The following is a 56,404-nucleotide window of genomic DNA, read 5'->3' on the forward strand; positions in this document are numbered from 1 at the left end:
GGTCGTGGTCGTGGTCGTGGTCGTGGTCGTTATGAGTATGGTCGTGATCATGGTCATGATCGCTGGCGCTAACGCCTTGAACGCCCGTTAGTATCAGTGCACTCAATACAAGCGCGCTGGCGGCCTTAAGTGGCAATGGTGTCATATTCGGTTTTCCTTTGGCTGCTCGTGAAACAAGTCGCCAAAAAAGATACAATATAACATACCAACCAATCAAGCTCGTTTTTTTACATTACGCGAATAAACACCTATAAAGCTAAGGGATTGATCGCAGAGCTTTTGCTGATCTAATAACAGGCGCAGCTGTGCTTGATGGAAAATATTTTTTGGCGGGCACAAACGCATCGGGCCCCGCCTAAGCGGGGCCCGATCACCGAATCTAAACGATTCGAGAACTTAAATAATCGCTAGGATTAAGAAAGCAGCTTAATGTTTGAAGCTTGAAGGCCTTTCTGACCTTGGGTAACGTCAAAAGAGACGTTAGCGCCTTCAGGCAGAGTTTTGAAGCCATCAGACTGAATTTCAGAAAAATGAGCAAAAACGTCATCGCTGCCGTCAGAAGGAGCAATGAAACCGAAACCTTTAGAATCGTTGAACCACTTAACTGTGCCAGTTGCCATGATATTAAATCCTTTTCGCAAGTCGCGAATTGTAGAAATCCTGGTATTACCCAGATAAATAGTGAGTAGAACAAGGAATACAATTACAGACTACCGAAAGAATTCGAATGTTTCTGGAACCATGCTTGCTTGCTAACTTACTAACTGCCGACATCCTGCCACGTGGGCAGTCGCAGGTCAAAGCCTTTGTGCTTTTTAATTTGTTGTTCTGCCTCTTATAGCCGTTTAAAAACCGCGCAAATTCGCAAAAATAGCCTTAATCTTGCCAATGAGCCAGGCACTACTAATCCGACCGCCTGGCGCGCTTTGCTTGCTCGCTAAAACCCGCTTCATTCGCGGCCTGGTGAGCATTCTGGAAGAGGTTTCAACATGCTATACGGACTTAGTTTATTGGCGGGTATCGCCCTTTTGACACTTGGAGGGGAGTCGCTTATCCGCGGCGCGGTGGCGGGTGCGCGAAGAGTCGGCGTCTCGCCACTGTTAACAGGGTTGGTGGTGGTTGGTTTTGGCACCTCGGCCCCTGAACTTGTCGTCTCGATTGATGCCGCGATTAACCAGCAGCCTGACATTGCGGTTGGCAACATCGTGGGCAGCAATATCGGCAATATCTTATTGATTCTAGGCCTATGCGCGGTTATTTGCCCAATGGTGGTTCAGCCTTTAGCACTGCGCCGGGATGGGCTGGTCGTGGTGTTGGCCAGCCTGCTGTTTATTGGGCTCTCCTTCGGCGGCGCACTGGGTCGCATCGATGCAGCAATTTTTATAGCGGGCCTGGTCGGCTATCTTGTTTGGGCCTACTTAAGTGAAAGCCGTCAGCACATTCCCGCGGCGGAAATGCACGCTTCAGAAGCGGAGGAGATGACCAAACTACCCACTACAGGCTGGATGATCGTCGTAGCGTTAGTGATTGGCTTGGGCATGCTGATTGGCGGGTCACAGCTACTCTTATATGGCGCCATTGGGTTGGCCCAGGCCATGGGCATTTCCGAAGCAGTCATCGGTTTAACCATCGTCGCCGTTGGTACCTCACTGCCGGAGATGGCCGTGTCGGTGGTTGCTGCGTTACGACGTCATGCGGATGTTGCCATCGGGAATATTCTGGGTAGCAATATTTTCAACCTGTTAGGCATCCTGGGTATCTCCGCGTTTTTACAGCCGCTACCCCTTGCGCCACGCGTGGCCCTGTTTGACCAATGGGTAATGCTGGGAGCAGCTGGCATACTGGTGCTGTTTTTGTATACCGGTATGCGCCTGTCGCGCTGGGAGGGAGCCGCACTGCTTGCAGGCTATGCCGCTTATATAGCGTTAAGCTTTACGATCTTTTGAGATGGCCTAGTCGTTGATTGCGCCGAGCCAAAAACCCATCGTTTTTGGCTCAATGACTTGATTGTTTATCGTGGAGAAACGTCACCGTGCACATTGCAACCTTGGGGCCTAGTGGCAATAACCATGAACTGATTGCCAAGCGCTATCTCAGAATGCGTTGCTCAGGCGAAGGCAGCGTGACTCTGTTTAGCCAGTTTGAAGCGGCCTTTCAGGCGCTCCTCGAGGGTCATGTGAGCCACGTTCTACAGTGCACCGCCCATGCAACGCATAGCGACTGCGTTGGCCGCTATATGCATCGAGCCTATCCCGTAGACACCTTTATAGCGGGCAGCAAGCCGCTGGCGCTGATTGCCCAGCGCGACTCTGTTCGCCCCACCCAAGTAGCGCTACAACCAGCGACCCGCTACTACACCGACTTAACGGCTTATACAGAGATCATAGACGCCCCCACCACAGTGGCGGTGGCAGAAGGGCTTCTTGCGGGACGCTTTGAGGCGGGCATTTGCGCTGAAGAGGTGCTAGGCCAAGCCCCCGAGCAACTGCGTTTGGTGCAATCATTGGGGCCTGCGCTGGATACCTGGGTAATGTTTGCCACCACTCCACTAGCAGCCTCTTCGCCGCTACGGTTAGACGCTGACGCTTAAACAACCGGGCTAAACCACAAAGATCAGGATAATCCCTCCCACGGCCAACGCGCTCCGCTGCCAAAGTGCTTTTCGTGCAATCACCCCGTAAGAGATCGCCCCTAAACCAATCGCCACTTTTAGCGCATACAACAAGGCGCCGGAAGGATTGAAGGCCAGTTGGATCATCTCTGGGTTGGCCACCATGGCTAGAGGAATAATATACAGCCCTATTCCTAACGCCATGGCTTTGAATGCGACTTTTAGCCAGTTCTCCCCCACCATGCCCGCAGCAATGAACACGCCGCCACACACCGGCGGCGTGATCGTCGAGAGCAGCGCGTACCAAAAGACAAAAAGGTGCGCCAGAAGCGGTTCCAAACCTAGCGAGGTCAGGGCAGGCCCGGCGACAGAGACACAAATCACATAGGCGGCGGTGGTGGGCACCTCCATGCCTAAAATCAAGCAGGCGAGCGCCGTTAGTAGCAAGGCTGGCCAGAGCATGTCGTTGGAGAGCGATAGAATGCCCGAGGTGATCTTGACGCCCAACCCTGTCAACGACAGCACGCCGACCACCAACGAGGCACATAGAATAATGGAACCAATGACGGCAATCTGACGCCCAGCGGTGACCACTGCGTCGGATAAACGGGTGGCAAAGCCGGGGAGCGAAAAGCGCAGCGTCACGTTAAAGAAGAGCAGCGCAATGCCCGCGAAAATCGCAACACTGGCGGCGTACTGAGGGGTAAAACCGCCATTAAAGATGCGCTCTAACAGCAGCACGAAGGGGATGGCAAAAAACAGCGAGGTAATCAGCACCTCTTTCGCGCTGGGTCGCTCGCTTTCGGCCACGGGCTTTAGATCATGCCGGGTCGCATAGGCATTAATACCCACCCAGACCGTCAAAAAGTACAGCACCGCTGGAAGCATCGCCGCGGCCATGATCTGGGTATAGGGCGTGCCCGTCAGTTCCACCATCACGAATGCCCCGGCGCCCATCAGCGGCGGCATAATTTGCCCGCCGGAGGAGGCAACGGCTTCCACCGCACCCGCCAGCGAACGTGGGTAACGCAGGAGCACCATGGAGGGAATGGTAATTGCCCCAGTGGAAGCGACGTTGGCAGACGCCGAGCCGGAGATAGAGCCCATCAGCGCCGACGAAATCACCGCCACTTTAGCGGCCCCACCGGTGAGCCGCCCCGCCACCGCACTGGCTAGGTTCATAAAGCCCTGGCCCGCCTCTCCCGCATTGAGCACCGCGCCGAAAATCACAAAAATCGCCACCACACTGACGCTTACCCCCGTCAGCGAACCCCATAATCCGCCTTCGGCAATCGTGAGCGTACCCACCATACTGGCCAGCGGCAGCCCAGGGTGACCAAAAGCGCCTGGAATATATTGACCGAAGGCGCCATACATCAACGCCAGCAAGGCAACCAGCGGCAGAGGCCAACCGATGGCTCGGCGCGCCGCTTCAAGCGCTAGAGCAATCAAAAACAGGCCAATCCCCATCTGTAGGTGGGTATCAATAAAGCCGTACTGGTTGGCTAGCGCAGCTTCGTTAAACGCAATATAGCCACAGGCAGCAACACCCAATACCGTCAGCAGCCAGCCGCTGACTCGCTGCGCTGGTGTATTGGCCATATAAATCAGTACCCATGGCAACAGCAGCGCCATATGCAGCGGCCGGCTGACCAGCGCAGGCGTTAAGCCATAAAAAATCAAGCCAAGATGGAATATTACACTGACTGCGCCTAACGCCATCCAGCCAGGCGCTACTGAGCGATCATCCTCAGGGGTCGACGCCTGTGAAGAGGTAAAAACACGCATGCCACACTGCCTATCAATACTGTATCAATACAGGACTGCCACAGCGCAAGCACCGTGGCAGCAAGAAGATGGATAATGGAAGAAAACGGCTAGCGCAGAGCGTCAGGTACCTCGATACCCGCTTCCTCGTAGTAACGCAGCGCACCTGGGTGAAGCGTGCCGGTCATGTTTTCCAACATATCAGGGCTAATACTGCTCCACCACGCCGCCTCTTCAGCCATGGCGTCGCGGCGTTCCCAAAACGTTTTGGTCAGCGTGTAGGCGGTGTCATCGTCCATATACGTTGTGGTGTAGGCGATCACCGGTAGCGATGTGGTTTCAACGTCTTTATCCACGCCGGGATAAGTGCCGCCGGGGATCGTTTGGCGTGGCGCTCCCGTTTGCTCGATTTGTTGGTCAGTCAGGCTAACCAAGGTCACCGGCATGCTGGCGGCTGTCTCAATCACATTGGGTGAGGGGAAGGAGCTGGCGGTCACAAAGCCATCAATCTGGCCGTTTTTAAGTGCATCGGGGCCGCTGCCCATCGCTGCATCGGCAATTTTCACGCTCTCTTCCAGGCCAAACAGTTCCAGGTAACGAGCCGCTTCACGGGCGCCAAAGGTGCCTCGACCAATCAATAAGTGCTTGCCTTCCAGTGTGGAAATATCGGTCACACCGTCATCACCCGCTAATACAAAGTGCATGGTGATAGAGGGGATCGGGAACAACCCCCGGATCTCTTGAAAACGCGGATTCTGACGCTCGGCAAAGGCACCCTCCCCACCCATGGCCTGATCGACTAACGCGGGCGGCGTGGTAAATACATAGTTGCCCTGGCGAGCCATGACTTCCATCACGTTCTGTACCGAACCCTGGCTTTCTTCCAGGGTAAGGATGATAGCGTCATCGGTTCCCTGGCGAATCGCTTCTGAGAGTTCTACGCCCATTTGATAATAGGCGGTACCCGCTGAAGCCGATTTATAGGTCACACGCGTTTCTGCGTGGGCGGAGAAGGCGGCACCTGTCAGCACTAACGTAGTAGCCGAGACGAAAAGCGTGCGGTGTAGGGAGCGAAAGGGATTGCGCATCGTTATATTCCTCAACGTATCCAGCGGCCACTTCTAATCGGCCTCGTTTTTATCTTACCCAGTTGTTATATGACCAAGCTGAGAGCGTGGCGCGCATTAAAATAGCACGACTGCCCTCGGACAGGCACTCTCCGCGGTCGCCCTCCCCATGCCCTCCAGGGTGTTTTATTGACATCTAATATTAGCTTAAAAAGATATAAATTCTGAATCTTTTTCAACAATGCTATGCGTCAATAGTATAATTCTTAAACCGCTATTAACTTTTTTATAAAACTATTACTGCACGATTTACCATTACCTAAAAGATTAATTTCCTAAAAAAAGATGCTATTACCTTAAGAAGAACTACTTCCGTTCGTTTTAATAAGGTATTGCGGCGCAATATAGACTGATAAAATGAGGCCGCTTTTATACCACTCCTGACAACTTAACCATGAGGAAGAACGTCACATGCCTACGTTGTGCCAACCCTCTTGCCAGCCTCGATTATATCGTCGCTGGCTTTTTTTGTTAGCGGCCTTACTATTAGGCGTAAGTCCCAGTGCATTTGCAGTGACCGGTGAACTAGATCTAACCACCTCTACCGTTGGCTTTTTTGCTGTTGCGATTTTCGTCCTGGCGTATGCATTAGTCATGGCGGAAGAAAAGTTCCATATGCGCAAGTCTAAACCGGTGTTGGTGGCAGCCGGTATCATCTGGAGCCTCATCGGCTGGGTGTATGTCCAAAACGGCATGTCGGACGCGTCTGAGTACGCTTTCCGCGTCACGCTGTTGGAGTTCACCGAGCTGATGCTGTTCTTGCTGGTGGCCATGACCTATATCAATGCCATGGAAGAGCGTCGGGTCTTCGATGCATTGCGTTCCTGGATGCTGCGTAAAGGCTTTAACTACCGAACCCTTTTTTGGCTGACCGGCGGTCTCGCCTTTGTGTTATCCCCCATTGCCGACAACCTTACCACCGCACTCTTGATGTGCGCGGTGGTGACCAAGGTGGCCGAAGGCAACCAGCGCTATATCAACCTGGCCTGTATCAATATCGTGGTGGCCGCCAACGCGGGGGGTGCGTTTAGTCCCTTTGGTGATATCACCACTCTAATGGTATGGCAAGCGGGCATGGTGGAGTTCCAGGAGTTCTTTATTCTGTTCTTCCCCGCCCTGGTCAACTTCATGATTCCAGCATGCATCATGAGCCTGTTTATCAAGGATGAAAAACCCGCAAGTGTTTATGAAGATGTGTGGATGAAGCGTGGCGCCCGGCGCATTGTGCTGCTGTTTTTACTAACGATTGTCACCGCCGTACTGTGTCACGTGGTGCTCCATCTACCCCCGGTGTTGGGCATGATGACCGGCCTTGGCTACTTGCAGTTCTTCGGTTACTACCTGCGCCGCAGCCTGCCCCGCTCCTTGGAGCGCAAGCGCGAGCGGTATAGCCGTGAAGGTGATAACCGTAAGCTGGCGCAACTGGGTAGCGTGGTGCCGTTTGATGTTTTTAACCGCGTTGCCCGGGCTGAGTGGGACACACTGCTGTTCTTCTACGGGGTGGTAATGTGCGTTGGCGGGCTTGGCTTCATGGGCTATCTAGGCTTGCTGTCGGAAGCGCTGTATACCGGTTGGAACGCGACTGCTGCCAATATTGTATTAGGCATTGTTTCGGCCGTGGTAGACAACATTCCGGTGATGTTTGCAGTGCTGACCATGGAGCCCGATATGTCCCACGGCCAGTGGCTACTGATTACCTTAACCGCTGGCGTTGGTGGCAGCTTGCTATCGATTGGTTCCGCGGCCGGTGTGGCGGTCATGGGTCAGGCAAGGGGCTCCTATACCTTTATGGGCCACTTGCGCTGGTCGCCGGTTATTCTGCTCGGCTACATCGCCAGTATTCTGGTGCATATGTGGCTCAACGCTGAGAGCTTTGCGCTCTTCAGCTAAGCCCGATCAAAAGAGAAATAGATGGCACTATTACTTTTCCTTGTATCTCTTTACCCCTTTTCAGCGTGCTGGAAAGGGGTTTTGGTATAGCCGTTTAATAGCTTTCGAAAAGATACTCAATGGGTGTCGGGCGGCCAAATAGATAGCCCTGATAGCGGTAACAGCCGTGGCCTCTTAGCCAATCGAACTGCTCTTTTTTCTCCACTCCTTCCGCGACCACGGTTAAGCCTAAACTTACCGCAAGTAGAATCGTGGTATCGACAATCGCTGCGTCTGTCTTATCGGTCAGCAGCTCGCGAATAAACGATTGGTCAATTTTCAATTCATCCAGCGGTAAGCGCTTCAGGTAACTCAGCGATGAGTAACCGGTACCAAAGTCATCCAACGCAAAGCGAATCCCCCTAGCACGCAGTTTCAACATCGTGCTACGCACCCTCACCGGCTCGTGCATCAACAGGCTCTCGGTGACTTCAAGCACCAAGCGGTTCGGCGGCGCCAGGGTTTCTGCTAATAGCTCTTCAACATCACGTACAAACTCCGGCTGCTGAAACTGCACTGAACTCACGTTGACGGAAATACTTAACGGCGCATAGGCCGGTTGATGAGACCATTTCGCTAGCTGCTCGCAAGCTGACCGCAGCACCCAGTAACCGATCGGCACAATCAACCGATTCTCTTCCGCAAGCGGGATAAACGTTGCGGGGGATACCCAGCCACGCTGAGGATGATACCACCGCAGCAGCGCTTCAACGCCGGTAGTCACGCCCTGATGGTCGACCTGCACTTGGTAATGCAGCGCCAGCTCGTTGCGCTTGAGCGCCTGATGCAAATCAGCTTCTAAACTGGCCCGTTCCAATACGCTGGTCTGCATTTCGCTGTTAAAAAAGCGCAGCGTATTGCCGCCCGCGCTTTTCGCCTGCTGCAACGCCATATCTGCCTGTTGCAGCACGCTATCCATACTGTACTCACCAGCTCCCGTAAACAGCGAAATGCCAATGCTGGCACTGATCGGTAACGAGTGACTGCTTCTTAATTGAGCAATGACTTCCAGCAGTTGCCGCCCCACACGCTCGGCTTTTAGTGCGGCGTCTTTTTGCTCCTCGCCCAGGTTCTTGATCAGCACCACAAACTCATCGCTACTGAAGCGGGCCAGCGTTACCTCTTCGTCAAGCCGCTGGCGTAGCTGTTCAGCCACGCTGACCAAAAGCTGGTCACCGCTCTCATGGCCCTGAATATCATTTACTAAGCGAAAATTATCCAGGTCGATCACCAGCACCGCACTGAAAAATGTGGCCCACTCATCATGATCAATGGTTGCCGTTAAGGAGTCCATCAGTAGCCGTCGATTGGGCAGCCCGGTTAGCGAGTCATAGAAGGCCAGGTAGTGGGTGCGTGACTGCATTTCGAGGTAGTCAGTCAGTTCGGTCGAAATACCGCACAGGGAGGGAGGTGCGCCAGGGGACATGGAAAGCGGCATTTTAATCGATAAGAACGTTCTTACCCGGCTTTCACCCCGCAAAACGTTGCTCTCTTCTACCGTTACTTTTTTCCCCGAATCTAATACGTTGCGATCAACCTGGTTGATTTCCGCAGCGCTCCCGGCATCAAAAAACGCCGCATCGCGCTTACCGATAATTTTGTCGGCTGGCAGGCCAAATAGATCGCTCATGCGACGATTAACGTATTGATACTCCAAGCTTGGGGATTTGATATAGATAAAGGCATCGACGCTATCCAGAATAGTCGCCAGCATCTCTTTATTGGATTGCAGTAACGCCCGGTTATGCTGCATGCGCCGCTTGAGCAACAGGTTGCCCAGCAGCGCCAAAAGAAGGAACACAAGCAGCAAGGCGATGCCCCATCGCCCCAAGTAGCTGTCAATGCTGCGCAGAAGCTCCGCCGGAAGAGCTGCAGACGAGGCAAAATAGTACATAGTGGCTGTTCACTGACCAGGCATGGTCAACGGGCCTGCCCGCTCGACCACTCGCTGCCAGGCAGCGTCTTTTTCAATACGTGACACAAACGCAGCGATGGCAGGATACTTTTCCAACGACTGCACGGCGGCCATGGCCTGTAACGGGAAACTCATTTGAATATCAGCACCACTGGGCCACGGCCCGGCAAAATTACCCTGCGCCAACAAGTGCTGGTTTATGAAGTTCAGGTGCTGTTTAAGCTGCGGTGCTAAGAAGCGCTTGCTTACCGTATCGCTAATTCCCTTAGCCAGTGGCTTAATCAGCCAGGGCGACTGTTTGGGAATTTGACTAAACACAAGCTGCATCACCAGCAGCGGCATTAATGACCCTTCGGCATAGTGCAACCAGTAGCGGTAGTCCACCCACGCACTCATATCATCGATGGGAGGCTGACAGCGCCCCTGCCCATAGCGTTGAACAAGGTAATCTATGATGGCGCCTGATTCGGCCACGGTAAAATCGCCGTCGGTAATCACCGGAGATTTACCCAGCGGGTGAATTTTTTTCAGCGAATCTGGCGCTTGCTGGGTTTTGCCATCGCGTTGGTAAACCACCAACTCGTAGTCCAGTTCAAGGGCTTCAAGTAGCCACAGGATGCGATGCGAACGAGACTTTTCCAGATGGTGAACGTGGATCATAAACACTCCGTGGGGCTGAGTTGCGCGCCAGCATTGCACTGGCGACACGTATTCCTTTTCTAATGGCACATTTAGCTTAGTACCATAAAGCCCATCATCATAGGAGCATTAGTATCAACGCAACGTCAAAATTAATGCTTATTAATTAGGTGCGTTATAAACGGTGCGCATGGCGCCAACGCGCCAGCAGATCCAGCGGTGACCACTTACCTTGCAGCCAGGGCGCAAGTAAACGCATAGAGAGCGGAATAAACACAAATACCATCACTGGCGTCAGCATTAGGGTGCTCACCACCACCCGCGGCAGCAACGCCCAATCGGCCAATACGCCGCCGAACACGAACTGAAAGATCAGCGAGATAGGAAAGAAAGCCAGCCAGACAGCCACGGCCTGCTTCCAGCGCGGCGGTGCACTGCTGCCGGTTTGAAACCACGCATCCAACCCGGTGGCCCGGTGCTCATGGGGCGCCTCATATAAGCCTTTACCACGCGCCAACCACGCATGCCGTGAAGCGGAGTGCTCCCAAGCGGCTAAGGTCTCGCTGCTGCTAAAGCGGAATATAATCTGGTATTCATCGTCATCAGCCGGTGGCGACAGTACGCCAGAACCGAGGTAGCCAGCGAAGTCGGCCGCCAGTTCGCGTCCTTCATTAAGCCAACGATTAAAATCGGCGTAGCGGCCGTGCTCAACGCGACGAGCCACCATCAACGTGACGGGTGAGGCAGACATGGTATATCTCCTAATGTGTCTACAGCCAGCGCCGGGTAGGCAGGCTGTTTGCTTTCAAGGGGATAACCCTGAAAGTCCAATTGCCACATTATACAAGCAATGTTGATGCCATGTGATAAATGATGCGCTATACCCGTTGGCGCGACATGGATTCGCGCCCAGGCACAGGGTGGGGGCGCTCGCCGCGTTGAAAGGCGCATACATGAACATAGATATCCACAGCGCTGCGAATGGCATCGGCCTCTTGGGCGTCGGGCTCTACTACCGGGCCGGTATACTCACCTTCGCTACGCAGCACAGCCTCTAACTCGGTGCGGTAACGGTCGAGCAGGTGCTCCAGGTTGATGCGAATACGATGAACTTCCAGACCAAACGCTTGGCGTTGATCGGTGCGTTTAAGGATGTCCAAAGGATTTGAAGCGGCTTCGATCAAGCTTTCTAACGTAGCGAAAACTAACTTTTCAGCACTGTTTAAATTAGGAATAATGGAATAAATGAGGTCATTTAAAGTGATCGGTGTTCCATGGCGGTGCATAGGCGGTTCAACGTCCGGTTAAGGGGTCAATGCTAATAAATCGGCCCTGCTCAGAAAAACTTAATCGATAAATGCCGCGCACACCGTCCCGGCCCACCACCCGCCGAATTGCTTCGGCGGGAAATATCACCCAACGGCCATCTACGCTGCGGGTTCGCACGTTGGCGATACGCCCTTCGTAATGGGCTAGACATTCATCATAATTAAGATTAATGACCACATCAATGGTTTGCATAGGGCAGGGATAGACTTGGCATAGGCTGGCATCGTGTCAGAAAAGTGTTGGCATCGCACAGCGCAAACTTGCACTGTCGGCGTTGCTCGCTAATACTTCATGGTATCCCAACTCGTACTTAGTCGGTAATGACCTATGGCCGTTTCTTCCATTAGCACTGTTTCTCACGCTGCCGGGACGTACCCTTCAGCGAATACAATGTCCCCGCGCGTTGAGCAAGCCGCTAAAGGCCGTGCTCTAGAAGAAGATACGGCGTCTACCGACGACCCAAAAACGACTAGTGCTAGTGAAGAGAGCAGCAGTGCCGAGGCTGGCCCCAAACGGGCTGACGGTACGCCCATGGCGCCGGATGAGATTCGGCTACTAGACCAGCTTAAACAGAACGACCGCGAAGTTCGCCAGCACGAGATGGCGCACCAAACCGTGGGCGGTGCCTATGCAGGCGGCGCCAGCTACGAGTATGAAGTTGGCCCCGATGGCAAGCGCTACGCGGTCGCGGGAGAAGTACCGATCGATTATGGCCCGGTACCCAATGACCCCCAAGCCACTATCGAAAAAATGCAGACCGTGATCGCCGCAGCCATGGCGCCTGCAGATCCCTCTCCCAAAGATCATCAAGTGGCTGCCCAAGCGCGTCAGTACTTGTTGGAAGCCAAGCTCGAAGCGTCCATGCAGCGCAGTGAAATGGAGCAAGCCCGCAGCAACGGCGCCGAGGCAACTTCTTCTGCTGATGAATCAGCCGCTAACGAGCAACCTTCAGAGGAACAAGCTGCTTAATTGTCCGCTAGCGCAAGAGAGCTCCACTCTTCACGGCTAGGCCAATTTGCCAACCAGGTAGGTAATGACTCGGCGGGCATAGGCCGCGCAATACCATAGCCTTGGGCTAAATCGCAGCCTAGCGCCATCAAGGCTTTGGCATGGTCTAAGGTTTCTACCCCCTCTGCCAGCATGGGCCGCTTAAAACGATTAGCCATGTAAATGACGCTTTCCACAATCGCCATATCATCCTGATCGGTGAGCATATCGCGGACAAAGCTCTGATCAATTTTGATCAGGCTGACCGGCAACTGCCGCAGATGGGTTAACGACGAAAACCCGGTGCCAAAATCATCAATAGCAAAACTCACCCCCAGCGACTGGCAGCGCGCCATATTTTGCAGCGCAGCCTGGATATCGTGCATTGCGGCGCTCTCCAGCACTTCGAGCTTGAGCAGTACGGGCGGTACATCAGGGTAGCGTGCCAATAACTCGCCAAGCCGCTGGCTAAAATCACTCACTAACAGATGCGTAGGGCTTATATTCACATTGATCGGCAGCGCGATGCCCTGCACTTGCCACTCACTCAACTGACGCAGCGCTCGTTCAATGACCCACTCGCCAAGATCCACCTCCAACGGCGTGGTATCGATGATGGGTAAAAACTGCCCAGGTGCCAGCAGCCCATCTTCAGGGTGCTGCCAACGAATCAGCGCCTCTAGACCGACCACTTTGCCACTGCGCATATCGACCTGGGGCTGATAGTAAAGGCACAGTTCATTGTGAGTGAGGGCATCAATAAAACGCTGGCGCTGCTCATGGCGCACCTGAAGCAAGCGGTCATGGTTAGGGTCAAACAGGTGGAACGTGTCGCGGCCACGCTGTTTGGCACGATACATGGCCTGATTGGCATGCCGCAGCAGCACATCGCCCTGAACGTGGTCATTAGGGTAGAGCGTAACCCCCAGGCTCGCCGTCAGATGAACACTCTGGCCCTCAATCATCATCGGTTGTCGAATGGAGCCCAGCAACTTCTCGAAAAAGTCATCGTCGACACCGTGGTGCAGTAACAGCACGAACTCATCGCCACCCACCCGCGCCAGCACGTCATCGCCAAACAGCAGATGGCTGATGCGCTGTGAAAAAGAAGACAGCAGCGCATCGCCTACGGTGGGACCCAGCCGGTCATTAATATTTTTGAAGAAGTCGATATCCAGCGAACACACCGCCAAGGGGAGCTGCTTGGCTTCTGCATGCTGCATGGACTCTTGAATCAACTGCGTCAGCAGTTGCAGGTTGGGTAGCCCCGTGAGGGCATCAAAGTAGACTTCTCGATTAAGGTGGCGGGCATGGGCCGGAATGGCCGAAAGATCTGCGAGCACAATCACATGGTGATCGATCTCGCCGTGCTCATTGCGCACACGATTGATCGACATCATGCCGGGATAAAACTGGCCATCGTGACTACGGTAGCTCACCTGGCTTTTGCTACGGTCACGCAACTGCAGCTCTTCCCGCATCAACCGCGTGGTGCGGCTATCGTCCAGCGGTAAAATGCTGAACGCTTCTGGTGTTTTGCCCTGTACATCGCCCTGCGTAATCCCCGTTAATTCACAAAAAGCGGGGTTCACCTCCACCACCCGATTTTCCGCATCAGTAATAATGATCGCTTCGTTGGCGTAACTAAATACCGATTCAGCGGGTGACGCCGAATGGCTTACGGATGCCGTTGGCATCACGTTCGAGCGGGGCAGTGAAGGCGCTGGCTGGGAGTGCTGTTGAGACAAAGACTGTTCCTTCGATAAATTCAAGGATTCATACATATGTCTTTGCTCTCCTCGTCGTTTTTATAGAGCCGTCGCTAAATAGGTTCGTTGTTATATAGAGCCGTTATTAGGTCAATAGAACCGTTATTATGAAGACAGTAGTACTGCTAGGCATAATAACACCCTATGACGGCGAAGGTACTTTGCACTGCAAAGTACCTTATCGGCTGACGAGGTAATTAGTTAAAGAGTTTGCTCAATATAATGACAGGTAAGCTACGCGGGAGAGAGGGCTAAACGCTGGGTGGCCAACGCCGTATCGCGCACTTGGTAATCGCTCACTTTGCTGGTCATATCATCGGCCTGATCATCAAGGGAGCGGCTCGCCGCGGCCATTTCCTCAACCAATGCAGCGTTTTGCTGGGTCACCTCCTCTAACTGGGCCATGGCACGGTTAATTTGCTCAATACCCGCCGACTGCTCATGGGTAGCCGACGCCATTTCATCCATCAGGCTTGCCATTTGCCCTACCCGTTGAGCAATCCGCCCCAGAGTTTCATTGGTGGTAGTCACCAGGCTTTCGCCTTCTGAAATTTTTGTCACATTATTATCGATCAATTGACGAATCTGGCTGGCCTCCTGGGCGCTGCGGCTAGCCAATTTGCGTACTTCATCGGCAACCACTGCAAAACCGCGCCCATGCTCACCGGCTCTCGCCGCTTCAACCGAGGCATTAAGCGCCAGCAAATTGGTTTGGAAAGCGATGTTATCGATAGTCACCACAATGCTAGTTACCTGCTCGTTGGCTTGCAGGATAAGCTGCATGGCTGTTTGGGCTTGAGAAGCGACTGCGGTGGCTTCTTTTGCCTCTTGAGCCACCTCCCCAGTCATCTGCTGGGCTTGCTGCGCGTTTTCAGCACTCTGCCGCACCGTGGCGGTAATCTGCTCCATGCTCGACGCGGTTTGCACCAGCGAGGCGGACTGCTCTTCGGTTCGCTGGGCAAGGTCTTGATTACCCTGCGCCATCTGATTGCTGGCCACCGCCACCGACTGCGCATTGCGCTTAACGTCAGCGACCAGCGCTTCGGTAACTTCCGACGATTCATTAAACGCCTGATATAGCTTTGATAACTCATCGCTACCCGGCACCACTAAGCGCTGTGTCAAATCGCTACCCCGGGTCGCGATACTGGTTAGCGCTTGGTTAAGCGATTGGGTAATGACGCGTACGATCAATACGGCAGCGACAATCGCCATCAAGCTGGCCACGAGCGCAATTACCGCATACTGCCAAAGTGCCTGTTGGGCCGACTCACGCAGCGCGACAGTCTGGGCCACCACTGTATCTGCCACGCTATCCTCTAACGCTTTAAGGCGGGCAATTTTCACCGTTTGCCACTCAAACCACTGTTCCGGGTCGACACCATAACCGCCGGCTTGCGCTTGACTGATCGCCAATTCGCGCCGAGCCAAGAGACGCTCGATCTCTGCACCGCTCAATGCCTGGTCAAGCTGGTCGCGGCTTTCATCTCCAGCCAACAGGCGGAAGCTCGTCAAGAATGCCTGTTCCTCGCCCAGCAAGGACAAGAAACGGCGTAACGTAGCGTCGGGCATGCCGTCGCTGGCGAAGGCATTGGAAAGCAGAGCCCGCTCAATCCCCGCTAAATCTTTGGCTTCCAGCAGTTGGTAGTAGGCACTTAGCTGGCGAGCAATACCCCCTTCGCTGGTTAGATGCGACAACGTACCCACAAAGGCCATTAGTTGACCGTTGATGCCAGTGTAGTGGCTTAACGCATCACCCATCGCCATATCAAGGCCATCGACACGCTTGCGTAAGGCTGCCTGGCGCTGCCACTGGGCGTCGATTTCGTTGAGTCGTTGCTGGACAGCAGGTGTTAACAGCGCTGGATCCAAGGCATCACGCTGAGCTTGGAAAGCCTGGACAGCGGCGTCGGTGTTGGGACGCTGCTGATTAAGCTGATCGCCAAAGGCATTACCTTCGCTGCCCAGAAAGCCAGCGGTCATGCCCCGTTCAAGCTGCATTTGGTGCACGGCGTCACCGGCACGCTGGGCCAGTTGGGTCAAGGCGTGAAGACGATCAAACTCCTGCACCGTCGCGCGCCGTTCCATAATGCCTTGCGCAGCAAACCAAGCCAGGGCAAGCAAGGGAAGCAGCAATACACAGACAAATTTAAACCGCATCGACATGCGGTTAACGATAGTTTTCATAGCTTAGCCTCAAACAGATAGCGTCGTTGGGGAGGTAAGCGGCGTGCTCGATTATTATTGTCCGCATCAACTGACGCGTTTAGCTAAGTCTGCCGCACTTTGCCGTTTAGTGAAATACGATTAATTTTAGTGGATAAAATAACGACAAGCGGCGCGATTATAGGGCGTTTGGGGAACTCTATATTGATTCAAATCATAAAGTCTGACGAATTTTCAGGCCTAACAAGCGGCTGAATTGAGCGCTCCTTAAGGCGCTGGACTGGCGGCACCCAAAAAGCGCGCCTGCCAGTAATCGATCTCTAACGGCACGCTGACTACTGCACGGCCCTTACCAGGTGCATGAATCATTTGGCCGTTGCCACGATAAATTCCTACGTGGGTCGCTTTGCGACGGTCGCCAAAGAAAAGCAGATCACCAGGGCGTGGTTTTTTCACCTGTGGCAAGGCACGAAACTGTTCATCGGCGGAACGCGGAACACGAATACCCGCCGCCCGGTAGGTCATTTCCACTAAGCCAGAGCAGTCCAGACCATCGGGCGTATTTCCCCCAAAACGATACGGTGTGCCAATGGCCTGCTGAGCATGGGAGAGAATCAGCGCACGCTCCATAGAGAGTCCTGCGCGGTTAGGAGGCGCCTCAATGGGGGTAAGATCGCGGCTGGCACAACCCGCTAGTGCCAGTAGTAACAGGCAGGTAAGCAGCCACCTTCCAGAAGGTGCCAACCCGCAAGGTAGAGGCCACAGGCGAACCAGTAGCATGGGCAGCCGCTCCAATAAATCAACATGCTTTCATGATGGCGCAAAGCATGCCTAGCCGCCAATGGTTAGCGGCCAATCCACTCGACAAAGCTGGTTTCACCCAGCGCATGGCGTTCATGCCGCACCCGGCTCATGGCCGCGTAGGGTAAATCCATTGCCAGTACCCGCGAAAGCGGCTGCTCGATCACCTGGCGCAGCAGGCCATTGCAGACAAATAGATGCGCCACTACCAGCACATGCTTGCTAGGCGGGTTACTTAACAGCTGCTGCCAGGCCTCGGCTAATCGCGCGTCAAAGGCTTGCAGGGTTTCGCCACCGGGGGGAGACACCGCGGCAGGATCGAACCAAAAGGCACTCATTCGCTCGGTGCCCTCTTCGGCAAACACCTGGGCGTGGGTTTTGCCCTCCCACTGCCCCAAATGCAACTCGGCGAAATCGTCTTCCACCTGAACGGGCAGATCAAACTCCTCGCCCAGCCATAAGGCGAATTCGCGGCAGCGCGTTAACGGAGAGGTCACGATCGCATCGTAGGGAAGATGCCCGTCGACCGTCTGCCGCATGACTGCATCGGTCACCTGCTGCCAGCCGGTTTCACTCAGCGGATGGTCGGTGGAGCCGCGGAGCATACGCCCGCCCACCGGCTCGCCGTGGCGCAGTAAATCTATCGTTGTTTGTTCGGCTTCAGGAAAGCGCATAGGGGTAACCTCGCCGATCTAGGCAGTTTGCAGATTAGGAAACCGATGACTAGATAATCGCGTGACGCACGCGTGCGGAAATCCACTCCGATACCAGCACGGTGGCGAAAATCATAATAAAGATGACGCTAACTTGATCCCAGGCGAGGCTATTGATCGAGGCATTCAACTGCAGACCAATACCACCTGCCCCGACCAAGCCCAACACCGTCGACTCACGGATATTAATGTCCCAGCGGTAAACGCTAATCCCCGCGAACGCGGGCATCACCTGGGGCAGCACGCCGTAGTTCATCACCTGCAGTCGACTCGCGCCGGTAGCGCTAATCGCCTCAACGGGCGTGGGATGGATCTCTTCAATCGCTTCGTAAAGCAGCTTGCCCACAAAGCCGATGGAGCGCAGGGCAATGGCAATAATCCCCGCCAGTACGCCGGGGCCAAGAATGGTGACCAGTAGCATCGCCCAAATCAGCGAGTTAATGGAGCGCGATGAAACGATCACCATCAGCGCCAAACTGCGCACCAGCGGATGCGGCGTCGTGTTACGGGCGGCTAAAAATGCCACCGGAAACGCCATCATAATCCCTAACGCGGTGCCCAAAGTGGCGATATTGATGGTGTCCCACATGGGCTTCCAGAGCACATTGGCGTAGCTCCATTCGGGAGGGGTCATGCGGCTGATCAAATCTGCTCCCTGGCGGCCGGCATCTTCCACAAACACCCACATGGTGTTGTCGGAAATCATCTTCCAGCAGAGCAGAAATAGGCTGACACCCGCCAGCCAAGCCAGGTACTGCAACCATTGAGCGCGGGTGGTGCGCCGCCGCCAAACCGGCTGACCCTGGGGTGTAGTGGAAACAGGCATTTAAACTCTCGACAAATTAAGGGGCCAGAACTTACGGATCCAGCAGTTACTGAATCAGCGTTTACTGAGTCCAGCGGCGGACATGGCTTGAGCTGTACTCGCACAGCAGCACGATGGCGATGATAATCAGCAGAATCGCCGCGGAGGTGTCGTACTCATAGCGGCTCAGCGAGGTATTCAGCGTGGCGCCAATACCGCCTGCGCCGACAATGCCAATCACCGAGGACTCACGGAAGTTGATATCCAAACGGTACATGGAGAGCCCGATCAAACGCGGCATGACCTGGGGCTGCACGGCGTGGTTCATGGTTTGCCACCAACTGGCGCCCGTGGCGCGTACCGCTTCTACCTGCCGCCAATCCAAATCTTCAATATCTTCCGCCAGTAGCTTGGCCATAAAGCCAATCGTCGCGAAGGCCAGAGTAATCATGCCCGCAAAGGGCCCGAAGCCGAACATCACCACAAACAGAATCGCGATGATGATCTCCTGGAACGTGCGCGAAACGGCGATAATCGCGCGGCACACAAAGTAGATCGGCAGTGGTGAAATGTTACGCGCTGCCCCTAAACCCACGGGTATCGCCAGCAGTACACCCAATACCGTGGAGGTGAGCGTCATGGTCAAACTTTCCAGCAAGCCCGCGACGATATCGTCGTAGCGGCTGACAAAGTCAGGCTGCATAAAGGCGCCTAAAAAATTAACCGCCCGGCCTGCGCCTTCCGCCACCCGCTCCCAGTTCACCTCTACCGAGGCAAGCGCTAAAAACAGATACACCACTGCACCAATGGCAAGCCCCCAGCGCAAGCGAGGACTTTCAATTAGCGGTAGTCGCCGCCACTGACCGCGCTGCGCCGCCTGCTGGCGTGCCTGCTCGCTCATCGTGCTGCCCCCGCTTCGATTGACGACATCACCCGCGCGTAGGGAGGATTAATCGGAGCAGTGTTAGTCGTCTCATCGCCGCTGACTTCTTCGTCCATTGGCTCAGGCGTGGTGTCCCAGTCCTCTTCACCATAAATCGTGGTGAGGATCTCACTGGTGAGTTCGCTGGGAAGGCCATCAAAGACGATTTCACCCGCCCGCAGGCCGACAATGCGGTCAGCAAATTGCTGGGCCAGCGCTACGTCGTGAATATTGATGATCGCCGCCAGTTCGCGCTCTGCGCACAGCTCACGAATCAAACGCATGATTTGGCGCGAAGTTTTTGGGTCAAGGCTGGCGGTGGGTTCATCCACCAGCAACAGCTTAGGACTTTGCAGGAGCGCCCTGGCGATACCCACCCGCTGGCGCTGGCCGCCAGACAGGGCATCGGCACGTTTATCGATGGCATGCGGCAACCCCACTCGCTCCAATAGACGGAAGGCTTCAATCACAGCCTCCTGCGGGTAGCGGCGCAGGAAGCTGCGCCAAAATCCCACATAACCGAGCTGACCTGAAAGCACGTTCTCCATCACGGTTAGGCGGTCTACTAACGCATACTCTTGAAAAATCATTCCCATGGAGCGGCGGGCATGACGCAGCTTATGTCCCGAGAGCTTCGTCAGTTCCGTGCCGTCCAGGCGAATACTGCCCTGAGTAGGCTCAACCAACCGGTTCACACAGCGAATCAGTGTGCTTTTACCCGCGCCAGATGGGCCAATCAGCGCCATCACTTGGCCTTTGGGCAGCGTTAGTTCAATATCCGTCAGCGCTCGATCCCCGGTAGGGTAACGTTTACCAACGCCGGTGAGTGTCAACATGGAAGTGCCTCATCTACATAGCGGTTCGGCCAGAAGGTTGCCCTCCTGGCCGATCGTATTGGGGTACTGCTTAAAGATTAATCGCAGTCGTAGGTCACGCCGTTGGCGTCAGCGATGGTGCGGATAACCGCCCAGTTTTCCTGATAAGTAATCGGAATAAACTGCGCTTCGCCGGAGTTGGCGAATTCTGACTCTAGGGCAGTGCCTTCCCAGTCGTAGCTGAAGAACGCATCCTGAATCTTCTCGGCAAGTTCCGGGTTCAGGTTATTCGCCAGCCCGTAAGCGGTGGTGGGGAAGGTTTGTGAGGTGTAGATAATGTCGTAATCACCTTCGTTCACTACACCGCGGGAAATCATCCGCTTGCCTACGGAGTTAGCAATCGCCGCCGCGTCGTAATCTTCGTTAACCACGCCGAGAATGGAGTTGTCGTGAGAACCAGAGAAAGCGGTCTCAAAATCTTCACCCGCTTCCATACCGTACTCAGAGCGCAGCAGCGCCGAGGGGGCGCGGAAGCCAGAGTTAGAGGTTTCTGAGGTAAACGCTAGTTGGCGACCCTGCAAGTCTTCAACGGCTTCAATGCCGCTTCCGGGGTAGGTAATGATCTCCATTTCATAGCCAAAACTGCCATCTTCCGCGGCCATCATGGCGAAGGGGCGGAAACCACCGCAGTTAACCGCGACCGGTACGCCACCGGTATTGAAACCGGCTACGTGGAGACGGCCAGCGCGCAGCGCTTCCTGCTGGGCAGCATTGGACTGCACCGGGAAGAACTGGACTTTTTTGCCGGTGGCTTCGCTCAGGTGATCCAAAAAACCAGACCAGACATCAGCGTAAACCGCAGGATCTTCAACCGGCGTATAAGCAAACACCAAGGTATCCGGATCCACCCACTGTGACTCGTCGCTGGGAACATCGGCAACCATATCGCCATCGTTATCCACATAGCGCGATGAAAGATCCGCAGAGGCGTTCACTGCGACCAAGGCGAAGGCACTGGCAACGGCGGCACTGATTAACGTGCGGGAGAGGGATAATGTCTGCATGGGTCACCTGTAGCGTTCTGTAGAGTTATTAAAAGATGACAACATCCTGACGACTCCAGATGACAAAAATGGGGCACTTATATGACCACTTCGTGACGTTTTGGCGAAGGACAGTTAATCTACAGCTTGAAAAGCCTCGTGACCGCGGCGCTCTACAAACAGGCTGTTACCGGGAATTTTTTTCGCCTGGTGCTTCAGCTCAGAAAGCTCGCCTGCGATATCCAGCGATTGGCAGGTAGTCGTATCATGGATGGGTTTTACCGCAATCGAGACGCTCACAAAGGGAAAAAACGTCATTCTATTTTGACGGTTTTCGATGTGAATCCCGCCCTGAAGGCGGTCAGCCTCTTCATAGAAGCCCGGAGCCATCACCTCGAATGAGTGTAGAATTTGCTGACAAACACTTTCCCAGTACTCAAGCGGCAGCAACATCATAAAATCATCGCCGCCAATATGGCCAATAAAGCCCCCGGCATTCTCTACCTGTGCTTGCAGCAGCCGCGATAGCGAAATGATGATGTGGTCACCTCGGGCGTAGCCATAGGCATCGTTAAAGGCTTTAAAGTTATCCAAGTCAACATAGGCCGCAGCAAACCCATGCCCGGAGGCCAAATAAGCCGCCAGGGTTTCATTGATCAGGATATTACCCGGCAGGCCGGTGAGCGGGTTGGCATGCCGCGCTTGGCGCACCTGAATCGCGGTAATCTCACGCAAAAGGTCAACGATATTGCCCATCCCCAGGTAGTCACCGTTAGCGTTAACGATGACAAAGTCCTCTTGCTCAATATCCCGGCTGTCGGTCAACTTCTGACTCAAAATCTCAAGCGGAGTATCCGCTTCGGCCACCAGCATGCGTGCATCAGCAACGTCCAGCACACGGCGCTTGGCATAAAGCGAATGGCTATAGGGGTTGGTAAATAGAGTTAAAAACGAGTTGCGTCGCACCACAGCCACGGGCTTACCATTCTCCAGCACGGCCACACAGCGCAAACTGGGTTGTTGGCGAAATCGCTCGGAGATATACGGCACTGCGCAATCCGTAGTTATGGCATCGGTAGCCCGTAAAATCGAGCGCGTGGTGCGACCCGCAGGGCTTTTTAATTGGGTGCTCGCTGGCAGCACCATATTGAGTTCTAAAGGCGGCTGCTGGTTGGGTCGGGCGAAATAGAAGCCTTGTAGTAGTGCGAGCCCACGGTCGAGTTCCCACAAGCAAAGATGCTCAGCAGCGGTCTCCACCCCTTCGGCGATCACTTGGCAGTCCAGGCTACGCGCCACATCGAGAATCGAACGCAGGAACTCTCGCTTGGCAGGATCCTGGTCAATGCCGGAGATAAAGTGTCGGTCGAGTTTAACGAAATCCGGGCGCAGCTCCGACCAGTGGCGCAGGCTTGAGTGACCTGCACCGAGGTCATCCAGCGCCACCTGGAAGCCCATGGTGCGGTAGTGATCCACCGCTTGGCGCATTAGCTCGTAGTCGTGGATTGGCACGTGTTCAGTGAGCTCGATCACCACCCGCTCTGGGGGCAAGCCGCTGTCACGAATAAAGCCAAGCGTTAAGCCTTCGCGAAAATCACGCTCTACGATCGTCAACGGCATAACGTTAAGAAACAGCAGGCCCGGCAGATCGAGCTCTGCAAAGCGGTAGATGGCTAACCGTCGGCAGAGTATATCTAATTCCACCAGCTTTCCGGCCTGAGTGGCTACTTCAAACAGTCGTAACGGCGAGTGAAGCGGCGATGTTTTAGGCCCACGAATCAGTGCTTCGTAGCCATAAATCGCCTGCTGGCTGGCATCCACAATGGGCTGAAAGAGCACGTGCAACTCTTCTGTTGCAATAATCTTTTGCAACCACTGCGATTCTTGTGCGGTCATTTGCCTGCTGCCCTATTCTGCCACCCTAATAACCAGCGGTGGTTCCTATGATGTGTCACCTTCCCTGGAGTTGGTTGATAAGCTGCAAGCAAGCGTGCGTCATTTTTGTGACGCTATAATGACAATCATCAAGGACATCAGTCAGTTGACGCTACACTGACGTTAAATGAGCGGTTTCTCCCGCGCCGGAAAGACCACCTCGCTACCGTCGGCGTCGAGCTGTCGGATATCGATAGGGTGGCCTTTTTCATCCAGCGTTACTAAGCCAATGCCGCTGGCGTTCCACAGCCGTTCACCCGCGCTGGCGCGGTCAGGATCGCGGGGGTGAACGCTTAGTTTGCGGCGCTTGGTGAACCAATTAAGCGGCGACCACGGCGCGTAGAGCCAGCGATTGAGCCGGTCAAAGGTATTGAGCAGGTTTTTGGGAAAGGTGTTTTTGATCCCGCTTGAGGTGATCTGCCACAGATGGGGAGAACGGCGCTGATGACGCACCACAATGTCGTAGACAAACGAGTAGTGCACGTCGCCAGATAGAATCACGTAGTTGCCTGGGGTTTTGGAGTGCTGCCAAATTTGCAGCAGCGTATTGGCCGCTCCCCGGTGAGCCATCCAGTTTTCGGCATCCACCACCAGCGGCTTACCAGCAAGGGTAAACAGCTTTTGGATTCCCTCTATCAACTTGACGCCGAACATCGGTGCGGGAGAGACAATCACCGCACTTTTGGCCCCCATTAGCGCCTGCTGCATTTCCATTAGCGCCTCCCAGTCCATCAAGCCTGAAGGCCGATGCGGGCTGCGTTCGCTGCGCCAGCGCCGGGTGCGGGTATCCAGCACGATTAGTGTGGGAGTGCCGGGCACCTGAAACTCCCAGCCCTGAAAACGCAGCAGCCGCTCAATCAGCCCATCCTGTTCAGCGCAGACTAGCGGTTGGTCGCCATCACCCAGCAGGGTCAAGGCATGGTGGACTAACGGATTCAATTTATCCGGATCGTTACCCCAGGCTTGGCAAAGCAGATAGGCCACCAGGGCGTTACCGATAATTCGCTTAGAGAACGGGTGACCGTAGGCGGCGCGCTCCCAGTCGGCGGTTAGGTTCCAGTCGTCGGTAACGTCGTGGTCATCGAAGATCATCAGGCTGGGCAGGTGCGCCATCACCCGAGCGCATTGGGGCAAGCCTTCAGCAAAGGCATCGATTATCGCCTGCTCCTGACGATAGAGCTCGGCGTCTTTTTCATCTAAGGCAGGCGCTTCAGGGGCAATTACCTGCCAGGGCACCGGTGACCACACCAGGCAGTACATGGCGAGCATTTCTGCCAGCGTCATCAAGTGATTATGGGCGTTCGCCGAGGTAAACACCGGCTTTTTGACACCGCCAAAAAAGCGCTCGCGCAGCGCCACGTTACTGGTCACATCCGGCAACAGTGCAGCACGCCGGTAGTAGCTATCCGGCGAGCGGTAGAGCGCCTGGCTATCGTCGACAGTCGCGCCTTCCAGCCACTCATCCACCAGCCCTAACCGCTCAATCACCGCATGCACGGCGCGTAGCATCGGCCCGGCCACGTCGTCGGCGTACACCTGGTCGCCGGTCATCAGCAGCCAAGCGGGCCACTCGGTGGGCGCTGACTGCTGCTCAGCAAGCCAACTGTCGGCGCGCACCAGGCCATCGGCACTGTCGTGATGGGGCTTGCGGCAGGAGCCATGCATCAGGCGGTGATGGCGGGATGCAATCACAAAGGCAGGATAGGCGGCGCCATCATAACAGAGCCACGGCGCCCACTCGGGCAGAGAGCGCCACTCGCCCTGCTGTGTTTCCACCTGCAGGTCGTACTCGATGCGCTCGTCACAGGGCAGCGCTGACTCAAGCTCACAATCAATTAGGTAGATAAAGGCCCGCTGACCGATGGGGATGCACTGCTGGTGGTGCGCTAAGCCGATTGACTGGCTATCGGCGTGCCCTGGGCGCAGCACTAATGCCATATTCAGTGGCCGAGTGGCGACGAGCCAAAGTACCAGCCGTGTAGTGCTGATACGTCTTAATAGGGGGCCGGCGACTATATCGGGCAGCGTATCTGTACGATTCATTCGGTGCGGTCTCCATTATTTATACGAGACGATTACGAGCGACGACGGGCAGCTCCACCACGACTTTTAACCCACCAGTGCTGGCGCGGCTAAGGTGCAGTTGGCCGCTATACAGAGCGACAAGATCAGTCACAATGGCCAAACCCAAGCCACTGCCCGAACGCTGTTCATCCAACCGTTTACCGCGCTGCACCGCCTGCTGGCACTCTGCTTCGTTCATACCGGGGCCGTCGTCGCTAACGGTCAAGGTTAACTGCTGCCCGTCACTCTCTAGCTGTAGCTGCACATCGCTATGCGCCCAGCGCAGCGCGTTATCCATTAAGTTACCCACCAGCTCTTGAATATCCTGCCCATCCATATGGACTTTAATCTCACCCGCCCAGGTTTGGCGCAGCTCAATGCCACGCCGCTGGGCAAGCCTGGCCAGCCCATTGAGCAGCGGCGCCAGGGTGGCATGTAAATCAATGGGCGCAAAGCGAACGCCTTCGCCCGCCGCTGAAGCGCGTGCCAAATGATGACGTACCGCACTATCCACGCGTTCTAGCTCAACCTCCCAGGCGGCTCGGTTCGCTTCCGGCAACTGGCGTAGCTGCAGGCGCATCACGCTCAGCGGGGTTTTCAGCGCATGGGCAAGGTTGCCAGCGGTATGGCGGCCACGCTCAATCAAGCGCTGATCGCGGGCCAGCACCGCGTTCATTGAGGCAGCAAGCGTTGCCAGCTCGTCGGGCAAGCGGGTATCTAACTGCTCGGCGCGCCCCTGCTCCACCTCATGCAGGTTGGCATGCATGCGGCGCAGTGGCGCTAGCCCCCAGCGTACCTGGAGCGCCAATACGCCAAGCAACAACACGCCCAGGCCCACTAAACCGCCCCACAGCAGGCGCTGAAATTCGCCAATGTCCCGGGCCAACACATCGTCCCGGGCGGCGACGCTAATATGTAGCGGCGTTTCTAACGGCGCCAAATAGATATCACGCTCCACCACGCGCAGCGACTGCCCCCGAGGGCCAGGTATCGAGCGAGCGCTAAGAGTGTCGCTATCAATCACCGGCAGGCGCTGATCCCACAGCGAGCGCGAGGCCAACGTATGCTGCTCGCCATCGGTGATTTGCCAATACCAGCCGGAGTAGACATTGTCAAAACGCGGGTCGCCCAGCGCCCGGTCATGGACAAGCTGTTGCTCTATGCGGTCGTAGGTAACGCCCGCCATGATGACGTTGAGGGTGGCCCCCAGGCGCTCATCAAAGGCCTGAGTAGCCGAGGCACGGTAATGATGAGAAAGCAGCGTGCCCGCAACGGGCAGCGCCAGCCCTATCATCACTAGCACCGCCAGCAGTAGCCGCAGGCTTATAGAGCGCTTTGCCCAGCGCCTTACCCAAAGTTCAGGCCAGACCGAATTGAGTCGACTCATTCGGTAGCGGGCTCTTCTGCTAATAAGCGATAGCCCTGGCCACGCAGGGTGGCAATTCGCCAACTGCCCAACTTACGCCGCAGGCGGCTGACCTGAACATCAATCACGTTGGAGTCCGGCTCGTGGTCGCGGTCATAAACGTGCTCCGAGAGCTCGGTGCGGCTCACCACCCGCGGTGCGGCGTGCATTAAATAGCCCAGCAGTCGGGTTTCCTGGGCGGTTAATCCCACCGGACGCCCTGCCAAGGTGACGTGCTGGGTGTGGGTATCCAAACTCAGCTCACCCACTTTCAGTACTGGATGGGCATGGCCGTGGCTGCGGCGCACAAGGGCGCGCAGGCGAAACAGTACTTCCGCGGGCTCAAAGGGTTTTGTGACGTAGTCATCCGCCCCGGCAGTAAAACCCGCGGCTTTATCGGCCCAGCGTTCCCGGGCGGTAAGGATCAGCACCGGCAGGTCGATACCATCTTCCCGCCATGCCGAAAGCCAGCGAGTGCCATCGCCATCGGGTAGTCCGACATCCAGAATCAGCGTGTCGTAGGCTTCCGTGCGTACCAGAAAATCGGCATCCTGACCGTTAGCCGCATGCTCTACAAGCCAGTCGCCATCGCGCAACGCTTGGCTAAGCTCGCGAGCCAGCGCCTGGTCGTCCTCTACCAACAAACACTTCATCGGCTAACTACCCTTTTTTGGCAAGTGACATCAACAGGCTAGCGGCGCATATCATTGATACGCACCCCTTCAATGGCCATTAATTGGCCGTTATGGCCATCAAACTCGAACTCGACAACTTGGCCCTGGGGGCCAAGCAATTTGATCTCATACTCGACATAACCCCCTTCACGTTCCACCTCAACCTCCAGCACTTCCCCTATATAGTGCGCTTCCAGCCAGTCCAAAATAGTGTCGAGCGGCACGACCTCACCGCGGCGCACTTCGCCGTGTAGCGACTCCCAATGCTGGTCACCCACCGCGCTACCCGCCAGCAACAGCACCAAGGCTAACCCAGTGACGTTGCGACGAGGGACGCTGCGCAGTAGCTTTTTAAAGTGGCGTAGGATTTTACTCATAGGGTCAGCATGCCAAAGGCAACATGAACGTTAGATGAACAGCTTTGTCAGCTTAAGGAAAGTATCGGGGTGGTATAAATTCCCTGTCGCATTCGCTGAATGCCGTTTATTCACTATTGTATAAACATTGACGTACAGACATTCTCGTACAGATACGTAAAGAAGGAATTTGGGCCATTACCACGAACGCCTGTGGCATATGCTGTTAGATCACGCACCGAATACACGGCTGCTCGCCCGGAACGTGCGCATCACCCGCCAGCGCAACACCCTGGGCGAGCTGGATATGCTGTATAGAACCCGCGACAATCCGGCACCGATACATTTAGAAGTCGCTATTAAGTTCTACCTGGGGCTGCCCGAAGGGCCTGGGGCAGCCAATAGTCAAAGCCGCTGGATTGGCCCCGGCGGGTTAGACAGCCTGGCGCTTAAGTGCTCTCACCTCAGACGTCATCAGCTCCCCCTTTCCACCACGGCGTCGGCGCTGGAAACGCTTACGCATTGGCTAACGCCACGGGATCTGGGTGTTTCTGATCTGCGTTTAGGCGAGCAGTTAACCCAGCGGTTGGCGATGCCCGGCGTACTTTACTACCCCTGGCACGCCGCCATGCCAGCGCCCGAAGGCGCGACGGCAGACCATCGCCGAGGCACCTGGTGCTACTTACGTGACTGGCCTGCGCTGGCAGCCCGGTTTCCCGCCATGCCGCGCATGGCGTGGTTGGAAAAACCTCACTGGTTGGCACCGCCGCCCCTCAGCGCTTTTCGCCCTGCGGCGGAGCAGTTGCCCGCCATTATCGAAAAGGTTCACGCCTGGCGCTCACCCCAGCAAGTGATGCTGTGCTTCTCAGAGCGGGAGCACAATGAACAACGCTACGAGCGGCTATTTTTGGTACCTGATGACTGGCCCCGGCAAGTGCCTCTACCGCCCCGCATTCGGGACTGAAAAACGACCAGAAGAAGCCTCTATATCACGACAAGGTTATCGCGATGGATCAGTTCATGGGCTTCTACGTAGCCGAGGATGGCTTCGATCTGGTGGCTGGGCTGGCCCGCCAATTGGCGGGCTTCAGCAGCACCATAGTTGACCAAGCCTTTGGCCACTGACGCACCCTGCTCATCCACGCACACCACCATATCGCCGCGTTTGAAACCGCCCTGTACGTCGCGCACGCCCACTGCCAGCAGGCTTGAGCCTTTATCGCGCAATACTTTGACTGCTCCCGCATCCAGCACCAGCGTACCACGCACCTGCAGTTGACCCGCCAGCCAGCGCTTGCGCGCCGCCATGGGCACTTGGTCAGGACGCAGCAGCGTGCCTAGCGCTTCGCCCGACATTATCCGGTTGATAACGTCAGGCTGGCGGCCACTGGCAATCACCGTGACCGCCCCGGAGCGCGCCGCCAACTGCGCCGCGCGCACCTTGGTGGTCATACCACCCCGCCCCAGCGCGCCACCGCTACCTGCCACGGCGGCTAAGCGCGGGTCGTCGGCGCGCCCTTCGGCAATCATCTGGGCATCGGGGTTGTGCCGTGGGTCGGCGTCAAACAGGCCTTCCTGGTCGGTCAATAGCAGCAGAGCATCCGCTTCCAGTAAGTTAGCAACCAGCGCGCCTAACGTGTCGTTGTCGCCAAAGCGAATCTCATCGGTGACCACGGTGTCGTTTTCATTGATCACCGGCACCACGCGCATCTCTACCAACGTACGCAGCGCTGAGAGCGCATTCAGGTAGCGCTTGCGGTTGGAAAGATCATCATGAGTAAGCAGAATCTGCGCGGTGAGCATGTCGTGGCGGGCAAAGTGCTGCTCGTAGCATTGGGTCAGGCCATTTTGGCCTACCGCCGCAGCCGCCTGCAGTTCATGCACGGCGCTGGGGCGCACCTGCCAGCCAAGACGCACCATGCCAGCCGCCACGGCGCCGGAAGAGACCAGCACCACTTCAATCCCCTTCTGGTGCAAAGCGGCAATTTGATCCACCCAACCACCGATGGCGGGTTCGTCCAGGCCGCGGCCATCGTTAGTCAGCAGCGCACTACCAATCTTCACCACGACCCGCCGTGCACGGCTTAGCGCGCTGCGGCCCAGGATTTGCTCGTTACTTTCCATGCGACCCACCTCAATCAGACGCTAACAACTTAATCAGGCACTCATCACTAAATCAGATACTCACCACTAAATCAGCCACGTGCAACTTAATAAGACGCCCATAAAAGGGGCCGCGCGAACGCAGCCCCTTTTTGAATACTACCGATTTTAGCTGACTACCGAATGCACCCGCTTAATACCACTAAGGGGCGTATTCGACTTCAACGTCGTAATCATCGTCGTCGAAATCTTCGTCATCTTCATCGTCCCGCTTACGCCGACGGCCCAGGCGAGCTTCGGTACGCGCAACCGACTCTTCTTCCATGCGGCGACGCATCTCTTCTTCACGGGCCAACGCCTCTTCATCTTCGTGCTCAAGGCGGCGCTGCTCGGTCAACCAGCGGTAAGCCGCCTGAACCAGTTTATCGGTGCCGTCGCTGCTGATCGCCGAAATACGGAATACCGGGCCTTCCCAGTTGAGCGCCTGAATAATCTTCTGGGCGCGCTCTTCGCGCTCATCTTCCGGCAGCAGGTCAAACTTGTTCAGCACCAGCCAGCGCGGCCGCTCAGAAAGCGCCGGGGAGAACTGCCCCAACTCGTGAACAATCGCCTTCGCCGCTTCCACCGGATCGGATTCATCAAACGGTGCCACATCGACCACGTGGAATAGCAGCCGCGTGCGGGTTAAGTGCTTCAAGAAGCGCAACCCTAAACCGGCGCCATCAGAGGCTCCTTCAATCAAGCCGGGTACATCGGCCATTACGAAGTGCTCGTGCATACCCAGTTTTACCACGCCCAAGTTGGGCACTAAGGTCGTGAACGGGTAGTTGGCAACCTTGGGCTTGGCGGCAGACACCGAACGAATCAGCGTCGATTTACCCGCGTTGGGCATGCCCAGCAGGCCGACATCGGCCATCACTTTCATTTCCAGGCGCAGGTTGCGGCGATCACCGTCGGTGCCCGTTGTGGTACGGCGCGGTGCGCGGTTGGTAGACGATTTAAAGTGGATGTTACCCAATCCACGCCGACCACCTTCGCCCACCAGCACCACCTGGCCAATTTCGGTCACATCGGCGATGACTTCCAGGGTGTCTTCATCAATCACCGTGGTACCCACCGGCACTTTGACGTGCAGGTCTTCACCGGCCTTGCCGCTCATTTGACGGCCCATGCCGCCCTGCCCGTTCTGGGCTTTATAGAAGCGCTGGAATTTAAAATCGATCAAAGTGTTAAGAGCATCGTCACCAATTAGGTAAACGCTACCACCATGACCGCCATCGCCCCCATCGGGGCCGCCCCTGGGCACATATTTTTCGCGGCGAAAGCTCAGACAGCCATTGCCGCCTTTGCCCGCCTCAACAATAATCGAGGCTTCATCGACGAACTGCATTGGATTCTCCCGGCCGCTTCCGCCGCCCTAATATATGCACTACTTTTTCTCCAACCCTTTATTCCCACCAGTATCTTGGTAAAACCCAGCATTCTGGTAAAGCGTATTGGAAAAGAGATTTAACCGACAAAAAAGCCCCGCCATAGCGGGGCCTTTTTTCTCGCAACCGCGAGCATAGCACTAGCCGTTTAGGCAGAAACGATGCTAACGAACTTGCGGTTTTTCGGGCCTTTGGTCTCAAACTTCACAAAACCGTCGCTCAGTGCAAACAGTGTGTGGTCACGACCAAGGCCTACGCCCGTGCCCGCGTGGAAACGCGTGCCGCGCTGACGCACGATGATGTTACCCGCAGTCGCCGCTTGGCCACCGAAGAGTTTTACACCTAAGCGTTTGGACTCGGAATCGCGACCGTTACGCGTGGAGCCGGCTGCCTTTTTATGTGCCATTGCAAAATCCTCCTAAGGGAATTGACCGCTTACGCAGAAATTCCGGTAATTTTGACTTCAGTGAACCACTGGCGGTGGCCCTGACGCTTCATGTGGTGCTTACGACGACGGAACTTGATGATGGTGACTTTATCGCCGCGCCCGTGGGAAACCACTTCGGCAGAGACTTTAGCACCACTGATCATCGGCGCACCGATGTTGAAGTCATCGCCGTCAGCGACCATCAGCACTTCGTCAAACTCAATCGTTTCGCCGGTAGCGACTTCGATTTTCTCGAGCTTGAGGGTTTGACCTTCTTGAACGCGGTACTGCTTACCACCGCTTTTGATAACTGCGTACATGTCGCTCTCCGGACTGTCGTTAATGCCGTTCTAACGGTTAAACGGCACTCATCTCCTACGCTCTTTCGAGTCGTGCTCTTATCGACCTGCTGCGAGTGGCGCCCCTTTTGGAGCCATCTGACAGGGAGCAAGATGAGTGGGTCGCGGATTATAACGACTATCTTCTCTTACCACAAGACCATAGGCCGTTGTCAATTGACACGACCATCTCCTTATAACGGCATATCATAGCGTGACCACAGCGCGTGTCTTGACGCCTAACAGGCAGCCCCATAGCATGACCTCCACTATGGGCGGGAGTTACCGCCTCAATCTGCCGCGATGAACGTATCCCATGACCGCTAACGTCTCCTCAGCCCAGCCTGACAGCCCAACGCCTTCACCGCTGCATGCCGTGGTGGCCGATGATTTCGCAGCCGTCAATCGGACAATTGTCGAGCAGCTCAATTCTAAAGTGCCACTGGTTGAAACGATCGGCCAGTACATCACCGAAAGCGGCGGCAAGCGCTTGCGCCCTTTACTGGCACTCCTAGCCGCCCGCTCCCTCGACTACACCGGCGACAAGCATATTCCGCTGGCCACATTAATAGAGTTTATGCACACCTCCACGCTGCTACACGATGACGTGGTGGATGAATCGCATATGCGCCGGGGCAAGAAAACCGCCAACGACGCCTGGGGCAATGCGCCCTCGGTACTGGTCGGCGACTTCCTCTACGCCCGCTCGTTTCAGATGATGGTCGATGTGGGCTCGATGCGCATTATGGCGATCCTTTCCGGTGCTACCTGCATCATCGCGGAAGGGGAAGTGCTGCAGTTGACCAACATCGGCAACCCCAGCATCTCCGAAGAGGACTACTTCGAGACCATTTTGGGCAAAACCGCCATGCTGTTTGAAGCGGCTTCCCACAGCGGTGCTGTGCTGGCAGAAGCAACGCCGGAACAGGAGCGCGCTCTCCAATATTATGGCCGCTACTTAGGTCTCGCCTTTCAGTTGATCGATGACCTGCTGGATTACCAGGGCGACGCCGATGCCATGGGCAAAAACGTTGGCGACGACCTAGCCGAAGGCAAGCCGACACTGCCGCTGATCCACGCCATGGAGCAAGGTACGCCGGAACAGGCCAAGCTGATTCGCCAGGTGATTCGCGATGGCGGGCTTGAGCAGCTCGACGCCGTACTGGAAATTATTCACGCCACCGGCGCACTCGACTATACCCGTCAGCGCGCCGAAGAGATGGCCGATAAAGCCCTGCAGCAACTGGACGCCCTACCGCCCAGCGCCTACCGCGACAGCATGGCCCAGTTGGCCCGCTTAGCGGTTGATCGCCAAGCATAAAAATTGCTAGATCACACCGCCGAGGACTTGAAAAAACACGTCTGGCTAAGTATGATCCACCTCCGTTGTTGAGCACAGATAAGCATTGCTCGGCAACCTTCGGAATATAGCTCAGCTTGGTAGAGCGCTGCCTTCGGGAGGCAGAGGTCGTAGGTTCGAATCCTGCTATTCCGACCAAAAATTCCGGAAAACGGCCACTTAGCTAATACAGCAAGTGGCCGTTTTTTGTTGGGAGAGGTTCTAGGTAGCAAATAGGTAGCAAAATAAAAACATTGGAAGGGAGGTAGCTAATGGCAATGTCATCGCAAAAGCTCACCCGCTTCACCTACCGCCTACGCCAGAATTCGAACGGTGGCCACTACGCCTGGTTTGAAATCCGAATCCGCTCGCAGAGCCAGCGCGTCAAGGGCGGTTCTTTGACCGCATTAGCCGTTGTATTGTTTGATGAAGTGCGTGTTTTTCATCGCCCGCACCCATCACCGGATACCGATAAGGGCGCTGTGGCCAGCATACGCAAATGGTTAGAAGAGAACGGAGAGACGCCATGAATAACATCATGATCATTGACGGCTATCGCGCCGTCATCCAGTACGACCCCGACATTGAAATGTTCCGTGGCGAATGCATTAAGCTAAGCGGCGGGGCCGATTTCTACGCCGATAGCGTTGCCAGGCTACGCGACGAAGGCAAAATCTCGCTGCGTATTTTTCTGGATGAATGCCAAAAGCGCGGCATTAAACCCACCAAGTCCTACTCTGGCAAGTTTCAGGTGCGTCTACCGGAAGAACTGCACAAACACGCCGCCGACGCCGCCACGACCAAAGGACAAAGGACAAAGGACAAAGGACAAAGCCTTAATCAGTTTGTAACCACCGCTATCGAACACGAACTTTCTGTTTAAGCAATTCAGCCGCTTCATTTTCCCAATGCCCTGTTTTAAAAACATAATCCCCGGCCATCCAATGGCCGATGGTCTTTGGTATCCGTCTCCTTACAGAAAAGCTGGCTCCTTCCAGCTCGCGCATCCAAGCGTCATAGCCAGCTCCTCAAGCCCCCATTGATGTAAGCCATTGCCGACAAGATTTGTAAAAGATCTCTTACACCGACAATCACCGGATAATCGACGGAACCACCCATTGAGTAAACTGGGGTTATCAGGGTTATAGAAGTTGACCCTTTTTAAACTTGGGGTTATAGTAACCCCAATAATTAACAGCACAGGGGCAGGAGGTGGATAGCAGAACACTGATAAAAGAACTGAAGAAAGATGGCTGGGAGTTGGTCAGAGTCAACGGCAGCCACCACCACTTCAGGCACCCTACCAAGCCCGGCACGGTCACCGTGCCACATCCTAAAAAGGATTTGAAAACGGGCTTGGTAAGAGCAATCAGAAAAAGCGCCGGTTTCTTATGAGGTTGGCCACTGCTGCCCCCCATAAAGGAGATCAACGTATGTTGTTTCCCATTGCAATTGAGCGCGGCGACGAACAGCACGCCTATGGCGTCGTAGTACCCGATCTTAACGGCTGCTTTTCAGCGGGTGACACCTTTGAAGAGGCGTTAGCCAATGTGAAAGCAGCGATCGAAGGATGGCTGGAAGTAGCCGTGGACTATGGCGACCCCATTCCCGAAGCAACGTCTATTGAGCACCACATGGACAACCCTGAATACGCCGGCTGGATCTGGGCGGTGGTGGATATCGACCTGACCCCCTATCTGGGCAAAAGCCACAAGATCAACGTCACATTACCTGATTTACTGGTTAAGCAAATTGACGACTTTGTGGCCAGCCACCCCGGCGACAAAACCCGCTCGGGCTTTCTCTCCCGCGTCGCCATGGCCGAACTGGCCAGAGCACGCAAAGGCGCATAACCCAAGCAAAACAAAACCCCCGGCTACTCCAAATAGCCGAGGGTTTTTATTGCCGCATTATTCTGGCGAAGCGTTCTCGCAACGCGTGCTATTAGGCGACACCTTCAATATGGCAAAGTTTGGCTAAGTTGCAAACAAGTAATTTAACGTTACGCAATGTAATGCCTCACCTGCACCGCCCAACACCTAGCCTGCCTCCCCCTTTAAACTGCGCAAGATCTATCGGCCCAAGTACGGCTACAAGAGATCGACCTGACTGACGAGAACCGCCAACAGCTCAGCCTAACGGGCACACCGCAAACGGAAGAAAAACGCCAATTCAGCTACAAGCTCATGGTCACCATGGATGTGTTAAACGAAAAGATGGGGAAGGGAACGGTAAGCCTAGGGCTACCGGAAAAGAATGCCCCCTGGCATCTGCGCTGCGCGAATCGAAGCCCGCGCTATACGACGAATTGGTATGAGTTGACGAAGATGTATACGGATTAGGGTGACGGCTAAGAAAAATAGCTTTCGACCTGGGTTCATAGAATAAGCGCAGCAGATTGCTTGGATTAGATTTGTTGGCACACATCAACAGTACGACCAAGTAAATGCGGAGACTGTATGATGAATATCCAGCCTATCCATAACGATGCCGATCCTGATCGTGCATTTGCTCGCCTAGAAGAGCTATGGGCCGCAGATGCTGGTACTCCAGAGGCTAATGAGCTTGAGGGACTCTCCTTGCTCATCAAGAAATATGAAGATGACCGCTACCCCGTCGGTTCTTCCCATAGCGCTTAACGGTTCGTAGCCGAACCTTACTGCTTGAGAAGTAGAAGGTAAAAAACACAAACATAGCACGCTAACAAACATGCTACGATTAGCGTTTGTGCTCTTCACTCTCTCCCCTCCTCTTGATATGGACAAGACTATTAGCCAATTAACGCATATTAAGGCCGTACTACTGTTTGCCAGCACCATGACCGTGATGTCGGGGGCAATTATCGCGCCCGCACTGCCGGGCATCAGCCGCCATTTTCCCGACCAGCCCCAGGTAGTGATCCAGCTGATTCTGACCCTGCCTGCGCTGATGATTACGCTGTTCAGTCCACTGATGGGTTATCTTGCTGACCGGTTTGGGCGCAAGAAATTGCTGCTGATGATGCTGGGCATCTACGGTTTTGCGGGGGGCGCGGGCTTTTTCATTGATCGCGTGGATCTGCTATTAAGCTCCCGCGCACTGATGGGGATTGCGGTAGCCGGTATTCTCAGTATCAGCACCACGCTGGTGGGGGATTATTTTGACAGCTCCGAACGCGCCCGTTTTTTGGGGCTGCAAAGCAGCTGCATGGCGCTGGGCGGGGTAATCTTTATTAACCTGGGCGGGCTACTTTCCGACTGGAGTTGGCGCGGCCCGTTTTTACTCTATATGACCGGTGTGCTGCTGCTTCCCTATGCCTGGGCGATTCTCCAAGAGCCTCAATCCAGTGATGGTGCCAGCCGCGATACAAGCGATGCGCCGGTAACGGTGGACTACGGGCGTACCGTTCTTGCTTACCTGATCGCCATGATCAGCATGACCATGTTTTATATGTTTCCCGCGCAGCTGCCCTTTCTGCTTTCCAAACAGGGCCAGATTAGCGGCATGGCGATCGGCGTGGCGCTCTCGATGGCAGCCCTGACGGCCAGCATCGTGGCGTTTTGCTATGGTTACTACAAGCCGTTCCTGTCGGTGATGACAATCTATGTGCTCGGCTTTTTCCTGGCGGCAGCCGGTTTTTTGGTGGTGGGCTTCACCCAGAGTTACGCCATGGCAATCGTGGGTGCGGCGATCTCCGGATTTGGCCTTGGCGCCTTCATGCCCAATACCACCACGTGGCTGATGCGGATCACTCCTCAGCGAGTACGGGGCCGGGTATTTGGCGGTTTTACCTCGACCTTCTTTTTTGGCCAGTTTATCTCCCCGGTGGTGGTCGCCCCGGCGGTGATCTGGCTGGAGTCGTTGCGTAACGTGTTTACCGGCATGGCAGTCGTGTGCGGCCTGCTAGCCGTTGTCCTGATCATTCTGGGCAAGACAACGCTCAAAGCCGACAGCCAGCTTTGAGCATCAGCACTTACGCGGGCGGGTGAATCAACCCCACGACACTGACAAGAATCAGCACCGCGCCCAGCACACGAAAGAACAGACCGGTGTTCGCTTTAAGCATATAGCGATGGGCTTTCTCGCCCACCAAATGGCCGATAAAGGCACAGGGCAGCAGCCACAGCTGGTGAATTAACTGAAGATCCACGCCTGCAATCAGGAACGAGACCATCTTGATCATCACCAGGATAAACCACAGCACAAACATGGTATCCCGCAGTTGCTCTTTGGCGACGTGAGTGGCGAATACCGCCACAATCAACGGCGCGCCAATCAGCGACGTACCGCTGACATACCCACCAAGCGCCAGCAGCACGTAGTCCACGTACTTGTTCTTGCTTTTGAACGGCTTATTCAATACATAGCCAATGGCATAGATGATCACAATGCCGAAAATGATACTGGTCATGACTTGTGCGGGCAGCGTTAACAGCCCCACTACCCCAATCAGCTTGGGGATGATCATGATTTTCAAGGCTTTGGTTAAATAACCCCAATCGATATTACTCTCTGGCGATGTGGTGCCCACGCCCGCTTGCTGTAGCTGGCGATGCCCACTCCAGGCGATCCAACTGGAGAAAATCAGCAGGTGAATGGCAATAATCGGCAAGAATACCAGTGGCTCGTTGACGACCAAAAGCAGGAAAGGCAGTGCCAGCACGGCACCGCCAAAGCCCAAGCTGGTTCGCACAAAACCGCTCCAGGCAAAAATTAGCCCAATCAGCGCATACTGGTACCAGAGTAGATCTGTCATGGTTCGCGTTAGGATCCTAAGTTAGGGGTGGATATCTCCCAGCGTCCACCAACGTGGCAATAGCGCACGTACGCTGGCCTGGGCAAAACGATCATCCATTAATACCACAACCCCTTGATCTTCTGGACTGCGAATAACGCGACCTGCGGCCTGCACCACTTTGATCATGCCGGGAATGCGGTAGGTATAGTCGTCACCTTGGCCGAAGCGGGCGGTTAGTCGTGCTTTAAGCGCTTCGTTAAAGTCGTTAAACGGCGGTAGTCCCAAGGTGGCGATAAAGGCTCCGATCAATCGGTCGCCGGGCAGGTCGATGCCTTCTGCAAAGGCACCGCCCAACACCGCAAAGCCGATGCCTTCTCCGACGGGTGCAAAGCGCGCCAGAAATTCCTCGCGCTGCGCTTCCGGCATCCCGCGGGTTTGGCTGAAAACGGGTACTTCCGGGTGCGCCTCGCGAAACCGCGCCAGCGCTGCCTCCAGGTAAGCAAAGCTGCTGAAGAACGCTAAATAGTGGCCTGATTTGCGCTGATACTGCTGCGCCATGGTCGCGACGATAGGATCGATAGAGGCGTCCCGATCCCGAAAACGCGTGGAGATATCCGTGCGTATACGCACCTCTAACTGACACGCGGTAAAGGGCGATGCCACTTCCCGCCATACCGTGTTTTCTGGCAAGCCCAGCAGGTCCCGGTAGTAGTGGGCAGGGTTTAACGTCGCCGAAAACAGCACCACTGAGTGGGCCGCGTTAAACCGTGCGGCCAGAAAATCGGCGGGTATCAGATTGCGTAACCCCAACACCGCCCGACCGCGCCCATAGCGGGTAAGATCACACAGGGAGTGCTCACCAAAGCGCTCCGCCAGGCGGCAGAATGCCAGCGCTTCAAATAACAATTCCTGTAGTTCCAGGCTGGCATCTTCGGGGTGCTCACCCAGGTGGTCAGTGATGGCGGCGCCCACCTGTTGGGCAGCGGTGACTAGCTTGTCGGGCAATGCCGTAAGCAGCCGGTAGGTCGGTTTCCTGGGGTCGCCCTCCTCTTCCAGCCCTGCTTCTTTAATCACCGCTTGCCATTGGCGGGACAAACGACCCAGGGGCCGGGAGAGCGCTTTGGGCGCAGCACGGCGAACCCGGTTGAAACGCTGCTGATCGAGCTCGGCGCTGTACATGCCGCGGGCGCGCTCAATCAGATTATGCGCTTCGTCGACCAGCACGCCCGTTCGCCAATCGTTGGCCTGGGCCAAACCGTGCAGCAGGGCGTGGCTATCGAACCAGTGATTGACGTCACCGACGATCACATCCGCCCAGCGCGCCAGCTCCTGGCCGAGATAATAGGGGCAAACATCGTGGGCCAACGCCACTTCGCGCAGCGCGTCGCGATCCAGCCATCCCTGATCCACCGCCGCTTGGCGTGCTGCAGGCAGGCGATCATAAAAGCCGGCGGCCAATGGGCACGACTCGCCGTGGCAGGCGCGATCTGGGTATTCGCAGGCTTTCTCCCGCGCCACCAGTTCCAGCACCCGCAGAGGAAGTGTTTCATCACTAGTGCGCAGTGTAGCCAGGGCATCCAGCGCCAAACGGCGGCCAGGGGTTTTCATGGTCAGAAAGGCGATCCGATCGAGCTGCTGGCGGGGCATGGCCGAAAGCATCGGAAACAGCGTGCCCATGGTTTTACCAATACCGGTGGGCGCCTGGGCGAGCAGGCAGCGCCCGGTGCTGGCAGCTTTGTAAACATCTTCAGCGAGTTCGCGCTGGCCGGGGCGAAACGCAGCATGGGGAAAGCGCAGGGTCTGCAGACCGCTATCGCGATCCTGACGGTGCCCGGCCTCCTGTTCTGCCCAGGCAAGGAAGCGTTGGCACTGCTCGGCAAAGAACGCCTGGAGTTCGTCGGCAGTGGCTTCCTGGCTGATCAGGGTCTCTTTGCCGCTGGCAATATCCAGATAAACCAACGTCAAGGTAACCTGTTCCAGCGCACGCTCAGCACACAGTAACGCGCCGTAGACTTTTACCTGCGCCCAGTGGAGGGCGCGCTGATTATCCGCCATGCGCTCCAGGCTGCCACGGTGGGTTTTGATCTCCTCCAGGCGGTTGGCCGTGGGGTCGAAACCATCGGCGCGGCCGGTAACTATCAGCCCTTCAAACTTCCCCGACAGGGGCAGTTCAGCGAGATAGTCTTCTCCCCGGCGGCTGGTCACCAGCGTATGCCCTTCCATCCCTTCGCGCGCACTGGGCGCCGGGGTAAAGCGGTGATCGAGATCCCCCTGCCGAGCAGTGAAGTCGCACAGCGCGCGCACTGCCACGCGATAGGTCGCGCTCATGGTTCAGGCTCGTCGCCAGTCGACCAGCTCACGTAACACACCGCCACGGGCATGGCATGGTGGTGAAAAAACGTAAGCCAGCGGCGCTGGTTATCCTGCAGCCGATCGCCGGGGCCTTTGACCTCAATCATCCGATAGCGTGGCTCGCCAACGGGCGCATCGGGCATAAATTGAATTAAATCCGGTAGCCCGGCCCGGTTGGCTTTCAGATCCCCCAGCAACCGCTCAAAGCACAGGCGTAGGTGCACGGCGGGAATGCACGTCAACGCCAGCTCAACCAGCGGTTCATCGACGATCGCCCAGTGCACAAAGGGAGACGCCAGGCCGTGTTTCTCCCTCCAGGTCGAACGAATCACTTCGCGGTAACTGCCGTCCTCCAGACGCGCAAGGCAAGCATCGAAGGCGTCTCGCCGTCGCGCCACGAAGTCCTCACGGTACAAGTCCGCCGGGCCATGGTGAAAGGGGTGGAAGAAGGCCCCCGGCAATGGAGCAAAAATCGCTGGCCAGCAGAGCAAACCAAACAGCCCGGTCAGCAGCGCATTTTCCACGTAGTAGATCGGCGCCCCAGGCTCGCTGAGTACCTCGACCACGGCGCGTTCGACCCACTGCGGCCCAGGCAATGATAAGTCCCAGCGCTCATGAGTGGGTTCGGGGTCGCTCGGCTCAGCAGGCAATTTAAGCCGCCGCCGTAAGCGGGGCAGAATCCGCGCCAGCGCCTGGTGCTCGGTTTCGTTGGGGCTGCTATTAAGGGCTTGGGTCGCCAGCTCAAAGGCCGCGGTGTGTTCGCCTTGGCGCTCCAACACACGTAACTGCCGAATGCGCGCTTCGCTACTGGCGGACTCGCGATACAGTCTCAGCGCTAGCGCTGCGTCTCCGCTACGCTCTGCCTCACGGCCCAACTGGAGCAGTAACCGCGCGCGCCGTGTGGCTAGCCAGCGGTTATCCGCAGGCGGTGGCATTTCAGGGAATAGATCGGCGGGCAGCTCGCCGTCGTCCAGACGTTGGCGCAGACGATGGAGCGCTAAATACGTATCCACTTCATGGCGCGACTGGAAAGCGCGGGACTCTGGCGTGAAGGGCACACTTTCAAAACGCTGGAGGCCAAGCTCGGTTAACACGAACTCGGCCCAGTCCTGGCGCAGGTTGCCAAAGAACATCAGGCGCAGGCGGTCGCAGGTTTCCATGACTGTTAGCCGCAGAACTGGATCGTTTGCCTCGGGCCACCACTGGCATAACCGCTTGGGTTCATTGAGCTGGCTCGCCAGCGTGTCGTAGAGCACGGTTTTAGCGCTTGAGGCGCTCAGCCCGGCAGCGCGTATCTCCGCTACCAACGCCTGGCGCAGTTCGGCCAAGCGTAGCTGGTTAAACAGCTCATCAACGCTAAGCACCGATTCACTATCGACCCAACCTAGCGACATCAAGGGCGCCATGGCGCTGGCACTGTCGCCCACCTCGGCGTAGCTTAATTTGCTGAGCCGAAACAGCTCGCCCTTGCGCATCACCATGCGCACCAGCAGCGCTTGGGAGGCTTGCGGTAAGCTCTCAAACTGTTCAAGAAAAGCGAGCTCGTCTGCCGCGAGCAAATCAGCGTGGCGCTCCCCCACCCAGGCCAAAACGAAGCGAAAGTTCGTCAGGTAATAGAAGGGGTCATCAAGGGAGGCGGTAGGTGTCGCGAAAGCACTGTTCATTTATCCATTGTATCAGTGCGATGCTATTTTGACAGTCTCGCCGTCATTGAGATTAAGCATTCAATAAGAGCGTTTGAAAGGCCTTATAGGCCGCCACCACCGTTGCCATTTGCGCGGTATGCGCCTGCACAAAGGGCTCGCCGGTTAGGGTTTCATCAGGGTATTCAGTGATCAGCATCAATGGCGTTAATTGATTGGCATCTTCCGAGATTAGGTAGGGGAAGCCGTTCAACATCGGGAAGGTTAACGCTCCTGCATGAGTCTCAAATAACGCAATTTGCGCGGCATTAAATTCGACCAGCCCAGGCACTTGCGCAAGCTGCTGGGTAACGGCTTCCACCAACTGCTCGGCGGCTGTTTCGTAGCCTGGCTGATGGCGCAGGATCAAAAAGAAGCCCTTGGGAATCGTCCACATCTCAAAGCCGCGGGGCACGTAACCGCTTAACGGCCGCGTCCACTCATGGGCCGGGTAGCCGTGCAGATTGATATGCAGTCCGGCATTACTGAAAGCAAATGCCTGTTCACGAATAGCATGTTCAAATGGCTGCCCAAGCGGCTGGCTCTGGAGGTCATTACCAAAGGCGGTATAGCGCGCCGCGTGGTGCATATGGCGTGGCTGAGTGGCGACGAGCCGGCCTTGCAATGCGTAGCCATCAGGGTTTTCCAGCGGCGAAATGACGAAGTGGGCCTCAGGCTCACCGCTAAGCTGCGCCGCAGCACGCAACACCCCCACCACGCCGGAGGTTTCGTTGGCATGCTGCCCCGCACTGATCATAACGGCGCGGTCACTGCCGACGATATAACGCGCCTCTACCGCTCTCCCCGCTCGTGTCTTGGCCTGTAACGCCTGACCACCCAGCGCTGCCAATAACACCTCTATTTGTTCAACGCCGATGGCCTGCTGAGCGCTCTCCAGTTCGACCTCGGCCCGCGGCAGTTGGGAGGCATCCAAAGGCCGTAGGCTGACGTTTAAATAGGCTCGCTCCCCCTGAGAGGAGACTTCCGGCACAATCTGCCCCGGCTGAATGGATCGATCCCCCAGCGCCAAACCTGCGCGGCGCTGAAAATACTCCAGCGCTGAGAAATAGAGCTCTTCATGGAGCGCCTCGGCAAGGCTGATATGCTCATCGTCCAACGCTAAACGGCGGTCACTACAGGGCAACTGCACCGTAAAGTTGAGCTCTTCAAAGTAGGGCGATGCTGTCTGCCACTGGGTTGAGGATAACGTCGCCATCGCCGCTTGAAACAGCGCTTCATAGTCCGTCTCAACAATTGACTCGCTTACCTCGCCATTGGGAGAGGTGAGCCGCAGCCAGCCACAGGGTGAGCACTGTGCTTCATCTACATGATCTAAATGTTGACGGTTAGGTGCATCAACCCAATACGTTTCCCGCTCCCCAGTGCTACGCTCCACACGAACGCGATAATGAAGAGGTGTAGAAATAGTGGTTGAAATAGTGGCAGGCGTAGCATCAACTTCTTCCCAGCGTAGCGCTACACCTTGCGGAAGTAGCGCCGCCAGCGGGTAGGCTTCCAGCAGAAAGCGGCGCGGCGCATGTGCTAACACCGGGTACTCAATTACCAGCGACCGCAGCGACGCCCACGAGAACTCCTCTAAAAAGAAGTGCACCAGGGGCTTATAGGCACTGCGCAGGCGCGCACTAATACCAGCAGCCTTGAAGGCCGTTTCTGTGGCTTGGCGTTCGCTTTCATCGTCGAAGACCCACGCCTCCAACTGATAGCCTTGATAGGCAGGCGTGGCGTACTCATCAAGCAAAGATCGCGTGGTGCGTGGAAACGAGCGCTCTAACAAGATCTCGATACGGGGATCGTTGGTCATAAGGAGGTGCGTCCGGTGGGATCCAAGGCATCCCGAAGCCAGTCACCCAGCAGGTTCAGCCCTAGCACGGTTAACAGAATAGCCAAGCCAGGGAACACACTAACCCACCACGCCGTTTGCAGATAGGTACGCCCTTCCGCCAGCATGCCGCCCCAACTGGGAATCACTGGATCCACGCCCAAGCCTAAAAAGGTCAGGCTGCTCTCAAGCAGAATATTATTGGCCACATTGAGGGTCATCAGCACGATGACGGGGCCAATCAGATTCGGCAACAGATGCTGGAACAGAATACGAATATCTTTCACCCCAATCGCTTTGGCCGCCAGAATAAATTCGCGGTCGCGCAGCGATAGCACCGAGCCGCGCACCAAGCGCGCGTACTGCACCCACTGGGAGATAATCAGCAGAATAATCATATTGGTTAGCCCGCCACCAATCACGGCGATAAAAGTAATCGCCAGCAGAATAAAGGGCAGCGCGAGCTGCACGTCGGCAAAGCGCATCACGATCATATCCAGGAACCCGCCGTAGTAGCCGGATACCAACCCCATAATGATGCCGATCACCACCGCCCCAAGGGCGGAGTAGACCCCAACTTTTAGCGAGATTTCACCGCCGATAATCACCCGCGCGAGCACGTCCCGGCCTAATGGATCCGTGCCCAGGGGAAAGCCAGGCTCCACCAGCGGCGGCGTTAAACGGTAGGCTAAGTTAAGCTCTGAACCTCCTCCGGGAAATAGCCAGCCGGAGAAGATCACCGCTAAACCAATACCGCCCACAAGCAGCACGCCAAGGATAAACTCAAGGTTTTTAAAGCGTTTCAATTTGTCGGTTTTAATAGCTGCGGTCATGGTTATTCCTTGCGCACCCTGGGGTCAACCAGGCCATAGGCGATATCAACAAGCAGGTTAATGGAGATGATCATTAACGAGAGCACGGTAATAACGCCTTGTAAGACGGGATAGTCCCGGGCCGATACGGCTTCGAAAGCCAAGGTGCCGAGTCCTGGCCAGTTAAAGACACGCTCGACAACCACGATACCGCCCAACAGACCACCGAACTGCAAACCAAAATAGGTGATCAGCGGAATGGAGCAGTTACGCAGCGCATGTTTGTAGAGTACGACCGTGTTGGAAAGGCCTTTTGCCCGCGCCACCATGATGTACTGAGAGCGGAGGGTATCCAGCATAGTGGTCCGCACAAGGCGCACGTTGGTGGCGGTTAGAATGATCCCCATCGTCGCCGCGGGCATAATAAAGCTGGAGAAGCCCTCCATGCCACTGGGCGGCAGCAGATTAAAAGTGATGGAGAGCAGCAGCACCAGCATGATGGCCAGCCAGAAGTTAGGAAAAGAGAGCCCGATCAGGGAAAAAATCCTGATCATCTGGTCGGGCCACCTTCCCCGCGATACCGCGGCCTTAATACCCAGCGGTATCGATACCACGATAGACACAAACAGCGAGGCAAAAGCCAGCGCCAAGGTGGCGGGCAGCGCGCGACCAATCAAGTCACTCACTGGGGTTCCGCCCATAAAGCTGCGCCCAAAATCACCCACCACCAGACCGCGCAGGAAACCGATGTACTGGGCCAGGAAGGATTGATTCAAACCCAAGGCTTCACGAATCCTTTCCAGATCCGCCTCGGTAATACTACCCGCCCCTTGCGCCAGCATGACCGCCGGATCACCGGTTAACCTGATCGCAAAAGAGACGATCAGCGTCACGGCGATCACCACAAAGACGGCCTGCAGTATTCGATAAAGAAGAAATTTTGCCACTATGACCCCAAGCCCGAAACGCTTACATGAAGCTTTTGTGAAGTGTCAGTGTGAAGAGCCGACCGCCCTTTCAAGCGGTCGGATGGCGTCACGTTTATTCACTAACGTCCACGTTGGTTAAACGCATACGGTTATCCGGGGCAGGTTCAAAATTCTCCACCCGGTCACTGACACCGTAGAGGGCATTGATGCTATAGAGCGGCATTTCCAAGGCGCGATCCTGGGTATACTGCGCAATCGCCTGGAGCAGCGTTTCTCGCTCTTCCTGATCAGTAATGCTGCGCTGGGCTTCGAGCATTTCATCTAACTCAGCGTCGCTATCATAAGGATTCCAGCGTTCGCCCGTGTGGTACATCAGGTAAGCGGTATTGTCGAAGTCGAACGTCCAACCGCCCCATTTCTGCTGGAACATCTCCCCAGTGCGGCCTGCCGGGATAATGTCGTTAAGTAGCACATTGGTTTCATATGGCTGGATCGAAGCGGTAATCCCCACCCCTTGTAGGTAAGACGCCACTACCTGGGCCACCTCACCAAAGGTGGCGTCGTTACCGCGCACATCAATCTGTACCGTGGCGCCTTGCTCGACGCCCGCTTCATCCAGCAGTTTGCGAGCCTGCTGCGGATCATACGGCAGGGGCTCCATATCAGGGTCGTTACCGAAGGACTGAGCGCCCTGGAAACTGGCGATCATTTCACCCTCGCCAGCCAGGATGGAGTCGATAATCGCCTGACGATCCACGGCCATAATCAAGGCTTTACGCACGCGTTCATCGGCGGTAATACCGGATTGGGTGTTGAACCGAATCGCTTCCACCGTCGGCGAAGCCACGCTAACGATGCTGGCGCCGTCGTGGTTATTGATGGTGTCGATCATGCCGATAGGAATCGTCGGCGGAATAACGATATCAACCCGCCCAGCCTGCAGTTCAGCCACGGCGGTGGAAGGCTCGGAGATAAAGCGGTAAGTCACGTCAAGTTTCGGCGCGCCGCCCCAGTGGTCAGCAAAGGCCTCAAGCTGAACGTCTTCACGAGGATTATATTCCACTACTTTGAAAGGCCCAGTGCCTACCGGATGGGTATTGAAGTGTTCATCACCATGCTCGGTCAGATACTCCGGTGGCACAATCATCGCCCCGTAGCCTGCTAGCTTAGTGAGCAGTACTGGGTCGGGCTCATTCAGGTGGAAGTCAACTGTGTACTCATCGATGACTTCCACGCTTTCAATCGCCGTGTAGTTGGAGCGCTGGGGCCCCTGCCCACCTTCCTCACCTAATAAGCGATCAAAGGTAAACTTTACCGCTTCCGCATTGAAGGGCTCACCATTATGGAAGGTGACGCCTTCACGCAGAGTGAAACGGATACGGGTACCATCATCCAGTTCCTCCCACTCGGTTGCCAGACCGGGCACCAGCTCTAAATCAGGGCCTCGATAAGTCAAACCATCGAAAATATTGGTGGCAACCGAGGCCCAATTCACCAAAAAAGTGTCGATGGGATCCCAGCTACCCGGATCTTGCGGCGAAGCAATCGTTAATGAACCAGCCTGCGCAGAGGCAGAGAAGGCAGCGCTCAGAGCCATACCGGCGATGGCACCATTGAGCACGCGTTTGTTTTGCTTCATGGGATTACTCCTGTTGTTGTCTCACAGTTTTTATACCATCAGGAAACTAACTATGATGCCAAACGCTCGGCGCTGCCTACTTCCTGGGCAACGAAATGACCGCTAGCCACCTGCACTAATGACCAATGTTCTGGCTCATCACCGACCTTACGAATGGGGCTAAGAATATCGCCCTGCAGCAATGTACGCTCCCGCCTCTGTGCGGGGTCGGCCACGGGCACAGCGCTCAAGAGCTTGCGGGTGTAAGAGTGCTGAGGCGAATCAAACACTGCCCGGCGCTCGCCTAGCTCGACAACTTGGCCAAGGTGCAATACCGCTACGCGGTGGCTCATTTTTTCCACTACAGCCATATCGTGGCTAATGAACAGATAGGCCAAGCCTTCGTCTTGCTGCAACTCCATAAGCAGATGAATGATCTGCGCTTGGATAGAAACATCGAGGGCGGATAGCGCTTCATCAGCAATGATCAACTTAGGCTTGGAAGCCAAAGCGCGGGCGATACAGATGCGCTGTCGCTGGCCGCCGGAAAACTCATGAGGATAGCGCTCAGCTTGATCAGCGCTCAAACCAACGCGCTCAAGTAACTGATTAACGCGATGACGGATTGCTTTAGCACCGTGCAGCAAGCCGTGCGTACGAATGGGTTCGGCTATCGAAAAGCCCACGGTTTTGCGGGGATCCAAGGAGGCAAACGGATCTTGAAAAATGTACTGCACTTCTTGGCGCAGGCGCATTTTTTCTGCCCGGGACATGTCGGCCACGGCCTTGCCACCAAAGCGTATCGTGCCACTGGTGCTTTCCTGCAACTGCTGAATGGTGCGCCCGATGGTCGACTTGCCAGATCCCGACTCGCCTACCAGCGCCAGCGTCTCTCCAGGAAAAATGCTGAAACTGACATTTTCCACCGCATGGACGCGATGGCTAACCCCCCCAAAGAACCCTTTTCGGATATCGAAACGGGTGACTAAATTTTCTATCTCCACCACCGGGGCTTCATCGATTCTAGCGGTATCCTGCTGACGACTTTCACCCAGAGTGCGCGCAACATTTCCATCCAGCACCACTAATGGATCCATGCGTGGAAGAGCTTCGCCCTGCATACTGCCAAGTTTAGGCACCGCCGCTAACAGTGCTTGGGTATAGGGGTGTTGGGGGCGGGCGAAAATCTCCTCCACCGCCCCTTCCTCGACCTTTTCGCCATGGCGCATGACTACTACCTGGTCGGCCATCTCCGCCACCACCCCCATATCGTGGGTAATGAAGATAACAGCCATCCCTAGTTCCTGCTGCAGGTCACGCATGATGGTAAGTATCTGCGCTTGAATGGTGACATCCAATGCGGTGGTGGGCTCATCGGCAACCAGCACTTTTGGTCGGCAGGCCAGCGCCATCGCTATCATCACTCGTTGGCGCATGCCGCCGGATAGCTGGTGGGGGTATCGTTTTAACAGCGCTTCAGCATCGGCCAGGCGCACCAGTTTTAACAGTTTTACTGCTTCGACCCGCGCCGCGTCTTGGGTTAGCTTCTCATGCAATACCAGCACTTCGGTAATCTGATCGCCAATAGTGTAAACAGGATTCAGCGACGTCATTGGTTCCTGAAAGATCATGGCGATTTCCTTGCCACGTATCTTGCGCATCGCTTTATCGGAAAGCTGGGTAAGATCCAGTGGCTGAGAGCCGTTGGCATCGCGATTAAACAGTATCGAGCCACTGGTAATCTCGGCGTTCATGTACTCTACCAAGCGCATGATAGCCAGAGAAGTCACCGATTTACCCGAGCCAGATTCGCCAACGATTGCCGTCGTTTTACCGGGATAAACATCAAAACTCAGATTTTTAACAACCTGGTTGGAGCCAAAATTCACGCCCAAGGAGCGAACCGATAGCGCTGGTGTAATGGTCACAAGATGTATTGCCCCCTGCTCTTAGATAGCGTTTTTTTAAAACGTTAGTCGAGTAGACATATCCTTTCAAACTACTCATCTTATTAAACTTTTGTCAATACATCGTTATTAAGCACCTACTAATTCTTCTGCCATTAAAAAATTCGGCTACCTGTTAAGACATACATCTCGCGCACAAAAAAAGCCCCATCGCAGGAGCTTTTGATCGCAGTTAGTGCTGATGGGTGCTGTTACCCCACCCGGTGCTGCTTGAGCACGGTGAGGCTTCGCTCTTCCTCGCTTTGCGGCTGGGAAGGTGCTTGGCGGGTACCGACCAGCACATACCACTCTGCCTCTGAAAGGTAGGTTTGACACCAGCGGCCAAGGTCGGCTGCGCTCTCTTCGCGGCTAGAATCGCCACAGCGGTAGTCGTTCGCCAAATGAAGGAGGTCTTGACGGGCGGTACGCGCACGTGCGTTGCCACCGTGTACTTTTACCAGCGGGCAGCGTCGGTCATAGGCGGCGTTGGTTAACGCATTAAGCCAACGCTCCAATTCATGTGCCTGAATTCCACCATACACTGCCACGCTTGAGCTCCCTGCCCCGTTGAAAGGGCAATAGCCTGCCCGATTTAGGGGCCGCTGTCACGGTTAACCTTTACCCTTGTTTAGATGCAGTTCCAGGCCGTTTTATAGCGCCTGTTCAAAACCTTGTAACACGTTGACTACATTGACACCTATTTCATCTACAGCATAGCCCCCTTCCATCAGAAACACGCTGGGTAAGCCTACTTGGGCCAGGTGCTCACCTAACGCTGTGAAATCTTCGCTGGTAAAGGTGAAGGCACTTATGGGGTCACCTTCGAAGATATCGACCCCTAACGATACGATCAGGCATTCACACTCCGCGGCTTTAATTTGCGCCAAGGCTAGCTCAAGTGTGGCCATCCACCTGGTAACGCTGGTGCCCGGCGGCAACGGGTAATTGACGTTAAAGCCCTTACCTGGCCCTTCGCCGTTTTCATCAGCGTAGCCCAAATAGTAAGGAAATGTGACCTCAGGGTCGCCGTGCAGTGAGATAAACAGCACATCATCACGCTTGTAGAAAATCTGCTGGGTGCCGTTGCCGTGGTGAAAGTCGACATCAAGAATGGCGACCCGACGTTTGCCTGCATCCAGCGCTCGCTGGGCGGCAATGGCGGCATTGTTAAAGAAGCAGTAACCGCCAAACTGATCAAACGCGGCGTGGTGGCCTGGCGGCCGGCATAAACCAAAACTGGGTTCGCCGGTTTGTAACGTATGCTCTACCGCGCCTAACGCCACGTCTTTGCTCGCCATGGCGGCTTCAAAGGTTCCTGCTGAGATCGACGTTTCCGCCGCCAGCGCGTAGTAGCCTAGCTGACCGCTAACCGATCGCGGGATGCGGTCACCACGCATGGTTCGTGCGGGCCAAATATTGGGAATCGCCTCCCCCTCATGCCCAGCCGCCTGCCACTCTTGCCAACAGTTGGCTAGAAACGTTACGTACTCTTTGTCATGCACCGCTAATACGGGGGCTAACCCATAAGCGCTAGGGGTACGAATATCCCCAAGCCCGGACTGGTGAAGATGCTTTAGCACTAGATCAAGGCGTTCGGGGCACTCAAACGGGGTCACCAGCGCGCCGTCATGTAACTCCGTGCGCGCTTGGCGCAAACGGCTGTCCTCTGAGTAAAACGTCAGCATGTAGGTTCCTTAATCTACGCCTAACGGAAAAGAGTCTAGTTAGCTTCTAATTGTACAGGCCACTGCTTGGCCCAGCGGCGCTTTTGGCTCGGTGTCTGTTGCTTTAACTGATATTCAGCCCGGCTTGCGGCGGCGCGGTCTTCAAACGGTTCGGCACCCAGCAGTGCAACAGGCGGATTTGCACGGGTATAACGCGCCCCTTTGCCGGTGCAGTGCGCTTGATAACGCTTTGCCAGGTTATTGGTAATGCCCGTATAGGTGCCACGCTGGCACTCCAGCAAATAGAGATACCATTGCGGTTCGGCTTTGTGAGGCTGAACGATGCCACTATTCACCGCAACATACCTTTAATTTACGCCCACTACCACATAAGCACGGGTCGTTGCGGCGTGGTTTCAGGCGGGTAAGCGTGGGTGTTCCGTCTATATACCACCAGCGTTGCTGCTCTTTAACGAAGCGGGAGACCTCTTCTAATACATGCCAGCCTTTTTGCACTCGCCCCCTTTCATAAAAACAGGCACGAAAATGCACGTAACCGATATTGTCGAGCGGCGGTTCTGCGGAGACGATAGATAGCGACTTCCACTCAGCGTCAGGATCAGGCGCAAGCTCTGCAGGGCGGGTAGAGGGGTGCCATGTCGCCAACAGGTAGTCGCTACGCCCTAGCACAAAAGCCACATAGCGAGAGCGCATCAAAGCTTCAGGCGTGGGGGCAAGCCCGCCTTGGTGATAACGGCCACAGCACTTATCAAGCGTTAATAAGCTACCACAGGGGCAACTTGGATCAGTTGTGGAGGTCATAGAAAAGCTCGTTAGTCACATCTTTTATAGCCTAACCGATACGCCCTATGCGCGTCGCCCAACGCGTATCACTATTGTTCGATATTTATGCTGCGTTAGGTATATAGTAGTGGGGCAATACATTCAGACGATGGGGTACGAAACACGATCGATCATTCTTTCCAAAATTTTTGGAGGTTCTCCTATGAAGGTCTTTAAACCGGAATGGCAGTGCACGTTTAGCGTAAACGAAGGCGCGGAAGAATCAGCAACTTGGAAAGAGAAAATCGCGTGGCGGCTCAGGGGAGTTGCGGATCGGCTGGAAGGTGGTGGGCGCACGGTAAAAATCGATTATCGAGTGACGCCAGCGGTTAGCCAACAGGAAGTCGACACTTGCTTAGGCAAGGGCTTCGAAGTAACTCAACGCCTGCTAACGCAGTTAGCCCAACAGCAGGCGTGCGAAGATGTGATGCGCCATGCCAAAGCTGAGCTGTTTGAACAACATCCTCAGCACTGAAAAAGCGACATGGTATGAAAGCACTACAAAAAATCCCACCCCATTAGCCGGGTGGGATTTTTTTGGGCAGTTATTAGCTAGTTAGACAGTCTTCTCTAACGCTTTACCCATCTTCGTTAGAAAATCCTCACACGCTTCAAGCTGCTCAATATCAATATATTCATCGGGCTGATGCGCCTGGGCGATGCTGCCAGGGCCAAGAATTATTGTCTGCAAGCCCTGGCCCTGGAACTGCCCCGCTTCCGTGGCGTAAGCCACCGCGTGGTCGCAGCACCCTGCGGGCAAATGGTCTTTGGCTAGGCGAAGTACCTGATCGTTTTCGCGGTCGGCCAGGCCCGGCACTGTCACGTTTAGCGGCTCAGTAGTAATTTCAACGTGCTTGCCTTTGGCCTGCAGCTCAGCGCTTAGCTGGGCGCAATAGGCCTCAAAGCGCGCGTATATTTCGTCGAAGGTGTCCGTGGGCAGATGGCGAATTTCCCACTCGAACTGGCACTCCCGCGCCATAATATTGATCGCCGTACCACCTTTTATTTTGCCGACGTGCAGGCTGGTGTGAGGCACGTTAAAGGCCTCATCGATGCGCCCCTCTTCCACCAACGCCGCCATGGTGTCCTCAATAAAGGTCACTAGCCTTGCCGCTACGTGGATGGCTGAGGTGCCTTGATTGACCTGGCTGCTGTGAGCTTCCTGACCAATCACGGTGGTACGCAGATTGGTCGCCCCTTTCTGCGCTACCACTGGCTGCATGCTGGTGGGCTCGCCGACAATCACATGGGCGGTGGTGGAGTAGTGTTCGTAAAAGCGCTTAATGAGGCTTGGCGCACCCACGCAGCCGATCTCTTCGTCATAGGAGAAACCCAGATAAATCGGCTGCTGCAGAGGCGCTTTCGTCCAAGTGGGCACCATCGACAATACGCAGGCGATAAAACCTTTCATATCGCAGGTGCCGCGCCCATAAAGGCGCCCACCGCCACCATCACGCAGGGTGAACGGATCGCTCGACCAGGGCTGCCCCGCCACCGGTACCACATCGGTATGCCCGGAAAGCATCACACCGCCCGGCGCCTCTGGGCCAATTCTTGCGATCAGGTTGGCTTTGGTACCGCAGGGGCTCATCACCCGCTCGGCGCTAACGCCATACTCTGCCAAATAGCCTTCCACATACTCAATCAGCGCCAGATTGGATTCACTGGAAGTGGTATCGAATGACACCAGCTTCGTCAGTAAAGTGGTCACGTCAGTCATACTGCTCTCGTTAGTTGGACTCTTCCTATCACACTATCATCGCCCTCTTCCTTTTCCTACTCAGTAGGCCTGCTGGCAGCGCAATGTTGACTGTCACGGCAGGTTCATCGTGCATTCACTAAAACGTCATCTACACTTCTTAATGTTCAGTGCATCTAAAAATCTCAACAAACGCATTGCACGCCTGACTAAGTTCAGGCCTATAAGGAGCTTGTTATGTCTCGTTTCACACTGCACGCGCTTGCCGTAGGGGTGGCGACGGCCAGCCTAAGCCTGTCTGCTCAGGCGGCAACAGAGATTAGCTGGTGGCACGCCATGGGCGGCCAACTGGGCGAAATTCTCGAAGAGATGACCCAAGACTTCAACGAGTCTCAAGACGACTACCACGTTACCCCCAGCTATCGCGGCACCTATACCGAAACGATGACGGGCGCGATCGCCGCCTTCCGTGCCAACGAGCAGCCGCATATCCTGCAGGTGTTTGAAGTCGGCACTGGCACCATGATGAACGCCAAAGGCGCCATCTACCCAGTGTACGAGCTGATGGAAGAGCATGGCCGCGCTTTCGATAAAGAAGCCTTCCTGCCCGCCGTCGTGGGTTATTACACCGACACCAACGGCAATATGCTTTCTTTCCCGTTTAACTCCTCTACGCCAATCATGTACTACAACCGGGACATGTTTGAAGAAGCAGGCCTGGATCCCGAGCAACCCCCACAAACATGGGACGAAGTGGCCGATTTTTCACGCCAAATCGTCGAGTCTGGTGCGGCCAGCTGTGGCTTTACCACCTCCTGGCCTAGCTGGGTCATGCTGGAAAACTTCTCCGCTTGGCATAACGTGCCGCTAGGTACACTGGAAAACGGCTTTGGCGGTATGGAAACCGAGTTTACCTTCAACAATGAGCTGGTCGCTCGCCACTGGGACAACCTCCACGACTGGCAGGAAGAAGGTGTCTTTAAATGGGGTGGCCCCGGCTCCGGCCCCGACTCTGAGCCGATGTTCTACTCCCAGGACTGCGCGATTTTCTTCGGCTCTTCTGCTTCACGTGCGGATGTCGCCGCCAATTCAGAATTTGAAGTTGGCTTTGGCATGCAGCCCTACTACGACGACGTAGAAGGCGCACCGCAGAACTCGATTATCGGTGGCGCCACTCTGTGGGCACTGCAGGGCCATAGCGATGACGAATACGAAGCCGTTGCGGCGTTCTTTGAGTACCTCTCCCAGCCCGAAGTACAGGCACAGTGGCACCAGCAAACCGGCTACCTGCCCATCACTCAGGCCGCTTGGGATCTGAGCCAAGAACAGGGCTACTACGAAGAGAATCCAGGCGCGGATATTTCGCTGAAACAGATGACTCTCAACGAGCCGACCGAGAACTCCAAAGGCCTACGCTTTGGTAACTTCGTGCAGATTCGCGACATCATCTCCGAAGAGATGGAAGCGGTGATGACCGGTGACAAATCGGGTCAGGAAGCAGCGGATGAAGCAGTAGCACGCGGCAATGATCTGCTCCGTGATTTTGAAGCTGCCAACCAGTAAATAAGTACTCACTTCGCCGCCTACCCTTCTGGGTAGGCGGCGATTTCGTTTGTTGATGCTTGTTTTTGCTAACAATTTGCAGAGCTGCCCATGCAAACCAAACGCATGACCTACCCTGGTCGCTTTTTGCCCTACGCGCTGCTGACGCCCCAGGTGATTGTGACACTGATTTTCTTTATCTGGCCTGCGGGCCAGGCGCTGTATCAGTCGCTACTGCGCGAAGACGCCTTTGGGCTGCGCTCAACGTTTGTGGGTCTTGAGAACTTTGCCCGTCTATTTCGTGACGGCAGTTATGTCAATTCGCTATCGGTGACGGTGGTATTCGCCGTGGGCACTACCCTGCTATCGATGACAGTGGCGCTTTTATTGGCCAGTACCGTCAACCGGATGATTCGCTCACGCAGCACCTACACCACGCTACTGGTGTGGCCCTACGCCATCGCCCCCGCGCTTGCGGGCGTGTTGTGGTGGTTTATCTTCAACCCCTCTATCGGCATTGTGCCCTATATGCTGGAAATGGTGGGTTACCAGTGGAACCACCGTAACTCGGGCAGTGACGCCATGCTGCTGGTGATTTTTGCCGCCGCCTGGAAGCAGATATCCTATAACTTTTTGTTTTTCCTGGCGGGCTTACAGTCAATCCCGCAATCGCTGATTGAAGCCGCCTCCATTGACGGCGCCAGCCCGACTAAGCGCTTCTGGACGATTATTTTCCCGCTGCTCACGCCGACCACTTTCTTCTTGCTGGTGGTTAATGTGGTGTATGCCATGTTCGACACCTTCGCGATCATCCACGCCACCACCGCAGGCGGCCCGGCCCAGGCCACTAACATACTGGTTTACAAAGTGTATGCCGACGGTTTTGTCGGGCTAAACCTTGGCTCGTCCGCGGCTCAGTCGGTGATTCTGATGGTGATTGTGGTGGCATTAACGATGATTCAATTCCGCTTTATTGAGCGCCGAGTCAATTACTAAGCCTTTGGGAGAACGTTAATGGTTGAAAACCGCCCTTGGGCTAACCTGATAGCCCATATTGTTTTGATCTCTGGTGTCGCGCTGGTGGTTTTTCCGGTGTATGTCGCGATCATCGCCTCTACCCATTCCCTATCGGGTTTGCTGCAGGGTACGCTGCCACTGCTGCCCGGTGGCCACGGGATCGAAAACTACACGCGCATGTGGCAGTCGGGCGTCTCCAATGCCGGCGCACCGCCGGCCGCCCTGATGCTGTGGAACAGTTTTATAATGGCCATGGCGATCACAGTGGGTAAGCTGTCTATTTCGCTGCTTTCCGCCTTTGCCATCGTCTACTTCCGTTTCCGCTTCCGGATGTTCT

At 55.6% G+C, this 56,404-nt stretch carries 55 protein-coding genes and 1 tRNA gene (1 of these 56 running past the window's edge); 18 read left to right on the forward strand and 38 right to left on the reverse strand.

The features are described 5' to 3' along the window. Window positions 1-413: 413 nt before the first annotated feature. Window positions 414-620 carry a cold-shock protein gene (locus HALA3H3_RS06205; RefSeq protein WP_007111857.1) on the reverse strand — a complete coding sequence of 69 codons (207 nt, stop codon included), beginning with the start codon at window positions 618-620 and terminating at the stop codon, window positions 414-416. Window positions 621-989: 369 nt separating this feature from the next. Here HALA3H3_RS06205 and HALA3H3_RS06210 point away from each other — a divergent pair, with 369 nt between their 5' ends. Together HALA3H3_RS06210 and HALA3H3_RS06215 are read left to right on the forward strand one after the other, a co-directional pair. Further along, window positions 990-1,946: a calcium/sodium antiporter gene (locus HALA3H3_RS06210; protein ID WP_009287904.1), complete on the forward strand. Its 957-nt coding sequence runs from the start codon at window positions 990-992 to the stop codon at window positions 1,944-1,946. A gap of 86 nt (window positions 1,947-2,032) precedes the next feature. Continuing rightward, window positions 2,033-2,590 carry a hypothetical protein gene (locus HALA3H3_RS06215; protein ID WP_022520739.1) on the forward strand — a complete coding sequence of 186 codons (558 nt, stop codon included), beginning with the start codon at window positions 2,033-2,035 and terminating at the stop codon, window positions 2,588-2,590. A 9-nt stretch (window positions 2,591-2,599) separates the two neighbouring features. On the opposite strand, the gene HALA3H3_RS06220 is transcribed toward HALA3H3_RS06215, so the two are convergent. Then, window positions 2,600-4,399 carry a TRAP transporter permease gene (locus HALA3H3_RS06220; RefSeq protein ID WP_022520740.1) on the reverse strand — a complete coding sequence of 600 codons (1,800 nt, stop codon included), beginning with the start codon at window positions 4,397-4,399 and terminating at the stop codon, window positions 2,600-2,602. 89 nt (window positions 4,400-4,488) lie between these two features. Beyond that, window positions 4,489-5,466, reverse strand: coding sequence for a TAXI family TRAP transporter solute-binding subunit (locus tag HALA3H3_RS06225; RefSeq protein WP_022520741.1), 978 nt, complete (start codon window positions 5,464-5,466; stop codon window positions 4,489-4,491). A 450-nt stretch (window positions 5,467-5,916) separates the two neighbouring features. Between HALA3H3_RS06225 and nhaD the strand changes: the two genes are divergently transcribed. Further along, window positions 5,917-7,395: a sodium:proton antiporter NhaD gene (nhaD, locus tag HALA3H3_RS06230; RefSeq protein WP_022520742.1), complete on the forward strand. Its 1,479-nt coding sequence runs from the start codon at window positions 5,917-5,919 to the stop codon at window positions 7,393-7,395. A 94-nt stretch (window positions 7,396-7,489) separates the two neighbouring features. On the opposite strand, the gene HALA3H3_RS06235 is transcribed toward nhaD, so the two are convergent. From HALA3H3_RS06235 to HALA3H3_RS06255, 5 genes are all read right to left on the reverse strand, one after another. Next, complete coding sequence (locus tag HALA3H3_RS06235) at window positions 7,490-9,328, reverse strand: putative bifunctional diguanylate cyclase/phosphodiesterase (protein ID WP_022520743.1); 1,839 nt, start codon at window positions 9,326-9,328, stop codon at window positions 7,490-7,492. A gap of 9 nt (window positions 9,329-9,337) precedes the next feature. Next, complete coding sequence (locus tag HALA3H3_RS06240; protein WP_022520744.1) at window positions 9,338-10,009, reverse strand: glutathione S-transferase; 672 nt, start codon at window positions 10,007-10,009, stop codon at window positions 9,338-9,340. Between the two features lie 154 nt (window positions 10,010-10,163). Next, the gene (locus HALA3H3_RS06245) at window positions 10,164-10,739 is read right to left on the reverse strand and encodes an antibiotic biosynthesis monooxygenase (RefSeq protein ID WP_009287898.1); all 576 of its coding nucleotides are present in this window, start codon (window positions 10,737-10,739) and stop codon (window positions 10,164-10,166) included. 127 nt (window positions 10,740-10,866) lie between these two features. Continuing rightward, a complete protein-coding gene (locus HALA3H3_RS06250; protein ID WP_022520745.1) occupies window positions 10,867-11,274 on the reverse strand; it encodes a hypothetical protein in 408 nt (135 codons plus the stop codon). A gap of 7 nt (window positions 11,275-11,281) precedes the next feature. Continuing rightward, on the reverse strand, window positions 11,282-11,509 hold the full coding sequence (locus tag HALA3H3_RS06255) for a DUF2835 family protein (protein WP_022520746.1): 228 nt from the start codon (window positions 11,507-11,509) through the stop codon (window positions 11,282-11,284). A 135-nt stretch (window positions 11,510-11,644) separates the two neighbouring features. Between HALA3H3_RS06255 and HALA3H3_RS06260 the strand changes: the two genes are divergently transcribed. Next, window positions 11,645-12,286 carry a putative metalloprotease CJM1_0395 family protein gene (locus tag HALA3H3_RS06260; protein WP_009287897.1) on the forward strand — a complete coding sequence of 214 codons (642 nt, stop codon included), beginning with the start codon at window positions 11,645-11,647 and terminating at the stop codon, window positions 12,284-12,286. Here the strand turns inward: HALA3H3_RS06260 and HALA3H3_RS06265 are convergent. The 13 genes from HALA3H3_RS06265 to HALA3H3_RS06325 all read right to left on the reverse strand — a co-directional run bounded on the left by HALA3H3_RS06265 (window position 12,283) and on the right by HALA3H3_RS06325 (window position 27,790). After that, on the reverse strand, window positions 12,283-14,001 hold the full coding sequence (locus HALA3H3_RS06265; protein ID WP_053857143.1) for a putative bifunctional diguanylate cyclase/phosphodiesterase: 1,719 nt from the start codon (window positions 13,999-14,001) through the stop codon (window positions 12,283-12,285). The two genes, HALA3H3_RS06260 and HALA3H3_RS06265, sit on opposite strands and share 4 nt — an antisense overlap. 306 nt (window positions 14,002-14,307) lie before the next feature. Further along, window positions 14,308-16,260 (reverse strand): methyl-accepting chemotaxis protein, encoded by a 1,953-nt coding sequence (locus tag HALA3H3_RS06270; RefSeq protein WP_022520748.1) that lies wholly within the window; start codon window positions 16,258-16,260, stop codon window positions 14,308-14,310. Window positions 16,261-16,506: 246 nt separating this feature from the next. Further along, window positions 16,507-17,019 carry a C40 family peptidase gene (locus HALA3H3_RS06275; protein ID WP_022520749.1) on the reverse strand — a complete coding sequence of 171 codons (513 nt, stop codon included), beginning with the start codon at window positions 17,017-17,019 and terminating at the stop codon, window positions 16,507-16,509. A gap of 65 nt (window positions 17,020-17,084) precedes the next feature. Then, window positions 17,085-17,714 carry a histidine phosphatase family protein gene (locus HALA3H3_RS06280; RefSeq protein WP_022520750.1) on the reverse strand — a complete coding sequence of 210 codons (630 nt, stop codon included), beginning with the start codon at window positions 17,712-17,714 and terminating at the stop codon, window positions 17,085-17,087. A 49-nt stretch (window positions 17,715-17,763) separates the two neighbouring features. Beyond that, window positions 17,764-18,579, reverse strand: a complete 816-nt coding sequence (phnE, locus tag HALA3H3_RS06285) for a phosphonate ABC transporter, permease protein PhnE (RefSeq protein WP_022520751.1) — start codon at window positions 18,577-18,579, stop codon at window positions 17,764-17,766. Between the two features lie 61 nt (window positions 18,580-18,640). Next, on the reverse strand, window positions 18,641-19,459 hold the full coding sequence (gene phnE, locus HALA3H3_RS06290) for a phosphonate ABC transporter, permease protein PhnE (protein ID WP_022520752.1): 819 nt from the start codon (window positions 19,457-19,459) through the stop codon (window positions 18,641-18,643). Beyond that, the gene (phnC, locus tag HALA3H3_RS06295; RefSeq protein ID WP_009287890.1) at window positions 19,456-20,316 is read right to left on the reverse strand and encodes a phosphonate ABC transporter ATP-binding protein; all 861 of its coding nucleotides are present in this window, start codon (window positions 20,314-20,316) and stop codon (window positions 19,456-19,458) included. Before phnC ends, phnE (HALA3H3_RS06290) begins: the two co-directional genes overlap by 4 nt. 77 nt (window positions 20,317-20,393) lie before the next feature. After that, complete coding sequence (gene phnD / locus HALA3H3_RS06300; protein WP_022520753.1) at window positions 20,394-21,359, reverse strand: phosphate/phosphite/phosphonate ABC transporter substrate-binding protein; 966 nt, start codon at window positions 21,357-21,359, stop codon at window positions 20,394-20,396. A 114-nt stretch (window positions 21,360-21,473) separates the two neighbouring features. After that, entirely contained in the window at window positions 21,474-23,231 is a 1,758-nt protein-coding gene (locus HALA3H3_RS06305) for an EAL domain-containing protein (RefSeq protein ID WP_009287888.1), read from the reverse strand. A gap of 162 nt (window positions 23,232-23,393) precedes the next feature. Beyond that, a complete protein-coding gene (locus HALA3H3_RS06310; RefSeq protein WP_022520754.1) occupies window positions 23,394-25,313 on the reverse strand; it encodes an alkaline phosphatase D family protein in 1,920 nt (639 codons plus the stop codon). 19 nt (window positions 25,314-25,332) lie between these two features. Then, complete coding sequence (locus HALA3H3_RS06315) at window positions 25,333-26,721, reverse strand: sensor histidine kinase (RefSeq protein ID WP_022520755.1); 1,389 nt, start codon at window positions 26,719-26,721, stop codon at window positions 25,333-25,335. Continuing rightward, a complete protein-coding gene (locus HALA3H3_RS06320; protein ID WP_022520756.1) occupies window positions 26,718-27,392 on the reverse strand; it encodes a response regulator transcription factor in 675 nt (224 codons plus the stop codon). The genes HALA3H3_RS06315 and HALA3H3_RS06320 overlap by 4 nt, the downstream gene beginning before the upstream one ends. Before the next feature lie 38 nt (window positions 27,393-27,430). Then, window positions 27,431-27,790: a PepSY domain-containing protein gene (locus HALA3H3_RS06325; protein WP_022520757.1), complete on the reverse strand. Its 360-nt coding sequence runs from the start codon at window positions 27,788-27,790 to the stop codon at window positions 27,431-27,433. Window positions 27,791-27,959: 169 nt separating this feature from the next. Between HALA3H3_RS06325 and HALA3H3_RS06330 the strand changes: the two genes are divergently transcribed. Continuing rightward, complete coding sequence (locus tag HALA3H3_RS06330) at window positions 27,960-28,733, forward strand: DUF1853 family protein (protein ID WP_022520758.1); 774 nt, start codon at window positions 27,960-27,962, stop codon at window positions 28,731-28,733. A gap of 20 nt (window positions 28,734-28,753) precedes the next feature. Here HALA3H3_RS06330 and proB read toward each other — a convergent pair whose 3' ends face one another. From proB to rplU, 4 genes are all read right to left on the reverse strand, one after another. Next, a complete protein-coding gene (gene proB, locus HALA3H3_RS06335) occupies window positions 28,754-29,893 on the reverse strand; it encodes a glutamate 5-kinase (protein ID WP_022520759.1) in 1,140 nt (379 codons plus the stop codon). Between the two features lie 181 nt (window positions 29,894-30,074). Then, window positions 30,075-31,262 carry an Obg family GTPase CgtA gene (cgtA, locus tag HALA3H3_RS06340; RefSeq protein WP_022520760.1) on the reverse strand — a complete coding sequence of 396 codons (1,188 nt, stop codon included), beginning with the start codon at window positions 31,260-31,262 and terminating at the stop codon, window positions 30,075-30,077. A gap of 188 nt (window positions 31,263-31,450) precedes the next feature. Beyond that, window positions 31,451-31,708 carry a 50S ribosomal protein L27 gene (gene rpmA, locus HALA3H3_RS06345; RefSeq protein ID WP_008957069.1) on the reverse strand — a complete coding sequence of 86 codons (258 nt, stop codon included), beginning with the start codon at window positions 31,706-31,708 and terminating at the stop codon, window positions 31,451-31,453. A gap of 29 nt (window positions 31,709-31,737) precedes the next feature. Beyond that, window positions 31,738-32,049: a 50S ribosomal protein L21 gene (gene rplU, locus HALA3H3_RS06350; protein WP_022520761.1), complete on the reverse strand. Its 312-nt coding sequence runs from the start codon at window positions 32,047-32,049 to the stop codon at window positions 31,738-31,740. 334 nt (window positions 32,050-32,383) lie between these two features. On the opposite strand from rplU, the gene ispB reads away from it, so the two are divergent. From ispB to HALA3H3_RS06385, 9 genes are all read left to right on the forward strand, one after another. Beyond that, the gene (gene ispB / locus HALA3H3_RS06355) at window positions 32,384-33,388 is read left to right on the forward strand and encodes an octaprenyl diphosphate synthase (RefSeq protein WP_022520762.1); all 1,005 of its coding nucleotides are present in this window, start codon (window positions 32,384-32,386) and stop codon (window positions 33,386-33,388) included. A gap of 100 nt (window positions 33,389-33,488) precedes the next feature. Further along, window positions 33,489-33,565: transfer RNA gene (locus HALA3H3_RS06360), tRNA-Pro, on the forward strand. Window positions 33,566-33,678: 113 nt separating this feature from the next. Continuing rightward, window positions 33,679-33,936, forward strand: a complete 258-nt coding sequence (locus HALA3H3_RS27085) for a type II toxin-antitoxin system HicA family toxin (RefSeq protein ID WP_022520763.1) — start codon at window positions 33,679-33,681, stop codon at window positions 33,934-33,936. After that, window positions 33,933-34,289, forward strand: a complete 357-nt coding sequence (locus HALA3H3_RS06370; protein ID WP_022520764.1) for a type II toxin-antitoxin system HicB family antitoxin — start codon at window positions 33,933-33,935, stop codon at window positions 34,287-34,289. The genes HALA3H3_RS27085 and HALA3H3_RS06370 overlap by 4 nt, the downstream gene beginning before the upstream one ends. Window positions 34,290-34,618: 329 nt before the next feature. Further along, window positions 34,619-34,801: a type II toxin-antitoxin system HicA family toxin gene (locus HALA3H3_RS26010; RefSeq protein WP_082116825.1), complete on the forward strand. Its 183-nt coding sequence runs from the start codon at window positions 34,619-34,621 to the stop codon at window positions 34,799-34,801. 38 nt (window positions 34,802-34,839) lie between these two features. Then, a complete protein-coding gene (locus tag HALA3H3_RS06375; RefSeq protein WP_022520765.1) occupies window positions 34,840-35,259 on the forward strand; it encodes a type II toxin-antitoxin system HicB family antitoxin in 420 nt (139 codons plus the stop codon). A gap of 333 nt (window positions 35,260-35,592) precedes the next feature. Beyond that, complete coding sequence (locus tag HALA3H3_RS27825) at window positions 35,593-35,748, forward strand: DUF4113 domain-containing protein (protein WP_022520766.1); 156 nt, start codon at window positions 35,593-35,595, stop codon at window positions 35,746-35,748. A gap of 117 nt (window positions 35,749-35,865) precedes the next feature. Further along, window positions 35,866-36,045, forward strand: coding sequence for a hypothetical protein (locus tag HALA3H3_RS06380; protein WP_022520767.1), 180 nt, complete (start codon window positions 35,866-35,868; stop codon window positions 36,043-36,045). A 70-nt stretch (window positions 36,046-36,115) separates the two neighbouring features. Further along, window positions 36,116-37,348, forward strand: a complete 1,233-nt coding sequence (locus HALA3H3_RS06385; RefSeq protein WP_022520768.1) for an MFS transporter — start codon at window positions 36,116-36,118, stop codon at window positions 37,346-37,348. A gap of 10 nt (window positions 37,349-37,358) precedes the next feature. Here HALA3H3_RS06385 and HALA3H3_RS06390 read toward each other — a convergent pair whose 3' ends face one another. The 12 genes from HALA3H3_RS06390 to HALA3H3_RS06445 form a co-directional block, all read right to left on the reverse strand. Continuing rightward, entirely contained in the window at window positions 37,359-38,141 is a 783-nt protein-coding gene (locus tag HALA3H3_RS06390; protein WP_009287879.1) for a sulfite exporter TauE/SafE family protein, read from the reverse strand. Window positions 38,142-38,162: 21 nt separating this feature from the next. Further along, on the reverse strand, window positions 38,163-40,451 hold the full coding sequence (locus tag HALA3H3_RS06395) for an ATP-dependent DNA helicase (RefSeq protein ID WP_022520769.1): 2,289 nt from the start codon (window positions 40,449-40,451) through the stop codon (window positions 38,163-38,165). Further along, window positions 40,448-42,139 carry a VRR-NUC domain-containing protein gene (locus HALA3H3_RS06400; RefSeq protein ID WP_022520770.1) on the reverse strand — a complete coding sequence of 564 codons (1,692 nt, stop codon included), beginning with the start codon at window positions 42,137-42,139 and terminating at the stop codon, window positions 40,448-40,450. The genes HALA3H3_RS06395 and HALA3H3_RS06400 overlap by 4 nt, the downstream gene beginning before the upstream one ends. A 52-nt stretch (window positions 42,140-42,191) precedes the next feature. Next, window positions 42,192-43,979: a M14 family metallopeptidase gene (locus HALA3H3_RS06405; protein WP_022520771.1), complete on the reverse strand. Its 1,788-nt coding sequence runs from the start codon at window positions 43,977-43,979 to the stop codon at window positions 42,192-42,194. Beyond that, a complete protein-coding gene (locus tag HALA3H3_RS06410; protein ID WP_009287872.1) occupies window positions 43,976-44,830 on the reverse strand; it encodes an ABC transporter permease in 855 nt (284 codons plus the stop codon). The genes HALA3H3_RS06405 and HALA3H3_RS06410 overlap by 4 nt, the downstream gene beginning before the upstream one ends. A 2-nt stretch (window positions 44,831-44,832) precedes the next feature. Next, window positions 44,833-45,756 (reverse strand): ABC transporter permease, encoded by a 924-nt coding sequence (locus tag HALA3H3_RS06415; protein ID WP_009287871.1) that lies wholly within the window; start codon window positions 45,754-45,756, stop codon window positions 44,833-44,835. Between the two features lie 94 nt (window positions 45,757-45,850). After that, window positions 45,851-47,377: an ABC transporter substrate-binding protein gene (locus tag HALA3H3_RS06420; protein ID WP_022520773.1), complete on the reverse strand. Its 1,527-nt coding sequence runs from the start codon at window positions 47,375-47,377 to the stop codon at window positions 45,851-45,853. A 50-nt stretch (window positions 47,378-47,427) separates the two neighbouring features. Then, complete coding sequence (locus tag HALA3H3_RS06425) at window positions 47,428-49,284, reverse strand: ABC transporter ATP-binding protein (protein WP_022520774.1); 1,857 nt, start codon at window positions 49,282-49,284, stop codon at window positions 47,428-47,430. A 230-nt stretch (window positions 49,285-49,514) separates the two neighbouring features. Beyond that, on the reverse strand, window positions 49,515-49,850 hold the full coding sequence (locus HALA3H3_RS06430; protein ID WP_022520776.1) for a hypothetical protein: 336 nt from the start codon (window positions 49,848-49,850) through the stop codon (window positions 49,515-49,517). A 102-nt stretch (window positions 49,851-49,952) separates the two neighbouring features. Beyond that, window positions 49,953-50,987 (reverse strand): histone deacetylase family protein, encoded by a 1,035-nt coding sequence (locus HALA3H3_RS06435; RefSeq protein ID WP_022520777.1) that lies wholly within the window; start codon window positions 50,985-50,987, stop codon window positions 49,953-49,955. 35 nt (window positions 50,988-51,022) lie between these two features. Then, on the reverse strand, window positions 51,023-51,322 hold the full coding sequence (locus HALA3H3_RS06440; protein WP_022520778.1) for a GIY-YIG nuclease family protein: 300 nt from the start codon (window positions 51,320-51,322) through the stop codon (window positions 51,023-51,025). Continuing rightward, window positions 51,315-51,788: a YchJ family protein gene (locus tag HALA3H3_RS06445; RefSeq protein WP_022520779.1), complete on the reverse strand. Its 474-nt coding sequence runs from the start codon at window positions 51,786-51,788 to the stop codon at window positions 51,315-51,317. Before HALA3H3_RS06445 ends, HALA3H3_RS06440 begins: the two co-directional genes overlap by 8 nt. Before the next feature lie 184 nt (window positions 51,789-51,972). Between HALA3H3_RS06445 and HALA3H3_RS06450 the strand changes: the two genes are divergently transcribed. After that, entirely contained in the window at window positions 51,973-52,284 is a 312-nt protein-coding gene (locus HALA3H3_RS06450) for a hypothetical protein (protein ID WP_022520780.1), read from the forward strand. Between the two features lie 81 nt (window positions 52,285-52,365). Here HALA3H3_RS06450 and argE read toward each other — a convergent pair whose 3' ends face one another. Further along, window positions 52,366-53,529, reverse strand: coding sequence for an acetylornithine deacetylase (argE, locus tag HALA3H3_RS06455; protein ID WP_022520781.1), 1,164 nt, complete (start codon window positions 53,527-53,529; stop codon window positions 52,366-52,368). Window positions 53,530-53,745: 216 nt separating this feature from the next. On the opposite strand from argE, the gene ugpB reads away from it, so the two are divergent. The 3 genes from ugpB to ugpE form a co-directional block, all read left to right on the forward strand. Continuing rightward, a complete protein-coding gene (gene ugpB, locus HALA3H3_RS06460) occupies window positions 53,746-55,071 on the forward strand; it encodes a sn-glycerol-3-phosphate ABC transporter substrate-binding protein UgpB (protein WP_022520782.1) in 1,326 nt (441 codons plus the stop codon). 90 nt (window positions 55,072-55,161) lie between these two features. Beyond that, window positions 55,162-56,046 (forward strand): sn-glycerol-3-phosphate ABC transporter permease UgpA, encoded by an 885-nt coding sequence (ugpA, locus tag HALA3H3_RS06465; RefSeq protein WP_022520783.1) that lies wholly within the window; start codon window positions 55,162-55,164, stop codon window positions 56,044-56,046. An 18-nt stretch (window positions 56,047-56,064) separates the two neighbouring features. After that, window positions 56,065-56,404, forward strand: partial view of a sn-glycerol-3-phosphate ABC transporter permease UgpE gene (ugpE, locus tag HALA3H3_RS06470; RefSeq protein ID WP_022520784.1) — the beginning only. Its footprint extends 503 nt past the window's final position; 340 of the gene's 843 nt are visible here — the first part of the coding sequence; its start codon is at window positions 56,065-56,067; its stop codon lies off the right edge, out of view.

It is taken from the genome of Halomonas sp. A3H3 (genome assembly GCF_000982975.1).
GTDB lineage: Bacteria > Pseudomonadota > Gammaproteobacteria > Pseudomonadales > Halomonadaceae > Vreelandella > Vreelandella titanicae.

What these genes read in the sequence shown, in the direction of transcription:
- HALA3H3_RS06205 (WP_007111857.1), bottom strand. Translation starts at nt 620, where the DNA reads ATGGCAACTGGCACAGTTAAGTGGTTCAACGATTCTAAAGGTTTCGGT.
- HALA3H3_RS06210 (WP_009287904.1), top strand. Translation starts at nt 990, where the DNA reads ATGCTATACGGACTTAGTTTATTGGCGGGTATCGCCCTTTTGACACTT.
- HALA3H3_RS06220 (WP_022520740.1), bottom strand. Translation starts at nt 4,399, where the DNA reads ATGCGTGTTTTTACCTCTTCACAGGCGTCGACCCCTGAGGATGATCGC.
- HALA3H3_RS06225 (WP_022520741.1), bottom strand. Translation starts at nt 5,466, where the DNA reads ATGCGCAATCCCTTTCGCTCCCTACACCGCACGCTTTTCGTCTCGGCT.
- nhaD (WP_022520742.1), top strand. Translation starts at nt 5,917, where the DNA reads ATGCCTACGTTGTGCCAACCCTCTTGCCAGCCTCGATTATATCGTCGC.
- HALA3H3_RS06235 (WP_022520743.1), bottom strand. Translation starts at nt 9,328, where the DNA reads ATGTACTATTTTGCCTCGTCTGCAGCTCTTCCGGCGGAGCTTCTGCGC.
- HALA3H3_RS06240 (WP_022520744.1), bottom strand. Translation starts at nt 10,009, where the DNA reads ATGATCCACGTTCACCATCTGGAAAAGTCTCGTTCGCATCGCATCCTG.
- HALA3H3_RS06245 (WP_009287898.1), bottom strand. Translation starts at nt 10,739, where the DNA reads ATGTCTGCCTCACCCGTCACGTTGATGGTGGCTCGTCGCGTTGAGCAC.
- HALA3H3_RS06250 (WP_022520745.1), bottom strand. Translation starts at nt 11,274, where the DNA reads ATGCACCGCCATGGAACACCGATCACTTTAAATGACCTCATTTATTCC.
- HALA3H3_RS06255 (WP_022520746.1), bottom strand. Translation starts at nt 11,509, where the DNA reads ATGCAAACCATTGATGTGGTCATTAATCTTAATTATGATGAATGTCTA.
- HALA3H3_RS06260 (WP_009287897.1), top strand. Translation starts at nt 11,645, where the DNA reads ATGGCCGTTTCTTCCATTAGCACTGTTTCTCACGCTGCCGGGACGTAC.
- HALA3H3_RS06265 (WP_053857143.1), bottom strand. Translation starts at nt 14,001, where the DNA reads ATGCCAACGGCATCCGTAAGCCATTCGGCGTCACCCGCTGAATCGGTA.
- HALA3H3_RS06270 (WP_022520748.1), bottom strand. Translation starts at nt 16,260, where the DNA reads ATGAAAACTATCGTTAACCGCATGTCGATGCGGTTTAAATTTGTCTGT.
- HALA3H3_RS06275 (WP_022520749.1), bottom strand. Translation starts at nt 17,019, where the DNA reads ATGCTACTGGTTCGCCTGTGGCCTCTACCTTGCGGGTTGGCACCTTCT.
- HALA3H3_RS06280 (WP_022520750.1), bottom strand. Translation starts at nt 17,714, where the DNA reads ATGCGCTTTCCTGAAGCCGAACAAACAACGATAGATTTACTGCGCCAC.
- phnE (WP_022520751.1), bottom strand. Translation starts at nt 18,579, where the DNA reads ATGCCTGTTTCCACTACACCCCAGGGTCAGCCGGTTTGGCGGCGGCGC.
- phnE (WP_022520752.1), bottom strand. Translation starts at nt 19,459, where the DNA reads ATGAGCGAGCAGGCACGCCAGCAGGCGGCGCAGCGCGGTCAGTGGCGG.
- phnC (WP_009287890.1), bottom strand. Translation starts at nt 20,316, where the DNA reads ATGTTGACACTCACCGGCGTTGGTAAACGTTACCCTACCGGGGATCGA.
- phnD (WP_022520753.1), bottom strand. Translation starts at nt 21,359, where the DNA reads ATGCAGACATTATCCCTCTCCCGCACGTTAATCAGTGCCGCCGTTGCC.
- HALA3H3_RS06305 (WP_009287888.1), bottom strand. Translation starts at nt 23,231, where the DNA reads ATGACCGCACAAGAATCGCAGTGGTTGCAAAAGATTATTGCAACAGAA.
- HALA3H3_RS06310 (WP_022520754.1), bottom strand. Translation starts at nt 25,313, where the DNA reads ATGAATCGTACAGATACGCTGCCCGATATAGTCGCCGGCCCCCTATTA.
- HALA3H3_RS06315 (WP_022520755.1), bottom strand. Translation starts at nt 26,721, where the DNA reads ATGAGTCGACTCAATTCGGTCTGGCCTGAACTTTGGGTAAGGCGCTGG.
- HALA3H3_RS06320 (WP_022520756.1), bottom strand. Translation starts at nt 27,392, where the DNA reads ATGAAGTGTTTGTTGGTAGAGGACGACCAGGCGCTGGCTCGCGAGCTT.
- HALA3H3_RS06325 (WP_022520757.1), bottom strand. Translation starts at nt 27,790, where the DNA reads ATGAGTAAAATCCTACGCCACTTTAAAAAGCTACTGCGCAGCGTCCCT.
- proB (WP_022520759.1), bottom strand. Translation starts at nt 29,893, where the DNA reads ATGGAAAGTAACGAGCAAATCCTGGGCCGCAGCGCGCTAAGCCGTGCA.
- cgtA (WP_022520760.1), bottom strand. Translation starts at nt 31,262, where the DNA reads ATGCAGTTCGTCGATGAAGCCTCGATTATTGTTGAGGCGGGCAAAGGC.
- rpmA (WP_008957069.1), bottom strand. Translation starts at nt 31,708, where the DNA reads ATGGCACATAAAAAGGCAGCCGGCTCCACGCGTAACGGTCGCGATTCC.
- rplU (WP_022520761.1), bottom strand. Translation starts at nt 32,049, where the DNA reads ATGTACGCAGTTATCAAAAGCGGTGGTAAGCAGTACCGCGTTCAAGAA.
- ispB (WP_022520762.1), top strand. Translation starts at nt 32,384, where the DNA reads ATGACCGCTAACGTCTCCTCAGCCCAGCCTGACAGCCCAACGCCTTCA.
- HALA3H3_RS27085 (WP_022520763.1), top strand. Translation starts at nt 33,679, where the DNA reads ATGGCAATGTCATCGCAAAAGCTCACCCGCTTCACCTACCGCCTACGC.
- HALA3H3_RS06370 (WP_022520764.1), top strand. Translation starts at nt 33,933, where the DNA reads ATGAATAACATCATGATCATTGACGGCTATCGCGCCGTCATCCAGTAC.
- HALA3H3_RS06375 (WP_022520765.1), top strand. Translation starts at nt 34,840, where the DNA reads ATGTTGTTTCCCATTGCAATTGAGCGCGGCGACGAACAGCACGCCTAT.
- HALA3H3_RS27825 (WP_022520766.1), top strand. Translation starts at nt 35,593, where the DNA reads ATGGTCACCATGGATGTGTTAAACGAAAAGATGGGGAAGGGAACGGTA.
- HALA3H3_RS06380 (WP_022520767.1), top strand. Translation starts at nt 35,866, where the DNA reads ATGATGAATATCCAGCCTATCCATAACGATGCCGATCCTGATCGTGCA.
- HALA3H3_RS06385 (WP_022520768.1), top strand. Translation starts at nt 36,116, where the DNA reads ATGCTACGATTAGCGTTTGTGCTCTTCACTCTCTCCCCTCCTCTTGAT.
- HALA3H3_RS06390 (WP_009287879.1), bottom strand. Translation starts at nt 38,141, where the DNA reads ATGACAGATCTACTCTGGTACCAGTATGCGCTGATTGGGCTAATTTTT.
- HALA3H3_RS06395 (WP_022520769.1), bottom strand. Translation starts at nt 40,451, where the DNA reads ATGAGCGCGACCTATCGCGTGGCAGTGCGCGCGCTGTGCGACTTCACT.
- HALA3H3_RS06400 (WP_022520770.1), bottom strand. Translation starts at nt 42,139, where the DNA reads ATGAACAGTGCTTTCGCGACACCTACCGCCTCCCTTGATGACCCCTTC.
- HALA3H3_RS06405 (WP_022520771.1), bottom strand. Translation starts at nt 43,979, where the DNA reads ATGACCAACGATCCCCGTATCGAGATCTTGTTAGAGCGCTCGTTTCCA.
- HALA3H3_RS06410 (WP_009287872.1), bottom strand. Translation starts at nt 44,830, where the DNA reads ATGACCGCAGCTATTAAAACCGACAAATTGAAACGCTTTAAAAACCTT.
- HALA3H3_RS06420 (WP_022520773.1), bottom strand. Translation starts at nt 47,377, where the DNA reads ATGAAGCAAAACAAACGCGTGCTCAATGGTGCCATCGCCGGTATGGCT.
- HALA3H3_RS06435 (WP_022520777.1), bottom strand. Translation starts at nt 50,987, where the DNA reads ATGCTGACGTTTTACTCAGAGGACAGCCGTTTGCGCCAAGCGCGCACG.
- HALA3H3_RS06445 (WP_022520779.1), bottom strand. Translation starts at nt 51,788, where the DNA reads ATGACCTCCACAACTGATCCAAGTTGCCCCTGTGGTAGCTTATTAACG.
- HALA3H3_RS06450 (WP_022520780.1), top strand. Translation starts at nt 51,973, where the DNA reads ATGAAGGTCTTTAAACCGGAATGGCAGTGCACGTTTAGCGTAAACGAA.
- argE (WP_022520781.1), bottom strand. Translation starts at nt 53,529, where the DNA reads ATGACTGACGTGACCACTTTACTGACGAAGCTGGTGTCATTCGATACC.
- ugpB (WP_022520782.1), top strand. Translation starts at nt 53,746, where the DNA reads ATGTCTCGTTTCACACTGCACGCGCTTGCCGTAGGGGTGGCGACGGCC.
- ugpA (WP_022520783.1), top strand. Translation starts at nt 55,162, where the DNA reads ATGCAAACCAAACGCATGACCTACCCTGGTCGCTTTTTGCCCTACGCG.